Source organism: Streptomyces corallincola (genome assembly GCF_019104725.1).
GTDB classification, from domain to species: domain Bacteria; phylum Actinomycetota; class Actinomycetes; order Streptomycetales; family Streptomycetaceae; genus Streptomyces; species Streptomyces corallincola.
Genome location: NZ_JAHRXF010000017.1, coordinates 1 through 56,634 on the forward strand (window position 1 = coordinate 1; position 56,634 = coordinate 56,634).

50 protein-coding genes and 3 pseudogenes (1 of these 53 only partly in view) are annotated in these 56,634 nt (G+C 70.6%); 25 read left to right on the forward strand and 28 right to left on the reverse strand.

Going from position 1 to position 56,634, the window contains the following annotated elements; genetic code table 11:
• Positions 1 to 454 precede the first annotated feature (454 nt).
• The 3 genes from KUM39_RS13500 to KUM39_RS13510 all read left to right on the forward strand — a co-directional run bounded on the left by KUM39_RS13500 (position 455) and on the right by KUM39_RS13510 (position 3,179).
• Positions 455 to 1,507, forward strand: coding sequence for an aldo/keto reductase (locus KUM39_RS13500; protein ID WP_217785837.1), 1,053 nt, complete (start codon positions 455 to 457; stop codon positions 1,505 to 1,507).
• A gap of 103 nt (positions 1,508 to 1,610) precedes the next feature.
• Positions 1,611 to 2,285, forward strand: a complete 675-nt coding sequence (locus tag KUM39_RS13505; protein WP_217785838.1) for an ATP-dependent endonuclease — start codon at positions 1,611 to 1,613, stop codon at positions 2,283 to 2,285.
• A gap of 237 nt (positions 2,286 to 2,522) precedes the next feature.
• Positions 2,523 to 3,179 carry a lytic transglycosylase domain-containing protein gene (locus KUM39_RS13510; protein WP_217785839.1) on the forward strand — a complete coding sequence of 219 codons (657 nt, stop codon included), beginning with the start codon at positions 2,523 to 2,525 and terminating at the stop codon, positions 3,177 to 3,179.
• Positions 3,180 to 3,184: 5 nt separating this feature from the next.
• Here KUM39_RS13510 and KUM39_RS13515 read toward each other — a convergent pair whose 3' ends face one another.
• Positions 3,185 to 3,709, reverse strand: a complete 525-nt coding sequence (locus KUM39_RS13515) for a hypothetical protein (RefSeq protein WP_217785840.1) — start codon at positions 3,707 to 3,709, stop codon at positions 3,185 to 3,187.
• Positions 3,710 to 3,826: 117 nt separating this feature from the next.
• On the opposite strand from KUM39_RS13515, the gene KUM39_RS13520 reads away from it, so the two are divergent.
• Complete coding sequence (locus KUM39_RS13520) at positions 3,827 to 5,554, forward strand: hypothetical protein (protein WP_217785841.1); 1,728 nt, start codon at positions 3,827 to 3,829, stop codon at positions 5,552 to 5,554.
• Here the strand turns inward: KUM39_RS13520 and KUM39_RS13525 are convergent.
• The 3 genes from KUM39_RS13525 to KUM39_RS13535 all read right to left on the reverse strand — a co-directional run bounded on the left by KUM39_RS13525 (position 5,517) and on the right by KUM39_RS13535 (position 9,112).
• Positions 5,517 to 7,658, reverse strand: coding sequence for an ATP-binding protein (locus tag KUM39_RS13525; RefSeq protein WP_217785842.1), 2,142 nt, complete (start codon positions 7,656 to 7,658; stop codon positions 5,517 to 5,519). The genes KUM39_RS13520 and KUM39_RS13525 overlap by 38 nt on opposite strands.
• Before the next feature lie 93 nt (positions 7,659 to 7,751).
• Positions 7,752 to 8,561 (reverse strand): SDR family NAD(P)-dependent oxidoreductase, encoded by an 810-nt coding sequence (locus KUM39_RS13530; RefSeq protein WP_217785843.1) that lies wholly within the window; start codon positions 8,559 to 8,561, stop codon positions 7,752 to 7,754.
• Positions 8,562 to 8,746: 185 nt separating this feature from the next.
• A complete protein-coding gene (locus tag KUM39_RS13535) occupies positions 8,747 to 9,112 on the reverse strand; it encodes a winged helix-turn-helix transcriptional regulator (protein WP_308288116.1) in 366 nt (121 codons plus the stop codon).
• A gap of 273 nt (positions 9,113 to 9,385) precedes the next feature.
• Here KUM39_RS13535 and KUM39_RS13540 point away from each other — a divergent pair, with 273 nt between their 5' ends.
• On the forward strand, positions 9,386 to 9,658 hold the full coding sequence (locus KUM39_RS13540) for a hypothetical protein (RefSeq protein ID WP_217785844.1): 273 nt from the start codon (positions 9,386 to 9,388) through the stop codon (positions 9,656 to 9,658).
• 380 nt (positions 9,659 to 10,038) lie between these two features.
• Positions 10,039 to 10,653 carry a mycothiol-dependent nitroreductase Rv2466c family protein gene (locus KUM39_RS13545; protein ID WP_217785845.1) on the forward strand — a complete coding sequence of 205 codons (615 nt, stop codon included), beginning with the start codon at positions 10,039 to 10,041 and terminating at the stop codon, positions 10,651 to 10,653.
• Here KUM39_RS13545 and KUM39_RS13550 read toward each other — a convergent pair.
• Together KUM39_RS13550 and KUM39_RS13555 are read right to left on the reverse strand one after the other, a co-directional pair.
• Positions 10,577 to 11,686: a hypothetical protein gene (locus tag KUM39_RS13550; protein WP_217785846.1), complete on the reverse strand. Its 1,110-nt coding sequence runs from the start codon at positions 11,684 to 11,686 to the stop codon at positions 10,577 to 10,579. The two genes, KUM39_RS13545 and KUM39_RS13550, sit on opposite strands and share 77 nt — an antisense overlap.
• A gap of 174 nt (positions 11,687 to 11,860) precedes the next feature.
• Positions 11,861 to 12,412, reverse strand: coding sequence for an EF-hand domain-containing protein (locus KUM39_RS13555; RefSeq protein ID WP_217785847.1), 552 nt, complete (start codon positions 12,410 to 12,412; stop codon positions 11,861 to 11,863).
• Positions 12,413 to 12,805: 393 nt separating this feature from the next.
• On the opposite strand from KUM39_RS13555, the gene KUM39_RS13560 reads away from it, so the two are divergent.
• Positions 12,806 to 13,516, forward strand: a complete 711-nt coding sequence (locus KUM39_RS13560) for an alpha/beta hydrolase (RefSeq protein WP_217785848.1) — start codon at positions 12,806 to 12,808, stop codon at positions 13,514 to 13,516.
• Positions 13,517 to 13,954: 438 nt separating this feature from the next.
• Here KUM39_RS13560 and KUM39_RS13565 read toward each other — a convergent pair whose 3' ends face one another.
• Positions 13,955 to 15,037, reverse strand: a complete 1,083-nt coding sequence (locus tag KUM39_RS13565; RefSeq protein WP_217785849.1) for an LPXTG cell wall anchor domain-containing protein — start codon at positions 15,035 to 15,037, stop codon at positions 13,955 to 13,957.
• 1,092 nt (positions 15,038 to 16,129) lie between these two features.
• Between KUM39_RS13565 and KUM39_RS13575 the strand changes: the two genes are divergently transcribed.
• Positions 16,130 to 16,306: a hypothetical protein gene (locus tag KUM39_RS13575; RefSeq protein WP_246620089.1), complete on the forward strand. Its 177-nt coding sequence runs from the start codon at positions 16,130 to 16,132 to the stop codon at positions 16,304 to 16,306.
• A gap of 61 nt (positions 16,307 to 16,367) precedes the next feature.
• On the opposite strand, the gene KUM39_RS13580 is transcribed toward KUM39_RS13575, so the two are convergent.
• Complete coding sequence (locus tag KUM39_RS13580; protein ID WP_217785851.1) at positions 16,368 to 17,492, reverse strand: DUF6183 family protein; 1,125 nt, start codon at positions 17,490 to 17,492, stop codon at positions 16,368 to 16,370.
• Between KUM39_RS13580 and KUM39_RS13585 the strand changes: the two genes are divergently transcribed.
• Positions 17,400 to 18,347: a recombinase family protein gene (locus KUM39_RS13585; RefSeq protein ID WP_246620090.1), complete on the forward strand. Its 948-nt coding sequence runs from the start codon at positions 17,400 to 17,402 to the stop codon at positions 18,345 to 18,347. The two genes, KUM39_RS13580 and KUM39_RS13585, sit on opposite strands and share 93 nt — an antisense overlap.
• 206 nt (positions 18,348 to 18,553) lie before the next feature.
• Here KUM39_RS13585 and KUM39_RS13590 read toward each other — a convergent pair whose 3' ends face one another.
• Complete coding sequence (locus KUM39_RS13590) at positions 18,554 to 19,084, reverse strand: DUF3761 domain-containing protein (protein WP_217785852.1); 531 nt, start codon at positions 19,082 to 19,084, stop codon at positions 18,554 to 18,556.
• Positions 19,085 to 19,406: 322 nt separating this feature from the next.
• Here KUM39_RS13590 and KUM39_RS13595 point away from each other — a divergent pair, with 322 nt between their 5' ends.
• Complete coding sequence (locus tag KUM39_RS13595) at positions 19,407 to 21,767, forward strand: GH92 family glycosyl hydrolase (RefSeq protein ID WP_217785853.1); 2,361 nt, start codon at positions 19,407 to 19,409, stop codon at positions 21,765 to 21,767.
• A 145-nt stretch (positions 21,768 to 21,912) separates the two neighbouring features.
• Here the strand turns inward: KUM39_RS13595 and KUM39_RS13600 are convergent, their stop codons facing one another.
• On the reverse strand, positions 21,913 to 22,434 hold the full coding sequence (locus KUM39_RS13600) for a TspO/MBR family protein (RefSeq protein ID WP_308288117.1): 522 nt from the start codon (positions 22,432 to 22,434) through the stop codon (positions 21,913 to 21,915).
• A 167-nt stretch (positions 22,435 to 22,601) separates the two neighbouring features.
• Positions 22,602 to 23,108, reverse strand: coding sequence for a DoxX family protein (locus KUM39_RS13605; protein ID WP_217785854.1), 507 nt, complete (start codon positions 23,106 to 23,108; stop codon positions 22,602 to 22,604).
• 511 nt (positions 23,109 to 23,619) lie between these two features.
• Between KUM39_RS13605 and KUM39_RS13610 the strand changes: the two genes are divergently transcribed.
• A complete protein-coding gene (locus KUM39_RS13610; protein ID WP_217785855.1) occupies positions 23,620 to 24,234 on the forward strand; it encodes an STAS domain-containing protein in 615 nt (204 codons plus the stop codon).
• 129 nt (positions 24,235 to 24,363) lie between these two features.
• Positions 24,364 to 25,737 (forward strand): hypothetical protein, encoded by a 1,374-nt coding sequence (locus KUM39_RS13615; protein ID WP_217785856.1) that lies wholly within the window; start codon positions 24,364 to 24,366, stop codon positions 25,735 to 25,737.
• A gap of 83 nt (positions 25,738 to 25,820) precedes the next feature.
• On the opposite strand, the gene KUM39_RS13620 is transcribed toward KUM39_RS13615, so the two are convergent.
• The 4 genes and pseudogenes from KUM39_RS13620 to KUM39_RS13635 form a co-directional block, all read right to left on the reverse strand.
• Positions 25,821 to 26,855, reverse strand: coding sequence for an iron-siderophore ABC transporter substrate-binding protein (locus KUM39_RS13620; RefSeq protein ID WP_217785857.1), 1,035 nt, complete (start codon positions 26,853 to 26,855; stop codon positions 25,821 to 25,823).
• A gap of 33 nt (positions 26,856 to 26,888) precedes the next feature.
• Positions 26,889 to 27,830 carry an ABC transporter ATP-binding protein gene (locus KUM39_RS13625; RefSeq protein WP_217785858.1) on the reverse strand — a complete coding sequence of 314 codons (942 nt, stop codon included), beginning with the start codon at positions 27,828 to 27,830 and terminating at the stop codon, positions 26,889 to 26,891.
• Between the two features lie 269 nt (positions 27,831 to 28,099).
• Positions 28,100 to 29,200 (reverse strand): FecCD family ABC transporter permease, encoded by a 1,101-nt coding sequence (locus KUM39_RS13630; RefSeq protein WP_372455753.1) that lies wholly within the window; start codon positions 29,198 to 29,200, stop codon positions 28,100 to 28,102.
• Positions 29,197 to 30,284, reverse strand: a pseudogene (locus KUM39_RS13635) (FecCD family ABC transporter permease). Before KUM39_RS13635 ends, KUM39_RS13630 begins: the two are co-directional and overlap by 4 nt.
• A 222-nt stretch (positions 30,285 to 30,506) precedes the next feature.
• Here KUM39_RS13635 and KUM39_RS13640 point away from each other — a divergent pair.
• From KUM39_RS13640 to KUM39_RS13660, 5 genes are all read left to right on the forward strand, one after another.
• Positions 30,507 to 31,091, forward strand: a complete 585-nt coding sequence (locus KUM39_RS13640; protein ID WP_217785859.1) for an MSMEG_1061 family FMN-dependent PPOX-type flavoprotein — start codon at positions 30,507 to 30,509, stop codon at positions 31,089 to 31,091.
• 249 nt (positions 31,092 to 31,340) lie between these two features.
• Entirely contained in the window at positions 31,341 to 32,246 is a 906-nt protein-coding gene (locus KUM39_RS13645) for a carbohydrate ABC transporter permease (protein WP_217785860.1), read from the forward strand.
• A 96-nt stretch (positions 32,247 to 32,342) separates the two neighbouring features.
• On the forward strand, positions 32,343 to 33,293 hold the full coding sequence (locus tag KUM39_RS13650; protein ID WP_217785861.1) for a carbohydrate ABC transporter permease: 951 nt from the start codon (positions 32,343 to 32,345) through the stop codon (positions 33,291 to 33,293).
• Positions 33,294 to 33,354: 61 nt separating this feature from the next.
• The gene (locus KUM39_RS13655; protein WP_217785862.1) at positions 33,355 to 34,737 is read left to right on the forward strand and encodes an ABC transporter substrate-binding protein; all 1,383 of its coding nucleotides are present in this window, start codon (positions 33,355 to 33,357) and stop codon (positions 34,735 to 34,737) included.
• A 149-nt stretch (positions 34,738 to 34,886) separates the two neighbouring features.
• Complete coding sequence (locus KUM39_RS13660) at positions 34,887 to 37,340, forward strand: glycoside hydrolase family 2 protein (protein ID WP_217785863.1); 2,454 nt, start codon at positions 34,887 to 34,889, stop codon at positions 37,338 to 37,340.
• 35 nt (positions 37,341 to 37,375) lie between these two features.
• On the opposite strand, the gene KUM39_RS13665 is transcribed toward KUM39_RS13660, so the two are convergent.
• On the reverse strand, positions 37,376 to 38,344 hold the full coding sequence (locus tag KUM39_RS13665) for a formylglycine-generating enzyme family protein (protein WP_217785864.1): 969 nt from the start codon (positions 38,342 to 38,344) through the stop codon (positions 37,376 to 37,378).
• Between the two features lie 171 nt (positions 38,345 to 38,515).
• Between KUM39_RS13665 and KUM39_RS13670 the strand changes: the two genes are divergently transcribed.
• Entirely contained in the window at positions 38,516 to 40,345 is a 1,830-nt protein-coding gene (locus KUM39_RS13670; RefSeq protein WP_217785865.1) for a sulfatase, read from the forward strand.
• An 18-nt stretch (positions 40,346 to 40,363) separates the two neighbouring features.
• Here KUM39_RS13670 and KUM39_RS13675 read toward each other — a convergent pair whose 3' ends face one another.
• From KUM39_RS13675 to KUM39_RS13690, 4 genes are all read right to left on the reverse strand, one after another.
• Positions 40,364 to 41,233: a LysR family transcriptional regulator gene (locus KUM39_RS13675; protein ID WP_217785866.1), complete on the reverse strand. Its 870-nt coding sequence runs from the start codon at positions 41,231 to 41,233 to the stop codon at positions 40,364 to 40,366.
• 76 nt (positions 41,234 to 41,309) lie between these two features.
• Positions 41,310 to 42,761 (reverse strand): MFS transporter, encoded by a 1,452-nt coding sequence (locus KUM39_RS13680; protein WP_246620092.1) that lies wholly within the window; start codon positions 42,759 to 42,761, stop codon positions 41,310 to 41,312.
• Positions 42,762 to 43,084: 323 nt separating this feature from the next.
• Entirely contained in the window at positions 43,085 to 43,648 is a 564-nt protein-coding gene (locus KUM39_RS13685; RefSeq protein ID WP_217785867.1) for a dihydrofolate reductase family protein, read from the reverse strand.
• Positions 43,649 to 43,828: 180 nt separating this feature from the next.
• Positions 43,829 to 44,326 (reverse strand): MarR family winged helix-turn-helix transcriptional regulator, encoded by a 498-nt coding sequence (locus KUM39_RS13690; RefSeq protein ID WP_217785868.1) that lies wholly within the window; start codon positions 44,324 to 44,326, stop codon positions 43,829 to 43,831.
• Between the two features lie 169 nt (positions 44,327 to 44,495).
• Here KUM39_RS13690 and KUM39_RS13695 point away from each other — a divergent pair, with 169 nt between their 5' ends.
• From KUM39_RS13695 to KUM39_RS13705, 3 genes are all read left to right on the forward strand, one after another.
• Entirely contained in the window at positions 44,496 to 45,455 is a 960-nt protein-coding gene (locus KUM39_RS13695; RefSeq protein ID WP_217785869.1) for a quinone oxidoreductase family protein, read from the forward strand.
• A 317-nt stretch (positions 45,456 to 45,772) separates the two neighbouring features.
• On the forward strand, positions 45,773 to 46,447 hold the full coding sequence (locus tag KUM39_RS13700; RefSeq protein ID WP_217785870.1) for a hypothetical protein: 675 nt from the start codon (positions 45,773 to 45,775) through the stop codon (positions 46,445 to 46,447).
• 282 nt (positions 46,448 to 46,729) lie between these two features.
• The gene (locus tag KUM39_RS13705) at positions 46,730 to 48,067 is read left to right on the forward strand and encodes an MFS transporter (RefSeq protein ID WP_308288125.1); all 1,338 of its coding nucleotides are present in this window, start codon (positions 46,730 to 46,732) and stop codon (positions 48,065 to 48,067) included.
• Positions 48,068 to 48,114: 47 nt separating this feature from the next.
• On the opposite strand, the pseudogene KUM39_RS13710 reads toward KUM39_RS13705, so the two are convergent.
• A pseudogene (locus KUM39_RS13710) lies at positions 48,115 to 48,697 on the reverse strand (transposase).
• 283 nt (positions 48,698 to 48,980) lie between these two features.
• Here KUM39_RS13710 and KUM39_RS13715 point away from each other — a divergent pair.
• Both KUM39_RS13715 and KUM39_RS13720 read left to right on the forward strand, forming a co-directional pair.
• A complete protein-coding gene (locus KUM39_RS13715; RefSeq protein WP_217785872.1) occupies positions 48,981 to 49,238 on the forward strand; it encodes a hypothetical protein in 258 nt (85 codons plus the stop codon).
• Positions 49,239 to 49,437: 199 nt separating this feature from the next.
• Positions 49,438 to 49,938: a 2'-5' RNA ligase family protein gene (locus KUM39_RS13720; RefSeq protein WP_246620093.1), complete on the forward strand. Its 501-nt coding sequence runs from the start codon at positions 49,438 to 49,440 to the stop codon at positions 49,936 to 49,938.
• 44 nt (positions 49,939 to 49,982) lie between these two features.
• Here KUM39_RS13720 and KUM39_RS13725 read toward each other — a convergent pair whose 3' ends face one another.
• The 6 genes and pseudogenes from KUM39_RS13725 to KUM39_RS13745 all read right to left on the reverse strand — a co-directional run bounded on the left by KUM39_RS13725 (position 49,983) and on the right by KUM39_RS13745 (position 53,411).
• Entirely contained in the window at positions 49,983 to 50,765 is a 783-nt protein-coding gene (locus tag KUM39_RS13725; protein WP_246620094.1) for a hypothetical protein, read from the reverse strand.
• A 70-nt stretch (positions 50,766 to 50,835) separates the two neighbouring features.
• The gene (locus KUM39_RS13730; RefSeq protein ID WP_217785873.1) at positions 50,836 to 51,273 is read right to left on the reverse strand and encodes an SMI1/KNR4 family protein; all 438 of its coding nucleotides are present in this window, start codon (positions 51,271 to 51,273) and stop codon (positions 50,836 to 50,838) included.
• 64 nt (positions 51,274 to 51,337) lie between these two features.
• Positions 51,338 to 51,661, reverse strand: a complete 324-nt coding sequence (locus KUM39_RS13735) for a hypothetical protein (protein ID WP_217785933.1) — start codon at positions 51,659 to 51,661, stop codon at positions 51,338 to 51,340.
• An 87-nt stretch (positions 51,662 to 51,748) separates the two neighbouring features.
• Positions 51,749 to 51,987, reverse strand: a pseudogene (locus KUM39_RS28870) (hypothetical protein); the annotation flags it as partial.
• Between the two features lie 262 nt (positions 51,988 to 52,249).
• A complete protein-coding gene (locus KUM39_RS13740) occupies positions 52,250 to 52,699 on the reverse strand; it encodes a spore-associated protein (protein ID WP_217785874.1) in 450 nt (149 codons plus the stop codon).
• A gap of 223 nt (positions 52,700 to 52,922) precedes the next feature.
• The gene (locus tag KUM39_RS13745) at positions 52,923 to 53,411 is read right to left on the reverse strand and encodes a winged helix-turn-helix transcriptional regulator (RefSeq protein ID WP_217785875.1); all 489 of its coding nucleotides are present in this window, start codon (positions 53,409 to 53,411) and stop codon (positions 52,923 to 52,925) included.
• Between the two features lie 174 nt (positions 53,412 to 53,585).
• Between KUM39_RS13745 and KUM39_RS13750 the strand changes: the two genes are divergently transcribed.
• Positions 53,586 to 54,935 (forward strand): MFS transporter, encoded by a 1,350-nt coding sequence (locus KUM39_RS13750; protein ID WP_246620095.1) that lies wholly within the window; start codon positions 53,586 to 53,588, stop codon positions 54,933 to 54,935.
• A gap of 178 nt (positions 54,936 to 55,113) precedes the next feature.
• On the opposite strand, the gene KUM39_RS13755 is transcribed toward KUM39_RS13750, so the two are convergent.
• Positions 55,114 to 55,713, reverse strand: coding sequence for a DinB family protein (locus KUM39_RS13755; protein WP_217785877.1), 600 nt, complete (start codon positions 55,711 to 55,713; stop codon positions 55,114 to 55,116).
• Between the two features lie 366 nt (positions 55,714 to 56,079).
• On the opposite strand from KUM39_RS13755, the gene KUM39_RS13760 reads away from it, so the two are divergent.
• A protein-coding gene (locus tag KUM39_RS13760) for an SDR family oxidoreductase (RefSeq protein WP_217785926.1) crosses the window boundary here: on the forward strand, positions 56,080 to 56,634 show its 5' portion. Its footprint extends 342 nt past the window's final position; only the first 555 of its 897 coding nucleotides appear in the window; it begins with the start codon at positions 56,080 to 56,082; the stop codon falls past the right edge of the window.

Genomic DNA, 56,634 nt, shown 5'->3' on the forward strand with positions numbered 1-56,634 from the left:
GGGGGGGGGGGGGGGGGGGGGGGGGGGGGGGGGGGGGGGGTGGCGGAGGTTAGAGGGTGGTTCTTCGGTGGTGACAGCTAGGCCAGGGGGTGGCTCCCGGTGGTTTAACGGGGTGCTGGTGCTCCCCCGGCGCTCGGGTGAGGTGGTTGGGGTGGGCGGCTTTGCGGGGCGGGCTTCCTGGTGGTCGTCGGTGACGGGTGCTTGCTGTGGTCGTTCGCCCTACTTCCGTGGTGGTGCGGGTGTGGGGCGGGGCTATGTGGGGCGGAACCATGTGGAGCGGACCTATGCAGGGCGGGCCCATGTGGGGTGGGCCCATGTGGGGTGGGCCCATGTGGGGTGGGGCTATGTGGGGTGGGGCGGGTGCCGTTTGCTAAGCGGAGATCTCTCCGTTAGCTTTTCGGTAGCCATTCGGAGAGTTCTCCGCTTTCTCTCGATCCGGATTTTAGGAGCGCCCGTGCGCTACATCAAACTGGGTAGGACCGGCCTCGACATCTCCCCCGTCGCCGTCGGCGCCATGAGCTACGGCGAACCCGACCGAGGTCATCCCGTCTGGTCGCTGGACGAGGAGTCCAGTCGGCCGCTGATCCGGCACGCGCTGGAGGCGGGCGTCAACTTCTTCGACACCGCCAACATGTACTCGTACGGCTCCAGCGAGGAGATTCTCGGGCGGGCGCTCAAGGACTACGCGCGCCGGGACGAGGTCGTCGTCACCACCAAGGTGCGGCACACCATGCGCCCCGGCAGCCCCAACGGCGGCGGACTGTCCCGCAAGGCGATCATGACCGAGATCGACAACAGCCTGCGGCGGCTCGGTACCGACTACGTAGATGTGTACATGATCCACCGGCTCGACAACGAGACGCCGCTGGAGGAGACCCTTGAGGCGCTGCACGACGTGGTGAAGTCGGGCAAGGCCCGCTATCTCGGCGCCTCCTCCATGCACGCCTGGCAGTTCGCCAAGGTGCTGCACCTCCAGGAGCGGAACGGCTGGGCCCGGTTCGTCACCATGCAGGACCACTACAACCTGCTGGCCCGCGAGGAGGAGCGCGAGATGCTGCCGCTCTGCGCGGACGAGGGTGTCGCCACGATGGTCTGGAGCCCGCTCGCGCGCGGTCGGCTCGCCCGGCCCGCCGACCAGTCGGGCGGCACCGAGCGTGCCGCGACCGACGGGGTATACGCCGACATGCTGTACACCCGCGCCACCGCCGACAGCGACCGCGCCATCCTGGACGAGGTCGGCGCCGTCGCCGACGCTCACGGCGTCACCCGCGCCCAGGTCGCCCTCGCATGGCTGCGCCGCAACCCCGTGGTCGCCGCGCCGATCGTCGGCGCCCGTACGGTGCAGCAGATCGACGACGCCGTCGCCGCCCTCGATCTCGACCTCACGGACGAGGAGGCACGTCGGCTTGAAGCGCCGTACACGCCCCGGCACGACCTCCAAGGTGTCTCCGACGCCAGGGAGTTGGAGCGGATCAAGGCGAGTGTTCCGGGGTACGCCAACCTCTGATCCCCGCCGGGAGGGGGCGGGGCCGGGGCTGTTCCGGGGCGGTGAAACACGAGTGCGTACGGCGGTTGGGGCGTGCCACGATGGCTTTGGGAAGCGAGGTCTCGTGGACGAGCTGAGGCGATTCCGACGGGCGGTGACCGTCTGGGCGGCCGGTGGGCAGGAGGCCGCCGCGGGCGCGGTCGTTGCGCGTGAACTGGCCCGTGGAGTAACGGTGGTGGTCCTCGTGGAGGGGGCCAGCGACGAGGTCGCCCTCGAAGCGCTGGCCGCGCGGCGGGGCCGGGATCTGGGTGCCGAGGGGGTGGCGGTGGTGCCGCTCGGGGGTGCCACCAGCATCGGGCACTTCCTGGACGTCTGCGGTCCGCCGGGGCTCGGGCTGCCGCTGGCCGGGCTCTGCGACATCGGGGAGGAGCGGCACTTCCGCCGCCATCTTGCGCGGGTCGGACTCGGATCGCCGGTGGACCGGGACGAGTTGGCGGAGTTGGGGTTCCAGGTTTGCGTCGCGGATCTGGAGGACGAGCTGATCCGTGCCCTCGGTCCCGAGACCGTACAGCGGGTGATCGAGGAGCAGGGCGAGACGCGGCCCTTCCGTACCTTCCAGGGGCAACCCGCCCAGCGGGACAGGCCCGTTGAGCACCAGCTCCGGCGCTTCATGGGGACGCACAGTGGGCGCAAGGCGCTCTACGCGGGGGCGCTGGTCGCGCGGCTGGAGGCGGGGCGAGTGCCGGGGCCGTTGGAGCGGCTGCTCGCGGGGGGGGGCGGGGGGGGCAGCGGGGTGTGAGTCCGCCTACCGGAAGCCCGTCTGCTCGAAGCCCGTCTACTGGAAGCCCGACTGCCGGGGCTGAACAGTCGGTTGGGGGCTGAACAGTCGGTCGGGGTTGGAGCCTGGGTGTTCATGCGTCCATGTTCTGCCACGGGACCGCTACCGCACCGTACGGTGACGACCCGTGTCCGTCGTTGAGCCGTGCTGCATTCCGAAGCCCCGGACACACCGGGCTCGGGACGCGGGAGTACGGGCATGGCGGGAAAGCGTGCGGGACTCGTGGTCGTCGCCGCCGTCGCGGGCGGTCTGCTGCTGAGCGCGTGCGGTGGGCAGGCAGGAGGACGGCCGGGGGCGGGAGCAGCGGCCGGTGCGCACGCGCCCGCCGGGGAGGGGCAGCGTGCCGCCGGTGAGCGGGGCGGACCGGGTGGACTCACGGCGCTCGATTCCGGTGCCTCGAATCTCAACACGGCTTTCGTTCCTGGAGAGTTCGTCTCCGCTGTCGAGTCCGCCGGGCGGACGTGCGACTTGGCCTCCGCTCCTCTGCTGGCGGCGCAGTTGGAGCAGGAGTCCGACTGGGACCCGGATGCGCAATCTCCCATCGGTGCACAGGGGTTGGCGCAGTTCAGGCCGGAGATCTGGGCGGAGTGCGGCGGGGATGCCGACGGGGACGGGGTGAACAGTCCGTTCGACCCCCAGGACGCCATCCCGGCGCAGGCCCGCATGATGTGCGACCTCTTCACCCGGCTCCGGACCACCAGACTCTCTGGCAATCCGATCGACTTCGCGCTGTGGTCGTACAACGCGGGGCTCCAGGCGACCATCGACGCGGGCGGTACGGCGCCGACCGAGGAGGCGGCGCATTACGCGCGGCGGATTCAGAAGGAGTTGCTCCCGAAGTACACGCTGATCTGATGCGCCTACGACGGCCCGTACCGGACACCGACGGTGCCGGACGCGGCGGCCTCGCGGAAGAGGTCGCCGCAGGTGGGGGAAGGGGGGTGGAGGCTGTTCGTGACGGTGGTCAGCGCGCGGCGGGTCTCGGCAGCGAGGCGGTGGAGGCTGAGGGCGGTCAGGTCGCGGTCACCTCGGTGGACGCACAAGCGGTAGGCGGAGAGGACCAGTTGGTCCTCGGTGGCGGGCAGCGGGGCGGGGAGACCGGTGAGGAGTTCGTGCGCCTGATTGGTGCTTGCCGCCTCCAGGACGGCCTTCAGCGGGAGTTGGTCGAGTTCGTCGGCCCGTAGGTCCTCGTCGAGCGCGGTCGCGTAGGTGGTGAGGGCGGCGATCAGGGTGATCATGCGTTCGCCTGCCGTGATGTGCAGCCCCCAGGCTGTCAGTTCCTCGTGGCGGCGGGGGCGGCGCCACGTCTCCCGGTCCACCAGGGGGAGGATCAGGCTGCCCAGGGCGGCTGCTCCGGACCAGAGCTGTACGCGGTCGGGGTGCATGGTGGTCCTCCTGGTGGCGGTGGTCCTTGTGGTGTGCGTGCGAGGGGCCGGTGGGGTGGCGGGGGGCTGGATAGAGTTGGGGCCTTGGTCGGGTGGTGCGCGTTCTGGAGGTGACTCATGGGGCCGGGCGAGCCTCGTCCGCTGCGCGTGCCGATCGGTGAGGGCTCCGAGCGGTGGACCAGTCGGCAGGTCTCCCGTCGCGTGCTGCTGGTCGTCCACAACGTCACCTCCGCGGGGCGGCTGCTCGACGTACTCCCTTTGTTCCACAACGACTTCCGGGTGCAGCTGCTGGTCACCTCGACCGGTTCGTCCGCGTTCCAGGGCGGGGTGCGGGAGCTGTTCGCCGAACTGGGGCTGCCTGTGGTGCCCTGGGAGCAGGCGGTCGAGGTGGGGGCGGATCTGGCGATATCGGCCAGTTTCGGTGGTCAACTGCCGCTGTTACAAGGGAAACTGAGCGTTCTGTCGCACGGTGTGGGCTACACCAAGAAGCTGGCCGTGCCGGGAGTCGAGGGCCGTGAACCGACCTTCGGGCTGTCTCGGGAGTGGCTGCTCCACGACGGTGAGCCCTATGTGGACGGGCTGTTGCTCTCGCATCCGGAGCAGTTGGAGCGGCTGGGCCGGGTCTGTCCGGAGGCCCTGCACACCGGGGTCGTCGCCGGGGACGCGAGTTACGACCGGATGCTGGCGGCGCGCCCGTACCGGGAGCGTCAGCGGCGGGCGTTGGGGGTCCGGCGGGGGCAGCGGCTCGTCGTCCTGAACTCCACCTGGAACCCCGAGGGTCTCTTCGGCAGTGGTGGGCCGGATGTCCTGCCCGCGCTACTGCCGCGCCTGGCAGCCGAGTTGCCCGCCGACGACTACCGGCTGGCGGCGGTGCTCCACCCGAACATCTGGTACGGGCACGGGCCGGGGCAGATTCGGGCCTGGCTGGACGAGGCGTGCCGCAGCGGGCTGGCGCTGATCGATCCCGTGCACGGCTGGCGTCAGGCCCTGGTGGCGGCGGACGCGCTGGTGGGCGACTTCGGCTCGGTGCCGTACTACGCGGCGGCGCTGGGGGTGCCGGTGCTGCTCGCGGACGGCGGAGAGGACCGGCTCGATCCCGAGGCGCCGCTCGCGGACTTCGTACGGCGGACGCCGCGCCTCGACCCGCACGGTTCGCTGCGTGCCCAGGTGGAGGAACTCGTACTGAAGGAAGACGAGTTGACCGATGCCGCCGAGTTCGTCACGTCGGTACCGGGTGAGTCGGCGCTGCTGCTGCGGCGCCATTTCTACGAGTTGATGGACCTTCCCGAGCCGGTGGCGCCCGCCCTCTTGGAGCCGCTGCCGCTGCCCGCGTACGAACCGCCGCGCCACACGGTGATGTTGCGGGTGCGGACGCGGGCCGAGGGTGTGGACGTGCGGATCGAGCGGTCGGTGGTGACGCCGTACGGCGCGGAGGGGGACGCGCATGTGGCCGTGCACGAGGACACCCGTGATCCGGGCGGTCTCGACGTGGCGGACGTGATCGTGCGGGACGGGCGGCCGGACGATCCCCGTCTGGGCGGCTGGGAGACATGGACGGCGGAGGTGCTGGCCCGGCATACGCAGTGCGGGATGGCCGTGTTCGTGAGCGGCCCGGACGCCTGTGCCGTACGGACGCGGGACGGCGCGGCGTTCCTGCTGTCCGCGCTGGACGGCGCGGACGCCGACCCGGCGGCCTACGCCTCGTCCCTGTACGCGTGGCTGTCGTCGGGGCAGCGGGTCCCGCCGGACGGGGTCGTCCTGCGGACGCATGCCGCCGGGCAGGTGCACGGGGTGGCCGTGGAACCGCTCACCTCGCGGCTTCGCAGCGGCGGCGGAGGTCGCTGAGGTACTGGAGGTGCGGCACGGCGGACGGGGTGAGCAGTCCCTCGGCCTCGGTGATCCGTTCCAGGGCCATCGCGTCCTCGCCGGTGTCGTGGAGGGTTTCCGCGAGGTCGGTGAGGGAGCGGGCGCGGTTGTAGTCCTCGCCCTGGTTCTTGAAGAAATCGATGGCGGAGAGCAGGAGTTGACGCGATTCGTCGAGTCGGCCCAGGCCCCGCAGTGCGCGTCCCTTGTGGCGTTCGAGCAGGGCGAGCGCGCGGGGCAGGTCCGCCGCGCCCTCTTGGCCGGAAGTGATCGTCGCGTACACGCGGCCCGCCGCGATGAAGCTCTCGTGGGCCTCCTCGAACTTCCAGCGGTACAGGCTCAGCAGGCCCTGGAATTCAAGCGCCGACGCCTCGCCGCGCGGGTGTCCGGCCGCGCGCTCGCTCTCCACGGCGGCGAGTGCGGCGCGGTCGGCGTCCTGCCGTTGCCCCAATTGGTCCAGGCAGTGGGCGAGTTGGAAGTACAGGCCGCCTGCCGTGCGGGTGTCCGGCTGGTGGGTCCCGGCCACCCGTACGGCGACGCGCAGTGCGGGGAGTATGTCGTCCCAGCGCCCGACCTTGAGCTGGAGCGGCCACAACGCACGGGCCAACCGGAGTGCGGTGGTCGGTTGTTGGTACTCCTCGGCGAGAGAAACGGCACGGATCACGTTGCCCGCCGTGGCCTCCAGGACCTTCAGGCCCTCGGTCTCGTCCCGGTACGGGGTGCCCTCGGCGGGTGCCGCTTCGGTGCGCCAGCTCTGCGGGAGGGCGGCGTGCGCGGCGTGCAGGGCCCGTAGGAGTACGGCGTCAAGGGTGCGGTGGACGGCGGCGGAGCACTCCGCGATCCCGTGCTCGGGTCCGGCGGTGTCCGTCAGATAGCGGCGGACCTCGGGCCGGAAGCGGTAGGTGCCGATCTCGACGGACTCCAGCAGGCCTGCCTCGGCCGCCTGGGTGAGCATGGCCACGGCTTCCTCCGGGCCGGTGCCGCTGCCAGCGGCGGCTGCGGCGAGGTCGGCGTCCAGGGTCGGCCAGCCGCCGAGCGCGGCGAGCCGACACAGGCGTGCGGTGGGCGCCGGGAGCAGACCGGCCGCCCGGCGGGCCGCCTCGCGTACCGGATGCGGGATCTCCTGACCGTCTCCCGCGGGCCCGGCGGCGGTCAGGGCCGGGGTGCCGAACTGGGCCGCCGCCGTGGCGAGGGCGTACGCGTTTCCGGCGCAGCGGCGCAGGAGCTGGGGCATCTGGGTGTCGGAGCGCGCCAGGTTCTCCGGTCCCGCCGTCTGCCGGACCAGCTGGCGGACCAGCTGGGTCGCGTGGCGGTCGCTGAGCGGTCCGACCTCGACGCGTTCGGCCTCCAGGGCGAAGGGCTGTCCGGAGACGACCACGAGGAGGAGGACGTCCGGGGTGGCGGGGGTGAGGCTGCGGACCTGGGCGAGGGTCGTCGCGTGGTCGATCACGATCAAGGCCCGGCGGCCGTCGGTGAGTTGGCGGTAGAGCCGTTCCCGGTCGGCCCCGGAGGACGGCATCTCGTCGCGGGAGACGCCCATCTGGGTGAGCAGGCGGGAGAGGACGGCCGCGGGGCCGGGGCCGCCGTCCGTCGCCGCGTCGCGCAGATCGACGTGGAAGCGTCCGTCGGGGAAGCGGTCGCCGTGCGCGGCACCGAAGTTGAGGGCGACGGAGGTGGTGCCGATGCCGGGCGGGCCGTACAGCAGCGCGACGCGCGGTCGCCCGGCGGCGGGGCGGGCCGCCTCCTTGGTGAGCTGCTTCAGGGCCTTCTGCTGGTTGGTGAAGTGGCGCGGCGCGGGCGGGAGCCAGGCGCCCCGGCGGAGCGTTCCCGGCGCGTGCCGGGAGGCGCCCAGCAGCAGGGCCCACTCGTCCGACAGCCGGGCGTCGTGCCCCAGTCGGGTGTGCAGGAAATCGGCCAGGGACGCCTGTTCGTCCGGCGCGGACGGCAGCGCCGCCGGGCGTCCTGTCGTACGCCGCACCAACGTGCCGGTGGACACCAGGAGTTGCTTGCCCATCTCCCCTGCGACACCGTTCCCCACTGATGCGAGAAACGCGGTGAGCGCGCTGAGCGCCACGACCTCCAGCACGTCGGCCCTCCTGGTCCCCGATCCGCCCTGGCGGGACTGTATCTCCGCGCCGGTGTCCGGTGGAAACATTTCGGTCGTACCGCGGGCTTCCCCTCAGCCTCCGAAGATCGACGCCGCTGTGCCGCCCCAGCCGCCGTCCGCCGAGATGACCTGACCGGTGACGTAGGAGGCGGCCGGGGAGACCAGGAAGTGGACGAGGTGGGCGACTTCCTCGGCTTCGGCGACGCGGCGGAGGGGGACCGAGGTGACGTAGGCGCGGGCGGCGGCCTCGTTCTCGGTGATGGCGGCGGCCATGTCGGAGCGGGTGACGGCGGGGCGTACGGCGTTGACGCGGACGCCGCTCGGGCCCCACTCGGCGGCGAGGGAGCGGGTGGCGGCTTCCAGGGCGGCCTTGGAGGCGGCGTAGACCATGTTCTGGGGGATGCCGCGTTCGGCAAGGGCGGAGGAGACGTTGACGATCGCGCCGCCACCGCGTCCGGCCATGACGCGGGCGAGGCCGCCGGCGAGGAGGAGCGGGGCGCGGACGTTGAGGGCGTGGACGGCGTCGATGTCCTCGGCGGTCACCGTGTCGCTGGGGCCGCCGGACCCGATTCCGGCGTTGTTGACGAGGATGTCCACGCCGCCGAGGCGTTCGACCACGTCGTTCACGAGTCGTTCGGGGGCGCCGGGGGCGGCGAGGTCGGCGGGCAGGACGGTCACGGGACCGGGGAGTCCAGCCGCGTGGCGTTCCAAGGTGGCCTTGTCGCGGCCTACGAGGACGACGTGGGCGCCGCTCGCGGAGAGCGCGCTGCTCACGGCGGCGCCGATGCCCCGGCCGCCGCCAGTGACGAGGGCAGTGGCGCCTTGCAGGGGGAGGCCGGTCGGGCCGGTGGAGGTGGTCGCGGGCGTAGGCGTGGGTGCCATGCGGGGCTCCCGGAGTGTGGTCGGAATGGCTTGAGTGGCCGGAGCGGCCAAGGTGTAGTGAGTTCGATTATCTGACTCACTGGGTCAAGCTTCGCACAGTCGGTTCGAAAATCAAACCCACCCTGAGAGGAGGGACGGCAGGGGGCTCGCCGCAGGAGTGGTCGCCAGCGCCGGGGCGGCGGCCGTCAGCCCTCGAGGGTCGGCGGGTGGTCGTGGGTGGGGGTCACGTGGCGTTCGCCCCACTCACGCAGGGCGCGGAGGACGGGGAGGAGGTCGCGGCCCATCGGTGTGAGGTGGTACTCGTCGCGCGGGGGGCGCTCGGAGTAGGGGCGGCGCTCGATGACGCTGGCGTCCTCCAGCTTGCGGAGGCGCAGTGCGAGGGTTTCGCGGGGGGCGCCAGTGTTGATCTGGATGTCCTTGAACCGGTGCACACCGAAGCCCAGTTCGCGCAAGACGAGCAGGCTCCAGCGCTCCCCCACGACGTCGAGCGCGTCGGCGATGGAGCAGACGCGGGGGGAACCCAGATTGGTCGATTCGCTTTTCTGACTCACGGGGTCACGGTAGCGCTGTCGGGGCGACTGGGGGTAGTAGCGCCCGGCGGAGGCGTGCGGTGTCCGTTTCGGACCACATGTGGTCCGCACCCGGACGGTCGCGGCAATGTGTGTGCGGAGGCGACATGGGCGCAGGTGTGGAGGGTGCCGAGGTGTGGAGGGTGCCGGGGTGTGGGCGGTTTCGGGGGCTGTCCGCGGGTCGCGCGACCGCTCGGGGTGCGCTGAATCCACGGATCTCCGTCGCCCAAGCACAACACGGACCCCGACATCCAGGTGCACGCCGGCGACGAGCACCCGTTCGTTCGGCGGCAGAGCACGGCGGTGCACTACGAGGCGCCGTTCCTGTATCTGCTGTGCGGCGCCGAACGGGCCGTGCTGATCGACACCGGGGCCACGGTGTGGGCGGAGTTCTTCCCGACGCCCCGGATGATGGACGGGACCCTCGCCGAACGGGTCGCTCGGCAGCAGAGGTGTGTGCGTATCCCCTATGGGTGCTGCACACACATGCGCACGGTGACCATGTGCTCGGCTGCCATGTCGAGATGACCGGCGAACCCGGCGTGGGCTGTCCGGTGCGTACGACCCACCAGTCGGACGGGCCCCCGGTCGAACTCACCCCCGCCCATCTGGGGCGTGTCCGGGTGGTGTTGGAGGAATGGGGCGACGGGCGGGGCAGCAGGCGGGAGCGGCGGCCGTACGCGGAGTTTCGTGCTCCGTCCGTGAGCGGTCGAGCGGTCGTCCGTCGAGTATTCGCGTGGGAAGCCGTCTCCTGTCGGGCAGTTGTGGCCGTACCGGTATGGGCGTTATGCATCCCCGGATTTTGTGCAGTGCGGGGATGTGAACGATGAGGGTGGTGGTTTCGCGGGGGCGCGGCCTTGCAGGGTGGGGTGTGCGAACCCGCACGGTCGCCACCGCCGAGGAGTCCTGTGTCCGACACCCGTGTCCCGAAGGTCGATTTCTACTTCGATCCGGCCTGCCCCTTCGCCTGGATCACCTCCCGGTGGATCACCGAGGTCGCCCATTTGCGCGACATCGAGCTGCGGTTCCGGCTGATGAGCCTCTATGTGCTGAATGAGGGACGGGAGTTGCCGGAGTGGTATCGCACGCTGGTGGACAACTCGCTCGCCCTGAACCGGGTGTGCACGGCTGCCGCGCACGAGCTGGGTGAGGAGGTACTGGCCGATCTCTACACGGAGTTGGGCACGCGTATCCACCAGGGGAGGAACAAGGACTACCGGGCGGTCGCCGCCGAGTCCTTCGCGGCGCTCGGCCTGCCCGGACGTCTGTTGGCCGCGGCCGACAGCGACGTCTACGACGAGCAGTTGCGCAAGAGTCACCACGAGGGCATGGACCCGGTGGGCGAGGATGTGGGGACGCCGACGATCCACATCGACGGGATCGCCTTCTTCGGTCCCGTGCTCAACGCGATCCCCCGTGGTGAGGAAGCCGCTCGGCTCTTCGACGCTACGCGGACTCTGGCCGCGCATCCCGGCTTCTTCGAGCTGAAGAGGACGCGTACGGGAGGGCTGGACTTCGACTGAGGCGGCGGGCGGCGGTGGCGGTGGCGACATCGGAGGCGGCTGGGCGAGGAGTGGGCGGTGGGCGAGGAGTGGGCGGTGGGCGAGCCTCCTCCTCTCTGCCCATCAAGTAGCCCAGCTGAAGACGGTGTTCGGCGCCGTAGCGGTGTTTGAGGTGGGCGACGTGGGACTGGAGTGAGCGGAGGCTGATGCCGAGGCGGCGGGCGATCTCCCGGTCCGTCCTGCCTTCGACGAGCAGTTTGCGGATGGCGGTGCGCAGCGCGGGGACCACGTCGATGGCGGCCTCGGCGGCGCGGACCGGCAGGAACGGGTGGGGCTCGGCGCGGTCCCAGGCGCGTTCGAAGACGTCGGTCAGGAAGCGCACCACGGCGGGTTCGCAGACACGGACCGCGGTGGTGCGTCCGGGGACACGCTCCGTAGCACCGGGGACGAAGGCGGTGGCCCGGTCGATGATGATCATGCGGTCGAAGAACTCCGCGAGGGTACGTACCTGGGCGCCGTGGCCGGTGACCGCGCGGACGTACGCCTTGGTGGGCTCGTCGAAGCGGGTGCTGTGCTGGTAGAGCGTGCGCATCGACACCCCGGCGAGCAGGCGTCCGCGCACGCTGTCCAGGTCCGCGGCGAGTCGGCTCGCGGGGCGGGCGCCGTCCGGCTGGGCGGTGAGGATCTCGGAGCGGGCGCGCGCGACCGCGTGGTCGATCGCCGCCTGTATCTCGGGCGTGCCGTGCAGATACGTGACGCCTGGACGGTCCGGGACAGCGGCGGCGGGGCCTGGTCCCGCAGCGGGACCGTACGGCGACGTGTCGTACGGCGAGCTCTCGTACGGCGAAGTCTCGCGCGACGCGCAGTCGTACGGCGGGGACGCGTACCGCGTAGAGCTGTACTGCGTGGACCGGTGCGGCGCGGAACCGTACGGCGCTGGGGTGGCCGTTCCCGTGCGCTCCACCTCCGCCTCCGCCGACACCGTGTCCGCCAGCTCGCGCAGATTCCGCGCGATGTCCTCCAGCGTGGTCGCGTGCGTGTCCCGCCCGGCCATCCGATCCCCCGTTCCCGGCGCCCATCCCGCCGATCCGACCGACGGACCCATGATCGGACACGGGACACACGGATGTGTCGGGTTTTCCTCAACAGTGGATTAGAAGTATGGATATTTTTCCAAGTGGACCATTGACCCATTTGTACGCCCAGCCAGAATCGCCGCTTGCCCGGTCTACGTGTGTGACGTTTCCGGTACCGGGCCGCACATCACGTTGCCCGGTTCCGCCGGGTCGTCGCTGATCCAGAACTGGGTCCACAGGAGGGCGAATTCGGAGCGGTCGAGGTAGCCGTCGCCGTCCTGGTCGAGCCGGTCGAAGACGTCGGCAGTGTCGATGGGCAGGCCGTGCCAGGTGTCGATGAGGCGGCGGTGTTCGGTGCGGGAGATGCGGCCGTCGCCGTTCTCGTCAACGGCGTCGAAGATGGTGTCGGCGGTGGCCGTCACCGCTTCGGGCATCGAGGGGAGCAGGTCCACCATGCCGAGCAGTTCGTCCAGGTCGATCCGGCCGTCCCCGCCGGTGTCGGCGACCGACGCCAGGTGTCGCCACCAGCCCAGCATCACCTGGCGCACCCGCGCGGCGAGTTCCGGGTCGGCTGCCACGCGGGGAAGTACGCCCCAGCGGGCGGCGAGCGCCTCGAAGTCCTGTTCCTCCAGGAACCCGTTGTCGTCGGCGTCGAACGCCTCGAACATCGCCTCGACCTTGCGCCGCTGGAACTCCGTGGCCATCTCGCGTCTCCCGATCGGATCATGGTGCCGAGCCCGTCGTACGGACCCGTGCCGGACCGTGCTGCCGGGATGCTGTCCACGACACGCCGACCGCCAACGGCGCCCGAGGGCGCGGGTCCGGGCTCCCGCACCACCGCGCGGCGACGAACGCGTCCGCACGCCGGTTTGAACGTCTGACGACCGCAGAACAGGCACGCGGCAACAACGGCAGTGGCGACGGCAACAATGGCGACCTCTCGGCGACTCTCGCCCCTCCGTGGGATCGCCTCCACCAGTGCCCGAATATGCCGTTAAATGGTTTAAAATCACCCTCCCGATCGGCGCCCTCGCCCGGCGGCCCCTTGGGGGTTCCGGTCTTCACGGCCGGTGTTCCTCGGCCTGTGGAGACACGCAATGGCAACGAAAACCCCCACGCTCGTCCTCGTGCACGGTGCCTGGCACCGCGAGAGCATGTGGCACCTGCTCCGCGAGGAACTGTCCGACCTGGATGTCCGTACCGTGCAGAACCCGTCGAGCGCGCCGGTGGCGCCGTCGCGGCTCGGGGACATGTACGCCGACGCGGCGGCGATCCGCGCGGCCGTGGAGAGCGTCGGCGGTCCGGTGGTCGCGGTCGCGCACTCGTACGGCGGGGTGCCCCTGACCCAGGCGCTCGCCGGGGTGAGCGCCGTGAAGCGGCTGGTCTACCTGAACGCGTTCATGCTGGACGTCGGCGAGTCGGTGCTCAAGGTGGTCGGCGGGACCCCGCCGCCCTTCTGGGGCATGGACCACGTGGGCGAGGGCTACTACGAGATGCTGAACGCCGAGCACCACTTCTACAACGACCTCACCCCCGAGGCCGCGCGGGCGGCTGCCGGGGCACTCGGCCCGCACTCGGTCGCGTCGATGGAGCAGCCGGTCACGCGGGCAGCCTGGCACGCCATCCCGAGCACCTACGTCATCGGCGTCAACGACGCGGCCGTCCCCGCCGAGGCCGGTGAGTTCCTCTCCGGGCGCGCCGAGCGCGTCGTCCGCATGGACACCGGCCACTCCCCCTTCCTGGTCCGCCCCGCCGAGACGGCGGCCCTGCTCCGCGAGGAACTGGAGCTGGCGGTCCGCGAGGGCTGAGCCACGCCTTCCGGGGCCGGTCGGCCGGACGGCTGCCCGCCCCATGCTGCCCGGCCTCGACTGCTCCACCCCGGCTGCTCGACCGCTCTGCCGCTCCGAGCGCCCGGTACCAGGAGCGCGGTACCGCCGAGATCCTCACCAGGGAGACCAACGCCTCCCGCTGCACCAGCCGCGACGAGCCGAGGTATTCGCTGCGCTCGCTCGCCGTGTACGCCGACTTCGTGCGGCACGTCCACCTCGTGACCGCCAGGTCGGTTCCGATCACTTCTTCCACGGCGACGACATCGCGCGCGTCCCGCGCGCGTGTGCCGCCGCCCCGTACGGGTCCCGCGCCGACACCGCCGCGTACCGGCCATGCGCCGCCATCGCCCCGTACGAACACGGAGCGGGCCGCACCCCTGGGTCGGGGGTGCGGCCCGCTTGGGGTCAACCGGTCGGTCAGACGGCCGTGTTGGTGCCGCTGGTCTTGCGGCGGCGGACGATGAAGACCGCGCCGACGCCGAGGGCGACGGCGGCGCCGCCCGCGAGGGCGAGGGTGGGGAGGGCGGAGCTGGAGCCGGTGGAGGCGAGGGTGCCCTGGGGGTCGATCTGGGTGTTGCCGGTGGGCTTCTTGGTGGGCAGCGGCTTGCGGCCGCCCTGGGGCTTGGCGTCACCGGGGTGACCGGGCTGCGAACCGGCGGCGAGGATGTTGAACTCGTAGTAGCTCTCGTCGTCGGCGTAGACGCAGTTGCCCTTGTCGTCGGCGTACATGCCGATGCTGATGGCGAAGCCCTGGCCGGCCGGGGCCTTGCTGTCCACGGCGAGGCGCAGGTCGATGGAGAAGGACTCGTGGGCCTGGACGTCGGTGTAGCCGAGGTAACCGGCGCCCTCGTCGTTCTCGTCGAGGGAGATGTTGACCCAGCGGCCCGACTCGGGGTCCTTGTACTGAAGGGTGAGGTGGCTGGTGTCGGCGTCGAGGTCGTCGTGGTTGACCTGGGCCGCGAAGACACCGAGGTCCACACGCTTGTAGCTGTTCTCGCCGGTGTTCTTCACGTTCAGCTCGAACCCGTGGAAGCCGCTGCCCGCGACGATCTTCGAGGGCAGCCCGGAGATGCCGGTGCGCAGGTGCTCGTCCACCGAGGGCTCGCGGCTGTCGTCGCACTCCGGGAGCCCGGACGGGGACACGGAGGCCGAGGGGGACGCCGAGGTCGAGGCCGACGCGCTGGGCTCGTCCGACGCCGACGCCGACGCCGACGTGGAGGCGGTGCTGGTGGCGCTCTCCGACGCGGTGTCGTCGGCCGGGGTGGTCTCGGAGGCGGACGTCTCCGTCGTGGCCTCGGTGGTCTGCTCGCCGGTCGGGGTCGTGTCCTCCGTGCCGGGCGCCGTGGTGTCGGTCCCCTCGGTCTCCCCGTCGGTGGGAGTGGTGTCGGTGACGGCGGTGCTCTGGCCGTCCGCCGCGAAGGCGGCCGGGACGGACAGGAACATGGCCGGGGCGACGGCGGCCGTCGCGGCGGCCAGCGCGAGGGAACGGCGAATCTTCATGAAGGAAACCTCAAATGGCGGGACGTCAGCGATGAGTACGCAAAGGAGACCGACAGGTCCCGCAAAGAGTTGCCCATGAGCTTACATTTCCTTCACGTGATCTACGTCATATCCGAACGTCGGTGGAATCGGGACGATTCGGGCCTTGTCCGGGGCAACTCGCTTGCCCGGCAAGCGTGTTGAGCGTCTCCCGTTGACGGGTGCGTGCACTCGGGAGGCGCGTCGAGCGCTCAGGGTGCCGCTACGCGGGACGCCGTTTCTCGCAACAGCGCTTCGTGGCGGTCGTGTTCGGTCGTCGGCTCGTCGGCGGAGGCCGTGCGGACGCCAGCGGCCGGGACCAAGTCGTGCCGGGCGTATGTCGCCCAGCGGGTGAAGGTACCGGCGGAGGACTGGGCATCCTACGACTGGCAGGGTCGGGCGGTCACCCGTCACCGGGCGGAGATCCGCACGGCGTTCGGCTTTCGGGAGTCCGCCGAGGAGGACCAGGAGAGCTGGCGGAGTGGCTGACGACGGAGCTGTGCCCGGTGGAACTGTCCCGGATCGCCTGGCCGAGGCGGTGGTGGCCCGGTGCCGCAACGATCACATCGAACCGCCAGCCCCGGCGAGGGTCCGGCGCCTTGTGGGCAAGGCGATGAAGGACTTCGACACCCGGTTCTGTCGGACAACCGTGGATCGGCTGTCGCACATGACCCGCTCGGGGCTGGAGGACCTGGTCGCCAACGGCGAGCCGGGCGAGGGAGCGGTTGCGGGCGGTGGCCGGTCGTTCTTCAGCGAGCTGAAGACAGACCCCGGGGCGCGGGGCCTGGAGAGCCTGTTGGCGAAGGTCAACAAGCTGGAGCGGGTGCGGACGCTGGACCTGCCAGCGGACCTGTTCGGTGACGTGTCGGAGAAGATGGTGGACGCCTGGCGGGCGAGGGCGTCCAAGGAGTACCCGGCGAACCTGGCGCGGATGAAGCCGCCGATGCGCCTGACACTGCTGGCGACGCTGTGCCACGTGCGGCATGCCCGCGCTGCACCGGGCCGCTGTTGTGTACCGGCCACGACTTCGCGACACCCCGACGCAGCAATCGGAGGGCATGGTCGGTCGTCGCCGTGGTCCTCAACTCCGGGCTGCGCTACGAGGGCTTCGAGCCATGCGGTTGCGGGCGGGACCCGAAGTTCCGCCCCCGTACCCGTGCCCAGCTTCACGCCCGCCGCAGGGTCGCCGCTCGCACCGGCGCCCCGCTCGCCAAGCTGCTCGGCCAGGCTGACCCGCTGGAGACGCGCTGATCCCGGCAGGGTACGCGCAGTTCACATTGCCCGACTCCTCGACGCACGAACAGATGCCGACTCAGTCGGTGTCGGTCGCAGCGAGCACGGCCAGGCGCCGTCGACCTGGGGAGAGCGCGGCCAGACCAATGTCCCAGGCCACCTGCTCGAACCATTTGGTGTCGGCGCCGAAGCCGTGCCAGACGCAGTCCAGTACGTGTGCCTCGACCTCAGCAGCGCTGGTTCCTTCTGGGCTTCCGGCCAGCGCGGCCAGGGACTGCCAGGCCGCCAGACGGCCGTAGGCACCGTAGGAGCCCGAGTTGTACGCCCCTCCCGTTGACGCCGCAGCGAAGAGCACCCGCCATGCCTGGGCCGGCGGACGGACAGCAACTGACAGAGGGGTCTTCTTCCCCGCCCCGTGCAGACACTCCAGCCCCAGTGCCAGGAGCACGGCCGGGACGGACTCGACGTCCAGGGGTTCGGCGAGGTCGAACGCGCGCGCCTCGATGCGTCCGTTGGACTCCTTGGCCCAGTTCGCCACGGCCGTGCCCATCGCGGTGGCGGTGGCCGGGGTGGTCGTCTCCTCCGTCGCCGGCACACGCGCGTCGGTGTCCACCACCAGTTCGCGACTCTCCAATGGTCCGTACGGCATCGCGTGGCTACTGCCGCGGACGCTGTAGCTCGGCAGATCCGCGCCCTCCTCCAAACCGGACCGCATCAGGGGCAGCCAGCCCAGCGGGTGATGACTCCAATGCGGCGACGTCGCCCACCCAGCGATCCCCGGCACCTCCCCGACGACCACACCCCTGAGAACCAGCTCATGGACCAGACAGGCCCGAAGCTCCTCCGAAGCCCGGCCGGTGAACGCCGCAGCCAGGTCCGCCGCCTCATGGCTGGAAGCCAGCAACGAGGCCGTGTAGCGATCCAGCTTCCTGCCGGTGACCTCAGCAGAGGAGACCAGCCGCAGCGCCTGGGTGACATTGTCGGGGCCAGCGGTGGTGGCCAACAGCCGAAGCAGATGGTCGAAGACACTTCGGTACTGCCGCATCTGCCCCCCGGTGCCGTACGTCCTGGCGAGAGCGATGCCAAGGTCAGCAGCAAAGGCAGCATCCCCTTGCGCTACCCGGCCATCGGCCACCGCCCACACGCTGGTGACATCCGCAAGCTCCGGCAACCCCCTCACGATCTTCTGTATCTGATCAGCCACGCCCCGACCCTACGCCCCGACCACCCATCCAGAAGGTCGCCCGGCTCGCCAAGCTGCTGCGGGTGCCGACCCCGGCCGACCGCGGCCCTGGCCAGCCCTGGCGGCCCGGCACCCCGCCGCCGGCCGCGCCCGAGACGGACCTCCCCCGGCGCCGACATCCGCATCGGGTACGCGAGGTGCAGCCACCTCACCCAGGAGCTTCAGTCACAGACGGACGCGCTCAGCGCGCACGGCATTCCCCGCGACAAGATTTTCTCGGAGAAGATCGGCAGCCGGGTCCGGGTCCGCCCGCAGTTCGAGGCCGCGCTCACCCTGGCCCGCGAGATCAAGGCCCACGCCCCGCACTGCCGCGTGCTGTTCACCGTGTACGAGATGAAGCGCCTCGGCCGGGACGCCGCCGAGCTCACCGCGCTGGCCGACCACCTCACCGCCCACGGCCTGGTGCTGGAGATGCTGGCCGGCCCGTTGCCCGGCATCTACGACCCGTCCGGTCCCGGGCGGATGCTGTTCGGGTTCTTTGCCGCGATGGCCGAGACCGAGCGCGAAAGCATCCGCGAAGCCACCCTCGAAGGACTCGACGCCGCCTCGCGCAAGGGCAAGCACGGCGGCCGACCCCCCGTCATCACCGACGACATGCTGCACACCGTGCTGCGGCGCCGGGCAGCAGGCGAGTCCGTCGAGCAAATCCGCCCCGACCTGATCATCCCCACCGGCAAACGCAAGGGCCAGAACCCCGGTCTGGCCAGCATCTACCGAGCGCTGGCCGAGCACGGGAAGGCCCAGGCGTACCCCGAAGCCGTCGCCCAGGCCCACGCCGACTTCGTCATCCTCACCCAGCCCCATCAACAGAAGTGACGGTAAGTCACTCTCTGGTACTTGTCGGGTGGCGGCAGCTATACGAGAACATGGTCGAATCAACGGGGTTGCGTGGAGCAGCGGTTGGGGCTCGGGCCTTCGGCTCTCCGCTCCGCCGGACGACCGAAGACCTCGCGCCCCGGCGTACGTGCCAGGGGGCGAGGTCTTCGGTCACGTGCCGGGGCGTCGGCCACCGGTATACCGGCCTACCGGTAGAAGATCTTCACGCCGCCGTGGTGCGAGCAGGCGCCCTGGTGGTGGGCGGCGTACGAGTACGTGCCGTCGTTGCACAGGGCCGTCGCGCCGCCGCCCGCCGAGGTGGAACCACCCGAGGAGCTGGAGCCGCCCGACGACGAGCCGCCGGAGGTCGAGCCGCCGCTCGTCCCCGAGCCGCCGGCCGGAGCGTGCGCGGTGACGGTCACCCTGACCTTGACCTTGACCGTCTTGGTGACGGTCGGCGCGGGCTCGGGCTCCGCGGTCTCCGTCGCCGTGGCCGTGGCCGTCGCGGTGACCGTGGCCGTGGCCGTGGGCCGCACCTTCTCGCTGGCCACGGTCTTCGTCGCGTCCGACTTCTGGCCGTCGGCACCGGCGCTGCCGACACCGATGACGAACGCGAGGCCCAGGGCGGGCAGGACGAAGCGCTTGCGGGCCCACCTGGGCGCGGGCCGGACGGACGGCGGTCCGGGCGGCGGCGGGAAGGGCGGCTGGAACGGCGGCTGCGGCTGGCGGTTGCTCACGGGACTCCCCCTGTGTACGTACGTGCGGGGTGAACCTACCTGGACCAGCCCGATGATGTGAGGAACTGGTGAAGATGGTGACGGAGTTGTGACATCGCCGCCCCAACTGCCCCTGCCCACCTGACTGGACGCGCGGGGCGCGGCCCCTCGGGGCACGTCACCGAACCGGTCCGCCCTCGCCCCGTAAATCCCTTTATCCTTCGCCAGTTAATGCGAATTCACCTCAAAGTCGGCCGCCCGCAAAGGCATTGACTATTCACCCCGCAAAGAGAAAAGATCGAGCGCTTCGATGTAGACAACGTTGTCACACGGAAGGAACGCGATGCGAGTGTCGAAACGGGTGTTCGCCGGGGTGCTGGTGGCGGCCTCGGTGGTGGCCGGGTCGTTGACGGGCGGGGTGGCGAACGCGCAGGGATCGGGGGCGCGGTTCGCCGGTGATCCGACGTCGCTGGTGGACACCTCGATCGGGAACAACGGGGACGGGACGACGTTTCCCGGTGCCGCTGTGCCGTTCGGGATGGTGCAGCTCAGTCCCGATACGCAGTTGAACAAGTACGCCTCGTACGACTACGCGCAGAACAAGATCCTCGGCTTCAGCCACACGCATCTGTCGGGTGTGGGCTGTCAGACGATGGGCAACTTCCGGTTTATGCCGACGACGGGGGCGGTCACCTCCTCCGACCCGGCGAGTTACGGCGCGACGTTCAGCCACGCCAACGAGACGCGGGCGCCCGGCTATTACGGGGTGAAGCTGGACGACGGCATTCGGGCCGAGCTGACGGCGACGCAGCGCACCGGGCAGCACCGTTACACGTACCCGGCCGGGTCGGTTACGGAGAACGTGCTGATCGAGGCCGGGGAGAGCAACGGCAGTACGTACGCGGGCGATGTGCACGTGGTCGGGAACGACACCGTGGAGGGCTGGCTGCAGGGCGGCAACTTCTGCGGGGAGACCGGCAAGGAGCGCTACCGGGTCTTCTTCAGCGCGAAGTTCAGCCGTACGTTCTCGACCTTCGGCACTTGGAGCGACGACACGCTCACGCCGGGGCAGCGGGACGCCTCGCGGGGTACGAAACGGGCCGGTGCCTGGGTGTCGTTCGACCCGGCGAGGGGGCGGCAGGTCGGCGCTTCGGTCGGGCTCTCGTACACCTCGATCGACGGCGCGCGGCTCAACCGCCGTGCGGAGCAGCCGGGTTCCTTCGACCGGGCGCGGGACACGGCACACCGGACGTGGCGGGACGAGCTGAACCGGATGCGGGTCGCGGGTGGCAGCACCGCCGACCAGCGGACGTACTACAGCGCGCTGTACCACTCGCTGCTGCATCCGTCGCTCGGTTCCGACGTGGACAACAGCTACCGGGGCTTCGACGATCGGGTGCATCGCGCGGACTCGCCGTACTACCAGATGTTCTCGCTGTGGGACACCTACCGTTCGCAGAACCAGCTGGTGGCGCTGCTGAATCCGGACAGGGCCGCCGACATGGCGAGGTCGCTGCTGCATGTGTACCAGGACGGCGGCTGGCTGCCGCGCTGGGCGCTCGGCAACGGCGAGACCAACGTGATGAGTGGTGACCCGGTCACGCCGTGGATCGTGGACCTTTACAACCGGCATCTGCTGGACGACCGTACGGCGCGCGGGCTGTTCGACGCGCTGTGGAGGAACGCGAACGAGGTACCGGCCGACCAGTCCGTCTTCCGTGGGCGGGACGGGAATCCGTCGTACCTGAAGAACGGCTGGGTGGCCTACCAGAATCTGCCGGGCTACAAGTACGGCGACAGTCGGCAGGCGGGGTCGGCCACGCTGGAGTACGCGCTCGCGGACTGCGCGCTGGCGACGATGGCGGACGGGCTCGGGCACCGGGACAAGGGTGCTCAACTCGCGGCGCGCTGCGACAACTTCGCCAAGCTGTGGGAGCCGGGCGTCAGTTCGCACGGGTTCACCGGTTTCCCCGTCGCCCGGAACGCGGACGGCAGTGTCGCCGGGACCTCCGACCCGACGCAGGCGGCGCCGTTCCACGAGGGCACGGCGTGGCAGTACCAGTGGCTGGCGCAGCAGGACCCACAGGGGCTGTTCGCGCTGATGGGCGGCGCGGACAAGGCGGAGCAGCGGCTCGACACGTTCTTCGACATGCCGACGCTGCTGGCCGATCCGGCGAAGGCTGCCTCGGAGTCGTGGGTGAACGGCGCCTACGACTACCACGACAACTACGCCTTCAACCCGAACAACGAGCCTGATTTCCACGCCCCTTGGATGTACGCGTGGACCGGTGCGCCGTGGAAGTCCTCGGCCGTGCTGCGCGCCCTGCGCACGCTGTTCACCGACGACGTGTACGGCATGCCGGGCAACGACGATCTCGGGGCGACCTCGTCGCTGCTGGTGTTCGCCATGACCGGTGTCTTCGAGGCGCAGCCGGGTTCGGCGGCGTACGTGGTCACCTCCCCCATGTTCGAGAAGGTGGAGATCCGGCCGGAGCACGGGCGGACGGTGCGGATCGAGGCGCCGGGCGCGGACGCGTCCACGTTGCAGTACGTGTCCTCGGTGCGGACCGACAAGGGGGCGCTGAACCGGAGCTGGCTGTCGCACGACGAGCTGCTGCGGGCGGGCACGATCAAGGTCACGTTGGCTGATCGGCCCACGAGTTGGGGAGTGAACGCGGGGCCGCCCGCGTTGGGCCACCGCTGATTTCCTGACTGCCGTTTCCGCCGCGCCCCCCTCGTGCCGCGCCCCCTGCCGCCGCGCGTCGCGGGGGGGGCGCGGCACGAGGTGCAACCGGGGGGGGGACAGGTGCGGGCCACGATTCACCGGGCGGTGGGCGGGCGTGCGTCGGTCAGTGGCCGGGGCTGCCGCCGGGTGTCCGGTTGCGGCGGACCAGGGACAGGTTCAGCGCCGTGGCGAAGAGGCACCAGGCGGCGTACGGGGTCAGGGACGCCGCTGCCGTACGGTCCACCGCTGCCGTACGGCGGATCAGGTGGGCGTTGGCCAAGTCGAGCAGGACGGTCCCGGCGAGGCCCGCGCGGGGGTTTCTGCGGGCGAAGAAGAGGTGGTTCCAACCCGCGTTCAGGGCGAGATCGGCGGCCAGCGCGCCGATGAGGCGGGCCCGGTCACGGCCGCGGGCCCGGCCGAGGGCACGCCCCGCCGACCAGGCGATCGTGCCGTAGAGCGGGGTCCACACCGCGCCGAACGCCCAGGGCGGGGGCTGCCACGGTGGTTTGCGCAGCGCCCGGTACCAGTCGCTGTCCGCTTCGACGGCACGGGCGCCCGCCACGGCGGTGGCGGTCACTGCCGCGGCGGCGCACACGGTCCATACGGCGGTGCCGGGGCGGGAGGAGTCCTCGTTCACGTGGGTCACGCGGCTACGGGTACCCGGCCGGGGCGGGGCGAGTCGCCCCCCGTGTGTGCGGCCCACATGTGTGCGGCTCCCATGTGCGCAGCCCCTATGTGTACGGCTCACGTATGTGCGCCTCACCTGTGTGCGCCGCGCACATGTCGGTGCCAGGCGAGCAGGGCGGGGCGGGTTCAGGTCGTACTGGAGCGCCGGTCCCGGCCGGTGTCCGCTTCCGCGTCGGCGTCCGCGTCGGCACGCCGGCGTTCCGCGATCAGGTGGTCCACGGAGAAGGCGCCGGGGCCGATGAAGGCCAGCAGCAGGAAGATCCAGCAGAAGAGCACTGCCGTCTCTCCGCCGTTCTGCAGGGGCCACAGGCCGCCCGACTGGTGCGCGGAGAAGTAGGCGTAGGCCATCTCTCCGGAGAGGAGGAGGGCCGCGAGGCGGGTGCCGAGGCCGATCATGACGAGGACGCCGAGGACGACTTCGAGAAGGCCCGCGTACCAGAGCGGCCAGGCGCCCACCGGGACGGTGCCACCGCTGCCGTTCGTGCCGCCGAAGATGCCGAAGAGCTTGGCGAGGCCGTGGCAGAGGAAGAGCAGCGCCACGATGACACGGAACGCGGCGATCACGTAGGGCTGGGCGGCGTGGGCGCGCGCCGCGAGGGCGGTGCTGGTGGAGTGGACGGGACGGGCAGGCATGAGCACGGATTCCTTCCTGGCACGGGCGGGGACCGCGGGGCCGGTGTCCGCGTGGCGTCGTTTCCTCCAGCGTCTCTCCGTCGGCGCTCCGGAGCACGGGGGCCTTTGGTGAGGGGCGCCGGGGCGTGCTGGAAGGGGGCGCGGGACGGCTGAGGATGTTGGCCGGGGGGGGGCTGGGCTCCGGTTGGGGAGGCTGGGGAGCAGCCGTGGGTTGGGGAGGCCGGGGGCGGTCGGCCGTGGGTGCGGGCCGGGGCGACGCGCCGGGCGCACTCGGGGTGTGAAACGTGTTGACGTGTGCCCATTACAACCGATTCGACTGCGGGAAACACGTCCCGCGCCGTCGGGAACCCCGTTGACATGCGCGAAGCCCGAGGCGACGCGGAGCAACGATCTTCAGCCACATCACCGATTTCTGGCCATGCGCATATGCCAATGGCATCGGCTGAATTTCCGGGGGTGAATCGCTTCCGGGAGCGCGCTGTGGACTCAAGGTGTCGCTAGCGTGACGGAAATGGACAAGGAACCGGCATCTGCCGCCACACATCTACGACTTGAGGTCCTGGCCCGCGAACTGGAGCTGCGGAGCCTGGTGAAGAAGCTGGGCCTGGGTGGCCAGTTCGAGGCGCGCTGCAGTGTGCAGGAGGCGGCGGATCTGCTGCTGGACGCCGGGCGCGCACTGGCGGTGGAGGCGTCCGCGCAGGCGGCGGCGGTCGCGGTGCCGTCCCGCGTCCCCACGGCCCGGACCCGCAGTACGAGCGGCTCCGTCGTGCAGCCCATCGGCCCGGCCGCCGAACGCCCCGCCCCGCAGACCCTGGTCCTCTGCCTCACCGGTGACCTGGACCCGGCGAGCGCCGGGGCCTTCGCGCACGACGTGGACCGTCACCTCAGACGCTCGGCCGCCGCCGGTCAGCGCCTCGTCCTGGACCTGAGCGACCTGACCCTCCTCAGCGAGGCCGCACTGGACGTCCTCGACACCCGCACCCGCCACCTCGCCCTCTCCCCCGTCCTCGTCGTCAGTCCCTCCCCCGAGATCCACCGCCTCTTCGCCCACACCCCCCGCCCCGGCCTCCGCCTCCACCCCACCCTGAACGAGGCCCTGGCATCCCTGCCGGACGAGACCCGCTGAGCCCAGCGCGTCGCCTGGGCCGTCGTGTCCCAACTGGCTTGCGCCCTTGCGTACTTGCGTGATCCTCCCGCCGTGCTCGTACCTTCGCCGCGTTCACGCAAGCACCGACGCGAGCCGTGGGGGGACTCATTGAAGCCTGCCAAGAAGGTCCTGCTGGACCTGGTGAAGTCGTCGAACATCTCCGTGCGTTCGGGCGACGAGTTGATCGGAAGGGTCAACGCGGCCGTCGCCGCCGACAACAAGGCGAGGGAGGAGAAGAAGGACGAACTCCTCCGCCGCAAACCGGAACTCACCGCGATCCCCCGCACGGAGCTGGCCGCGCATCTGGAGGTCAACCTCTGGGACGTACTGCACACGCTGGGCCGGGCGACGGCGCTCTCGGGACGGGGTGCGGGGCGCGGGCTGGCCGAGCACTGGGGAGCGCTGAAGTACAACCAGGCTCTCGCCGGTGGACCCGGTGGTTTCCTCGGGCTGACCGACGAAGGCCGTCAGATCGCGGAGCAGTACAAGAACCTGCAGTCCGGCGAGCTGGGTACCGGTTTCGCTCTCACGCTCGCCGAGCACCTGCTGCGCCGACGGTTCCCGGAGCACTCGGTGACGATCGTCCCCGCCGACACGGCGCTGCGCGCGGGGTGGGCTCTCACCAGCAGGGACAAGGGCAGCAAGGTGGGATACCGCTATCGTCCGCAGTATTTCGCGGAGGTGTGGCGCCCCGGAGAGCCGTCCCTCGTCGTTCCCGTCGCGTGCAAGGGAAATCACGGTAACGCCGCTGCCTCAGCGGTGCAGTTGGCGTCCGCGTCGGTCCACGCCGAAGCGGTGCACGTGGGCGCGTGGAACGAGACTCCCGCTCTGCTGTTCAGCACGGAGCTGCCGACCGAGGGGACCGTGGCGGTGCACGCGTTGCAGGCGCGGGGCCGGGGCGGTTGGCTGACCGGCGGAGGACAGGGCCCGGGAGCGAATCACGATGCGGAGCCGGTCCAGATGAACCTCATGCCGGGCATCCAGCCGCCGCCCGGTGACGGTACGACACCCGAGCCGGTGCCCGGCTGCCAGGTGCGGCCGGAGGAGCAGGCATGGTTCCAGCAGACGCTCGGGCACACGGCGGCGGCCGGGCTGATGGCGTTCACCGGGTCCGGCAGGGCGACCGGCCGCCACCTGACCGAACGCCAGGGAAGCAGGCGCTTCGACGGCTTCGAGCACGCCGCCAGCGGAAGCGTCCAGGACATCGGTCACGAGCTGCTCGGTGAGTCGTACGCGGGTACCGATCATGTCTTCCGGCTGAACGGACCCCGTGTCGAGGCGTTCTCGGGAGTGGAGACGGAACTGTTCCGGGTGCTCCGGGCGGGCGGAGTGGAGAGGTACCAGGCCATCGTGCACGCGACCCGGCACACTCGCCCCCGGTTGGCCTGGGACGAGACGTGGGGCGGGCCGGTCTCCGTGCATGCCGACGGCTCCGTGCTGGCGATCAGGCTCCTGGCGGGCAGCCGCCGACAGCGCGGCTGAACTTCTCCTCCGGCAGCACGGCCGTGTGCCGGACGTTCGCTCGTCCGGCACACGGCATGACAACAACTCCCCTTCGCCAGGGCCTACTTCATGGCCGCTGCGAAGAGTGGGACCACCTTGTCGATCGCGTAGGAGACGGACAGGACGGAGTTCATGGCGAAGGCCTGGCTGAGGGCGGGGGCGGCGAAGACCACGGAGTGGCCCTGCTTGACGGCGGGGAGGGACTGGTAGAGGGGGTCGCCGGTGATCCGGGGGGCCTTGATGCCGATGGGGGCCATGACGACGAGGTCGGCGTTCAGCATCTGGAGGTTCTCCTCCGAGACGGGGACGGAGAAGCCGGCGCCCGCCTTGGCGTCCACCTTGGGGTTGTTGACGAAGCCGAGCTGCTGGGCGAAGTTCACCCGGTCGGTGCCCTTGACGTAGGCGCCCCAGCCGCTGGAGGTGCGGGAGCCGACGGTGATCGTCCTGTTCTTGAACTCGGGGTGCGCCTTGGCGGCCTCGTCGAACTTGCGCTGGTTGGCGGCGATCAGCTCCTTGCCCTTGGCGGCGAGGCCGAGCGCCTGGGAGATCATCGTGGTCTGCCGCTGCCACGAGATCTTGTACTGGTCACCGCCCTTGGGCACGTCGATGGTGGGCGCGATCTTGCTGAGGGTGTCGTAACGCGTCTGGTCGCCGCTGGACTTGACGTCCAGGATGAGGTCGGGCTTGAGCGCGGCGATCTTCTCGTACTGCGGCTCCAGGGTGCCGATGATCTCGGGCTTCCTGGTGTAGAGGCCCTTGCCCCAGGGGCCGACGCCGTCGCCGCCGAAGGCGAGCCAGTCGCTGGCGCCGACCGGCTGCACACCGAGGGCGAGCGCGGTCTCGGCGTCGCCCCAGCCCAGCGCGACGATCCGCTGGGGCCGCGAAGGCACGGTGACCGTACCGAACTTGGTGGCCACCTTCGCCGGGAAGGCACCGGCGGACGCGGCGGACGGCGAACTTCCCTTGGGGGCGGACGACTTGGACGCGGAGTCGTCGGACGTGCCGCACGCGGCGAGCAGCGGACCCAGCAGGGTGACGGCCAGCGCCGAGGTCCAAAGGGGCACTCTGCGGCGGGACTTGGGGGAGGTCGAGGACATGGGGAACTCTTTTCGTGCGTGCGTGAACGCGGTTCAGTGGTGGGCAGTGCCGGTGGCGTCGTGGGCTGCGCCCGTGACGTCGGCGGCTGTGCCCGGAACGTGGTGGCGGCCGAGGGGCACCACCATCGGGGTCTGCGAGGCGGGGTCCGGGATCACCGTCGAGCGCAGTCCGAAGATCTCGTGGACCAGGGACTCCGTGACGATCTCGGACGGCGCGCCCTCGGCGAGGATGCGGCCGTCCTTCATGGCGATCAGATGGTCCGCGTACCGGCAGGCCAGGTTGAGGTCGTGCAGGACCACGGCGAGGGTGACGCCGCGCTCCCGGTTGAGGTCGGTCAGCAGGTCCAGTACGTCGAGTTGGTGGCTGATGTCGAGGTAGGTCGTCGGCTCGTCCAGCAGCAGGATCTCCGTCTCCTGCGCCAGCGCCACCGCGATCCACACCCGCTGCCGCTGCCCGCCGGACAGTTCGTCCACGGAGCGGTCCGTGAGGTCGAGCACGTCGGTGGCGAGCATGGCCGCGGTGACGGCCTCGCTGTCGGCGGTGGTCCAGCGCCGGAAGAAGCCCTGCCGGGGGTGGCGGCCCCGGCCGACGAGGTCGGCCACCGTGATCGACTCCGGCGCCACCGGCGTCTGCGGCAGCACCCCGAGCGTGGCGGCCACCTGGCGGGTCGGCGTGGCGTGGATGTCGCGGCCGTCCAGCAGGACGGTGCCCGCCGTCGGGTTCAGCAGCCGGGCCAGGGCGCGCAGTAGCGTGGACTTGCCGCACGCGTTCGGGCCGACGATCACCGTGAACCGGCCGGGCGGCAGGTCCACGTCGAGGTCCTGGACGATCCGCCGCTCGCCGTAGCCGAGGCCGAGGCCGCGCGCCCCGAGGGTGTGCTCGGTCGTCGGCGTGGCCTCCGTACCCGTACTCCCGGTCGGCACCTTCGTCACCGTCTTCTCCTTGCCGGATTCGGCACTCGTGGGGGTGGGCATGGGCGTGGGCGTGGGCCGGGTCCTGGTGGTCGGGGCATCGGCACCCGCCAGGGCACCGGCACCCGCCGAGGTACCGACACCCGCCGGGGCACCCACACCCGCCGGGGCGCCCACACCCACCGACGTACCGGCACCCGCCAGGGCATCCCCACCCGCCGAGGCATCGCCATCGGCCGGAGCGAGGTCGTCAACGGGGCTGGCATGACCCGTCGTGGCGCGGGCGGAGTGCGGAGTCGTACCGCGCGGCGGTGTGGAGGGGTCGGGCACCGTCAGCCTCCCCGTCCCGCGCGGTTGGTGCGGGAGAGCAGCCACAGCAGGTAGGGCGCCCCGACGACGCTGGTGACCACGCCCACCGGGAGCTGGGTGCCCGGAAGGATGTGCTGGGCGGTGAAGTCGGCCAGGCAGGTCAGGGCGGCGCCGGTGAGGGCGGAGGGGAGCAGGGCGGCGCCGTGCCCGGGCAGCAGGCGGCGGGCGACGGGCGGGCAGACGAAGGCGACGAAGCCGATGGGCCCGGCGGCGGCCGTCGCCACGCCGACCAGCGCGGTCGCGCAGGCGAGGAGCGCGAGCCGACCGCGTTCGACCCGGACGCCGAGCCCCCCGGCCGCCTCGTCCCCGAGCTGGAGCGCGGGCAGACCGCGCGAGGCGAGCAGCGTGAGCGGCACCAGCAGTGCCACGCAGCCCAGCAGCGGCCAGAGCTGGTTCCAGGAGCGGCCGCCGTTGAGGCTGCCGGTCAGCCACAGGAACGCGTTCTGCGCCTCGGTGACATCGGCGCGGGTCATCAGATACGACCGCACGCTGACCAGCCCCGTGCCGACCCCGACGCCGATGAGCACGAACCGTCCGCCGCTCACCCCGCCGCGCCACGCGAGCAGATAGGTGAGGGTGCCCGCGACGAGCGCGCCGACCAGCGCGCCCCCGGACAGCGCGAGTCCGCTCAGCCCGAACAGCATCGACGCGAGCACCGCCGTCGTACTGGCGCCGGAGCTGACGCCGATGATGTCCGGACTGGCCAGCGGGTTGCGCAGCAGCGCCTGGAACACGGCGCCGGAGAGCCCGAAGCAGCAGCCGACGGCCAGGGCCAACAGGCCGCGTGGCTCCCGCAATTCATGCACGATGAACCGGCTTCCGGGGTCACCGCCGCCGGTGAGCACCGCCCACACGTCGGTCGGTGGGACGTAGATGTCGCCCACCGCGAGCGACAGCGTCAGCGCCGCCGCGGCGACCAGCGCCAGCGCGGCGCAGACGAGCGCGAAGCGGGTACGGCGGCGCCGGTGCAGCCGGTTGACGCGGGCCACGGCGTCCACGGGGGCGGACGCGGCGCGGTCGAGGAGGGAAGTGGGCGTCCCGGTACGGGTGTTGGTGCCGCTCACAGCTCTCCCCGCCCCCTGCGCCGTACGAGCACGATGAACGGCACGCAGCCGATGGCGGCCGTCACCACGCCCACCTGGACCTCACCGGGGCGGGCGACGACACGGCCGACGATGTCCGCGACGAGCAGCAGGACCGGCGCGGCGAGCGCGCTGTAGGGCAGCAGCCAGCGGTGGTCGGGGCCGGTGAAGACGCGGACCGCGTGCGGTACGGCGAGGCCGACGAAGCCGATGGGTCCGGCGATGGCGGTTGCCGCTCCGCACAGCAGGACCACGCTGACCGCGCCGAGCAGCCGTACGGTGCCGACCCGGTGGCCGAGACCGCGCGCGAGGTCGTCGCCGAGGGCGAGGCCGTTGAGGCGGGGGCCGAGGCTCAGGGCGAGCAGGCTTCCGGCGACGACGAACGGCAGCGCCTGCGCGAGCACGTCGTAGCCGCGTCCGTCCAGCGCGCCGACCTGCCAGAACCGGAACTGGTCGTAGGTCTGGCTGTCGGTCAGCAGCATGACGTTGGTGAGGGAGACGAGCAGCGCGCTGGCCGCCGCTCCGGCGAGTGCGAGCTTGACCGGGGTGGCGCCCTCGCGGCCGAGGCCGGCGATGCCGTAGACGACGACGGCGGCGAGGCAGGCGCCGAGGAAGCCGAACCAGATGTACTGCTGGGGCTCGGTCAGGGAGAGCACGCTGATGGCGAGGACGACGGCGACACCGGCGCCCGCGTTGAGCCGAGCAGGCCGGGGTCGGCCAGCGGGTTGCGGGTGACGCCCTGCATGACGGCGCCCGCGAGGCCGAGCGCGGTACCGGCCAGCAGTCCGGCGAGGGTGCGCGGGACGCGTACCTGGTGGACGACGAGCTGGCCGCGTACGGAGAGGTCGGGGTCGAGGACGCCGTGCAGTACGTCGTGCGCGGAGACCTGGCCGGAGCCGATGGCCAGGCTGAGCACGGTGACGCCCAGCAGCAGGAGCAGCATGACGACCAGTCCGGCGCTGAGCGCCCCGCCGTGGCGGCGGTGCGCGGGGGCGGCGTCGGCGTGGTCGTGCTCGCCGTGCGGGGTGTGTCCGGCCGGACGGGGGACGCCGGTGAGTGCCTTCATCCCGGACATCCGGTGCGCCGGGGGCGCGGCTCGGAACGGGGGACGGAGTGGGGCTCATCGCGGGGTCCTCGGGGTGCGCGGCGGCAGCCGTACTCATGCGGAGCGGGTGCGTCCGACTTAGGTAAGGTAAACCTAACATCACACTGGATGCGGCTCGCAAGCACGGAGGGACGGACCAACACCCCCCGCTGAACGGCCCGCTACGACCTCTGGAGCCCCGGCTTGCCGTACGCGACCACCGCACCCGCGCAACCGTCCGCCACCGCAGCCGAGTTCGGCTCCGCCCTGCCGGACGGGTGCGTGGAGCTGCGCTCGCCGTCCGCGCTGCGGGAGTTGCTGGGCGAGCCGATGCCGCTGGTCATCGACAAGGTGCACGACCGGCTGACCCACGACGACCGGGCGATCCTGGCCCGTTCGCCCTTCTGCGCGCTGGCCACCTCGGACGCGTACGGCAACTGCGACGTCTCCCCGCGCGGTGACGGCCCCGGCTTCACCCATGTCCTGGACGACCGCACCCTCGCCCTCCCGGACCGCCCCGGCAACCGGCGGGCCGACAGCTTCCACAACGTCCTCGCCAACCCGCACGCGGGACTGCTCTACCTGATTCCGGGCGACACGAAGGTGCTCCGCGTCAACGGCCGGGCCCGTCTCCTCACCGACGCGCCCTTCTTCGACGCGATGGAACAGCACGGCCGCCGCCCGGCCCTGGCCCTGCTCCTCCACATCGACGAGATCTACCTCCACTGCCCGGCGTCCCTGAAGCGGTCGGGGCTGTGGAGCCCGGAGAGCTGGGAGCGGGCACGGTAGAGGCGGAGCCGTCCGTCGCCGCACCCGGCCCGCGGTCGTGCCCGGCGGTTGTGCCCCGTGTTTCGCCGTCCACCCCGGCCGGGTTAATTCATAAATTATGTTTCCGAGTCTTGTTTCCGGCCATCACCCTCCCTAGGGTCGTCGTGCTCCTGACAGCGGGCGGTGCGCCCCTGGGCCCGGTGTGTGTGCCGGGAGGGTCCGCCGCGCCGTGTTCCAGGTCAGGGCGTCTCCTGAGCGAATGGAGTCAACATGGCTACGGCACCGGGGGCGTTGGGATCGTCGGCGCCCCGGCGCGGGGACGGACGACTGGCGTGGCTGCTGATCGCACCGGCGGTCGCCGGGTTCCTGGTCTTCTTCGCCTGGCCCACCGTCCGAGGCGTGTACTACAGCTTCACGTCGTTCCGCATCCTCACCCCGCCCCGCTGGACCGGACTCGCCAACTGGCGGGAGCTGTCCGGTGATTCGGTGTTCTGGCACTCGCTGCTGGTCACCGTGTACTTCGTGGCGCTCTCCGTGGTGGTCGGAGTGCTGCTCTCCCTGCTCATCGCGGTGGTCCTGCACCGGCTGACCCGCTCCACCGTGGTCCGGGGCCTGATCATCCTGCCGTTCCTGATCTCCGGTGTGGTCGCGGCCCTCGTCTGGCAGTGGATGCTCGATCCCCAACTGGGCATCATCAGCCAACTCTTGGAGAGTCTCACCGGCGTGCGGCTGCTGTTCTTCGGGGACAGCGACTGGGCGATCCCCTCACTCGCCGCGGTGAGCGTGTGGAAGTCGATGGGATACAACGCGGTCCTGATCTTCGCGGGCCTCCAGACCATCCCGGCCTCCGTGTACGAGGCGGGGCGGCTCGACGGGGCGAGCGGGTTCCAGATGTTCCGGCGGCTGACCGTGCCGCTGCTCCGGCCGATCCTGGTGATGGTCGTCATCCTCACCGTCATCGGCTCGTTCCAGGTCTTCGACATCGTCTCGGTCACCACCCAGGGCGGCCCGGCGAACGCCTCCAACGTGCTCCAGATGTACATCTACGAAAAGGGCTTCGGGGAACTGGACTTCGGCTACGCCTCCACCATGTCGCTGGCCCTGTTCGTGCTGCTCATCGCCATCACCTTCACCCAGATGCGGCTCGCCCGCGCCAACGAGACCGACCTGAGCTGAGCCCCCGCAGCGCCGTAACCGCTCCGAGCCGATCGCCGCTCCGAGCCGATCCGCTCCGCTCCGCTCCGCTCCGCTCCGAGCCGAGGAGAGCCGCACATGACCGACCTCGCCACCGCAGGCCCACGCCCCGCGACGGGACGGGGCGGCCCGGCCACCGCCGCACGGACCCGCTCACGGGTCTCGCCGGGCCGGATCGCCGCGTGGGTGTTCATCGTCGTCGTCCTGATCGTGACGGTGTTCCCGTTCTACTGGATTCTGCGCACCGCGTTCTCCGACAACGTGGCGCTGCCCACCGATCCGTCGTCGCTGCTGCCCGTGGACTTCACCTGGGGAGCCTTCGAGCGCGCCCTCGGGCTCGCCTCCCGCGCCGAGGCGCAGGCACAGGGCGGTTCGGGCGCCGCCATCGACACCCCGCTCTTTCTGCGCAACTCCCTGATCTACGCGACCGTGCAGACCGCGCTCGTGGTGTTCTGCTCGGCGACGGCCGCGTACGCGTTCTCCCGGCTGCACTGGCGGGGCCGCAACACGGTGTTCAACATCCTGCTCGGCGCGCTGATGGTTCCGGCGATCCTCACCCTGCTGCCGAACTTCATCTTCGTCCGGGACATCCACCAGCTGAACTCGTTCACCGGTCTGATCCTGCCCGGCGCGTTCTTCTCCGCGTTCAACATCTTCTTCCTCCGGCAGTTCATGCTCGGGCTGAGCACCGAGGTGGAGGAGGCCGCGCTGATGGACGGCGCGGGCAAGCTGCGGATCTTCTTCACGATCACGCTGCCGATGACGTCCGCGCCGATCGCCACGCTGTCCCTGCTGACGTTCATCAACACCTGGAACGACTACTTCTGGCCGCTGCTCGTCACCAACGACGACCACGCCCGCCCGCTCACCCTGGCGCTCGGGGTGTTCAAGCAGTCCTCGCCGCAGGCCGCGCCGGACTGGGCGGGCCTGATGGCCGCGACGATGATCGCCGCCCTGCCGATGCTCGTGCTGTTCATGGTGTTCGGCCGCCGCATCGTCAACTCCATCGGCTTTACGGGGATCAAATGATTTGTTTCCAGCGGGAGTTGAGAACCGTCCGCGTCCGTACCGCACACTCCGGGGGACCACGATGAAGAGTTCGCGCACAGGACGCGTACGCCGGGCCGCCGCCCTCCTCGCCTCGCTCGAGCTGACCGCCGTACTCGGTGGCTGCGCCTCCGGCGACGGGGCGGGGTCGGGGCGGACCACCATCAACTGGTGGACCTGGGACGACAAGCAGGCCGTCGCCTACCAGAGTTGCGCGGACGCCTTCGAGAAGGCGCACCCCGGCATCCATGTGAGGATCACCCAGTACAACTCGGCCGACTACTTCACCAAGCTGCTCTCCGGCTTCGTCTCGGACACCGCGCCGGACGCCTTCATGAACAGTGTGCAGTACCTCCAGCAGTACGCCTCGCTGAAGCAACTCATGCCGCTCGACGGCCTGATGAAGAAGACGGGGTACGGCACGAAGCGGTTCTCCGTCGGCGTGGACGACTGGAAGTACACCGACGGCAAGCAGTACGGGCTGCCGATGGACTGGGCGTCCGCCGCGCTCTACTACAACACCGGCATGCTGAAGAAGGCCGGTTACAGCGCCGCCGACGTGGACCACCTGAAGTGGAACCCGGACGACGGCGGTTCGTTCGAGCGGATGGTCGCCCACCTCACCGTGGACCGGGACGGGGTCCGGGGCGACGAGAAGGGCTTCGACAAGCGGCATGTGAAGACGTACGGCATCAGCAGCATGGTGGCCGTCGGCAACGACTTCAACGGGCTCACCACCTGGCGGCCGTTGGCGTCGTCACTGGGCTGGCGCATCGGCAACAAGCCCAACTGGCCCACTGAGTTCCGCTACGACGATCCGCGCCTCGTGCGCACCTTCGACTATGTCCGGAAGCTGACCGACAAGGGGTTCGCGCCCGCGCCCGGCCAGTTCGCCTCCGCCGGAAACGCCCCGGACGGCGGGCAGTTGCTCGGCTCGGGCAAGGTGGCCATCTACTCGGGCGGTTCCTGGGAGGCGGCCACCCTGGCCAAGCTGCCGGGGCTCAAGGTCGGTACCGGGCCGCTGGTCGCCGGTCCCGACGGCACCCGCGCCACGGTCAGCAACGCCAACGGCAACACCATCTGGTCCGGCACCAGGCACCTGGACGAGACCTGGGCGTGGGTGTCGTACATGGGCTCCGCCGCGTGCCAGACGCCCGCCTCGCGCACCGGCACCTTCCTGCCGTCCATCCCGGCCGCGACGGACGCCTCGGTGAAGGCGATGGCCGCTCAGGGAGTTGACCTGCGCGTCTTCCTCCAGCAGAGCCGCACCCACCAGCTCCTGCCCAACTCCCCCTACGCCAACGGCACCGCGCTCCAGTCGGCCCTGCTGCCGCTGATGCAGCAGTTCTTCGCCCACCAGCGCAGCGCCAGCGTGTTCCCGCAGATGACCGAGGAGAGCCGCAAGCTGCTCAGGCCGACCGACTGAGCCCGACGCCACGGTCACCCACACGGCCGCACACCGACCCGGTGGCACCGCACCGGGTACCCGGCGCGCCCAGCACCGACCACAACCCAGGGACCATCCGTACCCCAGCACCGACCACACCCCAGGACCGACCACACCCAGGGATGAGCATGAACACCCCCACTCCCCCGCCCCGCACCCGCGAGGTCCTCCCGCTCACCGACGGCTGGACGCTGCGGCACGGCCCGGACGCGCTGCCCGCCCAGGTACCCGGCTGTGTGCACACCGACCTGCTGGCGGCGGGCCGCATCCCGGACCCGTTCCTCGGCCGCAACGAGCTGGACGTGCGGTGGGTCGGCGAGACCGACTGGCGGTACGACACGGTCGTGGACGCCCCCGACTCCGGGTACGAGCGGGCCGAGCTGGTCTTCGAGGGCCTGGACACGGTCGCGGAGGTCCTGCTGGACGGCAACGTCCTCGGCCGGACCGCCAACATGCACCGCACCTACCGGTTCGACGTGTCCGACCGGCTCGCCGCCGGTGGCAGCGCCCAGTTGTCGGTGCGCTTCACCGACGCGTACACCGCCGCGCGGCAGGCGCGCGAGCGGATGGGCGTGACCGCGGAGGCGTATCCGAATCCGGCGTCCATGATCCGCAAGATGGCCTGCTCGTTCGGGTGGGATTGGGGGCCGACACTGGCGACGGCCGGGATCTGGCGGCCGGTGAGCCTGGAGCGCTGGTCCACGGCCCGGCTCGGCCGGGTGCGCCCGCTGGTGACCGTGCACGGCACGACCGGCCGGGTCGAGGCACACCTCGATGTCGAGCGCACCGCGACGGGCGCCGGGCGGACCCTCACCGCCCAGCTGCGCGTCGGGGACCGGACGGTGACCGTGCCGTTCGACGGCGACGGCGCCACCATTACCGCCGAGGTCCCGGACGCCCGCCTGTGGTGGCCACGCGGCCACGGCCAACAGCCTTTGTACGACTGCGAGATCACCCTTTCCGACAGCGACGGCACGGTGCTGGACACCTGGTCGCGGCGCATCGGTTTCCGCACGGTCGTGCTCGACACCTCGCCCGACGAGCACGGCACCGGCTTCACGTTCGTCGTCAACGGCAGGCGGATCTTCGCGCGCGGTGTGAACTGGATTCCGGACGACGTGTTCCCGTCCCGCGTCACCCCGGAGCGCTACCGCAGGCGCCTGGAGCAGACCGCCGAGGCGGGCTGCGACATGGTCCGGGTGTGGGGCGGCGGCCTCTTCGAGAGCGACGACTTCTACGACGTCTGCGACGAACTCGGCCTCATGGTCTGGCAGGACTTCCTGTTCGCCTGCGCCCCCTACCCCGAGGGGCAGCCGCTGCGCTCCGAGGTGGAGGCGGAGGCCCGCGAGAACGTCGTACGCCTGATGCCGCACGCCAGCCTGGTGCTGTGGAACGGCAACAACGAGAACCTGTGGACGTATCTGCTGTGGAACTGGGAGGAGCAGCTGAGGGGTGAGTCGTGGGGCGAGGGCTACTACCTCGCGCTGCTGCCCCGCGTGGTCGCGGAGACCGATCCGACCCGGCCGTACTGGGCGGGCAGCCCCTGGTCGGGCTCGTGGGACCACCACCCGGACGACCCGGCGCACGGCTGCTTCCACTCCTGGGAGGTGTGGAACACCTCGGACTACACCGACTACCTGGACTCGGTACCGCGCTTCGTCGCGGAGTTCGGCTGGCAGGCACCGTGCGCCTGGGCGACGCTGCGCCGCGCGCTGCCGGGGGAGGAACTCCGGTCCGACGCACCGGGGTTCCGGCACCACCAGAAGGCCGACGACGGCACCGGCAAGCTGGAACGCGGGCTGGCCCGGCACTTCGCGGTGCCGGAGGACTTCGACACCTGGCACTACCTGACGCAGGTCAACCAGGTACGGGCGGTCGCCACCGGGGTCACGCACTGGCGCTCCCACTGGCCGGTGTGCGCGGGTGCGCTGGTCTGGCAGATCAACGACTGCTGGCCGGTGAGTTCCTGGGCCGCCGTGGACGGCGACGAACGCCGCAAACCGCTCTGGTACGCGTTGCGCGAGCTGTACGCCGACCGGCTGCTGACCGTCCAACTCCGTTCCGGTGAGCCCGCGTTGTGCGCCGTCAATCAGAGTGCCGAGCCGTGGCGGGCCCAGGTGCGGCTGCGTCGGCTGGACACCGGGGGCCGGGTGCTGGCCGAGCGGACTCTGACCCTGGACGCCGACCCGGACTCCGTCGCCACGGTGGCCGTACCGGAGGAGCTGCGGCCCGCCGAGGGTGCGCGGGACGAGTATCTGGTCGCGGACGTGGACGGGCTGCGGGCGGTGCACTTCCCGGTGCGGGACCTCGAATTCGCCTATCCGGAACCGGAGTTCGAGGTCTCGGTGCGGCAGGCCGAAGCGGGCGACGCCGAGCAGGCGGTCACCGTGACCGTCACCGCGCGCACCCTCCTGCGCGACCTGCTGCTCCAGGCCGACCGGCTCGCCCCGACCGCCGAGGCGGACCGGGGGCTGCTGACCCTGCTGCCCGGCGAGAGCGCGGCCATCCGGGTCACCGGCTGGGACGGCGCCGACGCGGAGGCGGCACGGGCGGCACTGTTCGTGGTGCGTACGGCGGCCTGAGCCACCGGGGTGCGGACGGTGCCGTACGGGTGCGGTCAGGCGGACACGGTGCGGAAACCGCAGTTGGCGGCGGTCGCGCGCGGTGCGTTGGCGCTGCGCGCGGCCACCCGGTAGCGGTGGCAGTACGACGCGTGGCACAGGTAGGAACCGCCGCGTGTGACCGCGAGGGTGCCGAACTCCGGCCCGCGCGGCTCCCGTTCGGGCGAGCGGGCGTAGTAGCCGGGGTCGAACCAGTCGGCGCACCACTCCCACACGTTGCCCGACGTGTCGTACAGGCCGTAGCCGTTGGGCGGATAGGCGCCGACCGGGGAGGTGGCGCTCCAGCCGTCCTCCTCGGTGTTCGCCACGGGGAAGGCGCCCTGCCAGATGTTGCAGTGGTGCCGTCCGCCGGGCGTGAGGTCGTCGCCCCAGGGGAAGCGCCGGGAGGCGGCGCCGCCCCGCGCCGCGTACTCCCACTGCGCCTCGCTGGGCAGTCGGCGTCCGGCCCAGGCGCAGTACGTCTCCGCGTCCGCGCGGCTGACCTGCACCACGGGGTGGTCCCCGAGCCCGTCGAGATCACCGCCCGGTCCGTACGGGTGCCGCCAGTCCGCGCCCCGCACCTCGGCCCACCAGGGGGTGCCGGGGTACACCGAGAGCACGTCGGCTGGTCCGGTCAGGCGCAGATGCGGCGCGAACACGGCCGAGCGGCCCGCGCGTTCGGCGTCGGTGACGTACCCGGTGGCGGTGACGAAGGCGGCGAAGGCGTCGTTGGTGACCGGGGTGGTGTCGATGGTGAAGGACGCCAACCGGACCGGGTGCACCGGGAGTTCGCCGTCGCAGGGGTAGCCCTCGCCGAAGGCGTCGCCCATGAGGAAGCGACCGGCGGGGACGCGGACCTGGTGCGACTGGTGCTCACCGGGCGTGAGTTGACCGGCGCAGGCGTCCGTGGCCGGGGCCCTCCTGGGTGTCATGGCCGGGCCCGCACTCGACGGTGGCGGGGAGCAGCACGGCCGTCCCCCGGTCATGTCCCACCTCCCCGCACCGGCACCGCCCGGCCGCCGTGACCGGAACCCGCCCCGACCCTATGCGACGCCCCGGCCCCCGGCCCGGCCCGCGCCCCCGCCCGTACCTCTCCCCCACCCCTCGGTTCCCCCACCCCTCCTCGTCCCCTCCCCTCCCGTCCCGGAAGGCACCTGATGCGCGCGATCATGCTCATGTTCGACACCCTCAACCGCCGCTTCCTGCCCCCCTACGGCGCGCGGGGCGTGCACGCGCCCCACTTCGAGCGGCTGGCGGAGCTGACGGCGGTGTTCGACAACGCGTACGCCGGGAGCATGCCGTGCATGCCGGCCCGGCGGGAGATTCACACCGGGCGGCACAACTTCCTGCACCGCTCCTGGGGCCCGCTGGAGCCGTTCGACCATTCCGTGCCCGAACTCCTCTCCCGCGCGGGCGTGCACACCCACCTCGTCACCGACCACCAGCACTACTGGGAGGACGGCGGGGCGACGTACCACAACCGGTACGACACCTACGAGTTCTTCCGGGGGCAGGAGGGCGACAAGTGGAAGGGACAGGTGGCGGACCCCGTGATGCCCCCGGTGATCGGGCGCCGACCGGACCGTATGCGGCGCCAGGACTGGGTCAACCGGCAGCACATGGCGACCGAGGACCAGCATCCGCAGACCCGGACCGTGGACGCGGGCCTGGAGTTCGTCGCCACGAACGCGGGCGCCGACGCGTGGTTCCTCCAGATCGAGTGCTTCGACCCGCACGAGCCGTTCTTCACCTACGACGAGTACCGGCGGCACTATGTGCGGGGCGTCGGCGACCCCGGCACCAGCCCCGGCACCGCCGAGGACCGTACGGACCCGGCCCCCGGCGCCGACTGGCCCGCGTACGGGCGGGTCACCGAGGACCGGGCGGAGGCGGACCGCGTCCGCGCCGAGTACCTGTCGCTGCTGACGATGTGCGACGCCTCGCTGGGACGGGTGCTGGACGCGATGGACGCGCACGGGCTGTGGGACGACACGCTGCTGATGGTGTGCACGGACCACGGGCTGCTGCTCGGGGAGCACGGCTGGTGGGGCAAGAACGTGCAGCCCTGGTACGACGAGAACATCCACACGCCGCTGTTCGTCTGGGACCCGCGCAGCCGGGTGCGCGGCGAGCGGCGCTCCAGCCTGGTGCAGACCGTGGACTTCGGTCCGACCCTGCTGGACTTCTTCGGCGTGCCCGATCCGGGCCCGATGGCGGGCGTACCGCTGGCCGGTACGGTCGCGCGGGACGCGGCCGTGCGCGAGGCGGGGCTGTTCGGCTCGTTCGGCGGGCACGTCAACGTCACCGACGGCCGGTACGTCTACATGCGCGCGCCGCTGCGCGAGTCCAACGATCCGCTGTACGAGTACACGCTGATGCCGACGCACATGGCGAGCCGGTTCGACCCGGAGGAGCTGGCGGGCGCGGAGCTGGTGGAGCCGCTGCCGTTCACGCGGAACGCGCCGGTGCTGCGTGTCCCCGGCCGCCCGTGGGGCAATCCGCACGCGTTCGGCACGCTGCTGTTCGACCTGGTGGACGATCCAGGTCAGTCGCATCCGCTGCTCTCGGACGAGCTGGAGCTTCGGATGGCGGGGCTGCTGGTGGAGCTGATGCGGGCGGCGGACGCGCCGGAGAGCCAGTTCGAGCGGCTGGGCCTGCCGGTCGCGGGCCCGGTCGGCACGGAACATCTGCTGGCCCGCGCGCAGTACGCGCTGGTGCTGGCGTCCGGTGAGGTGCTCCCGCCGGAGAGTGCCTTCGCGCCGCCCGCGCCGGGGAGGTTCGGGGTGACCACACCGCTCGGGGAGCTGCTGGCGCACGGGCCCGCGCGGGCCGCCGTACTGCGGCACCTTCCCCTGGTGGCCAACTCCGCGTTCGCCCGGAGCGTCGCGGAGCAGTCGCCGTACGGGCTGGCGGCGCGGACACCGGGGATTTCGGCGACTGAACTGCGCGCTTTGGAAGGGGAGTTGGCGGAGCTTGGCCCGCGCTGAACGTGAGAGGGGCGACGGTCAGCGGATGTGCCGGAGCAGGGCGGCGACGGCGGGCGAGGGGTCGCCGGGCGGGCGGACGACCATGATCTTCCAGTGGGGCGCGTACCGGTCGAAGCGGTACTGCGCGAGGTCGGGGAAGCGGTCCGCGATGGACTTGGGCATGACGCAGACCCCGAGGTCGTTGCGGACCAGTTCGGAGGCGGCGACGATGTCGTTCACCTCGAAGGCGGTGACGCGTTCGACCCCGGCGGCGCGGAAGGCGCGGTCGGTCTCGTAGCGGATGGCCCAGCCGGGGGCGAAGTCGATCAGCGGCAGCGCGGCGGCCCCGGAGAGGTTCGCCGCACCGGCGGGGGTGCGGCCGGGGACGCTCCGGGCGGGTGCGGCGGTGAGGACCATCTCCTCGTGGGCGAGCAACCGCGTGACCAGGCCGCGCTGTTGCTGCCGGTCGAGCGCGACGACGGCCAGGTCCACGGTGCCGTCGCGCAGCGCCTGCCGGATGTCGGCCACCGCCGCCTGCCTCAACTGGACGACGACACCGGGGTGTTCGGCCCGCAGTGCGGCCAGGGCGTGGTGCAGTCCGGCCCAGACGCCCTGCATGGTGCCGACCGTGATCCGGCCGCGCAGATGCCCCCGTACGGCATCGACCGCCTCGCGCGCGTGCTCGGCGGCGCGCAGCGTGGCGCGGGCGGCGGGCACGAACGCCTCACCGGCCGGGGTGAGGGTGACCCGGTGCGTGGTGCGGTCGAACAGCGGGGTGTCCAGCTCGCGTTCGAGGGAGCGTACGGCTCCGGAGACGGCCGACTGGACGACGTGCAGCCGACGGGCGGCGGCCGTGAAACCGCCTTCGTCGGCCACCGCGACGACGACCTCCATCTGCCGCAGATCCATGCTTCGCTCCTGGTCGGGGGCTCGGTCGGCGTGCCATCGTAAGGGTGCCTGGCGGGCCGGGCGGCCGGGACCTGGTTCAGGCGGTCGCCGTGTCGGGGGTGGTCGCGGGGTCGGGGGCGGTTGCGGGGTCTGGGGTGGTCGCGGGGTCTGGGGCGGTTGCGGGATCGGGGGCGGGGGCGGTCGCCGTTTCGGGGGCGTGCGCCTCCCGCTCCGCGCCCTCGTCACCGGTGGCCGAGGTCCCGCGCCCGCGTCCGTGGCCGCGCCGGAGTTCCGTCGTCCAGTACAGGAGGGCGACGAGTGGCAGGGCGGCGCCGAGGACGGTGAGGCCGGTCCATCCGGCGGCGTGGTAGACGGCCGAGCCGAGCTGGGAGCCGATGGCGCCGCCGATGAAGAAGATGGCGATGAAGGCGCTGTTGAGGCGGGCGCGGGCGGTGGGGTCGAGCTGGTAGATGGTGTGCTGGCCGAGGATGAGGGTGGTCTGTACGGCCATGTCCACGAGGATCGCGGCCAGGCCGATGAGGATCACGCTGTGCGCGCCGAACCCGGCGACGGCGAAGGCGAGGGCGACGACGCCGAACGCGGCTCCGGTGAGCGGACGCGCCAGGCCCCGGTCGGCCCAGCGTCCGGCGAACGGCGCGATGGCGGCACCGGCCGCGCCGACCAGCGCGAAGGCGCCGACGCCGAGCTGGGAGTAGTGGAAGCCGGGTCCGGTCAGGACGAAGGACACGGTGGTCCAGAAGGCGCTGAACGCGGCGAACATCGCGGACTGGTACAGGCCGCGCCGCAGCAGCGCGGGGTGCCGTCGGACGAGCGCGGCGGTGGAGCGCAGGACGTGGTGGTACGGCAGGGCCGTGGTCGGCGCGTGGCGGGGCAGGGCGAAGCGGAGGATCACGGCGAGTACGGCCATCAGCACGGCGGAGCCGAGGAAGACGACGCGCCACCCGGCCAGGTCGGAGACGAGGCTGCTCACGGTGCGGGACAGCAGGATGCCGGTGAGCAGGCCGCTCATCACCCGGCCGACGACCCGGCCGCGCGCGTGGTCGGGGGCGAGGGAGGCGGCGAAGGGGACGACGATCTGCGCGACGACCGAGGTGGAACCGGCGATCAGCGAGGCGACGAGCAGCATCGGGAAGCCGGTGGACAGCCCGGCGGCGGTCAGCGCGAGGGTGGTGACGACGAGCAGGGCGGTGATCAGGTTCCGCTTCTCCAGCCGGTCACCGAGCGGCACCAGGAAGAGCATGCCGATGACGTAGCCGATCTGCGTCACGGTGATCAGCCCGCCGACGGCGGAGACGCTGATGCCGAAGGTCCTGCTCAGGGTGGCGAGCAGGGGCTGTGCGTAGTAGAGGTTGGCGACCGTCGCGCCGGAGGCGGCGGCGAGCAGCACGACCAGCCAGCCGGGCACTCCGGTGGCGGCGCCCTCGGCGCGCGCGGCGCCCTCGGCGCGCGCGGCGCCCGCGGCGCTCTCGGCGCGCGCGGTCGCGGGCCGGGCGGGGGGCCGGGCGGAGGGGCCGGGCTTCACGGACATGTGCATCCTCGACAGGGGGGAAGGAACGTGGACCTCCTGTCACAACAGCGCGGGTCGGCGTGCGCTTCCCCCTCCGGGGCGATGGTCCGAGATGTCAGTCATCTCGTTCAGCGATGGCCGGGTCGGCTCGGGCGGCCGGAGAGCGGTGGTTCTCGCCGCCCGCGGACGGCCGGTCGCCGTGGCGCTCGGCGGGCGGTTCGCCGTGCCCCCGGCGGGCCGCCGCGCATTCGCGTGCTCGGCGGGGTGGCGCTGCGGGCGGCGGGCGGCGGGCGGCGGGCGGCGGGCGGCGGGCGGCGGGCGGCGGGCGGCGGGCGGCGGCAGCCTCAGCGCACCACGCGGTAGTGGAGGTACACGACCCTCGATGCGCAGGTGCGGTTTTCGAGGAGTTCGAGGTCGGTGCGGTGGGGGTGGTGGGCGAAGAAGGGGATGCCGCCGCCGACGAGGACGGGGTAGACCCGGATGAGGTATTCGTCGATGAGGCCGAGGGTGGCGGCTTCGGCGGCGAGGGTGGCGCCGCCGATGGCGATTGCGCCCTCGCCGGGTTCCGCGCGCAGGCGGGCGATCTCGTTGGCGAGGGTGCCGGTGGCCAGGCGGGCGTTGCCCTGGACCGCCGTGAGGGTGGTGGAGAAGACCAGCTTAGGGAGCGGGTTCCAGAGGGCGGTCCACTCGCGTTCGGAGTCGTCGAGCGCGGAGTCCTGGTCGGCGGTCTCCCAGTAGAGCATCGTCTCGTAGAGGCGGCGCCCCATCAGGTGGATGCCGACGCCCCGGATCTCCTCGATGGCGATGCGGAAGACGTCGTCCTCGGGCACCGACCAGTCGAACGTGCCGTCGGGGCCGACGATGTAGCCGTCGAGCGAGATGCTCATCGAGTACGTCACGCTGCGCATCGGAGGTCTCCTCCAGTCCGGGGCCGGGGTCCGACCGTAAGACCGCCGGGCCGCGCGGGACTCATCGCAACGCGGGTCATTCCCCGGATGCGGCGGGTCCGCTGTGTCGGGGGATGCGTGTCGGCGGACGTGTCCCGGCGGACGCGTGTCGGCGGGCCGTAGACCTGTGGCGGTGGCCCCTCAGCCCGCGTGCGGCCTCAGCAGGGTGGCCGACAGTGTGCGCAGTTGCGTGTGCTGTCCGGCGGAGAGCGGAGAGGTCAACTCCGCCACGCGGGCGTCCATTTCGGCGGCGCAGCGGTCGATCAGGGTTCTCCCCTCCGGGGTGAGGGCCACCAGGACCGCGCGCCCGTCGTGCGGGGAGGGCTCGCGGCGGACCAGGCCGCGTTTCTCGGCGCGGGCGACCAGTCCGGTCATGGACGACTTGTCCAGGTCCAGATGCCGGGCCAGCTCCAGCATGCCGGGGCGGCGGTCGCGCAGGATGCCGAGCAGGCGGACCTGGACGAGGGACAGGTCGTGGGCGGTGGCGACGCGGGCGAGCATGCCCTGGACCAGGAACGAGAGCTGGACGAGGGCGTCCACGGTGGTGCGGGGCGCGTCGAGGGCGGGGTCGGTGGGAGTGCGGCCGTCCAGGGCGGGAGCGGGGTCGGAGGCGTCGGGCGGTGTGCTGCGCGGGGTCATGGGGACAGTCTCCGCTTGACGTAGTACGCGGCGCAAACTACCTTCGGAGAAGTAGTACGCGACACAAACTAAATCGGCCGAGCCCCGCGAGCCCGCCCGACGCGCGCTCCCCTACGGGCAGACCCCTGGCCCACCCCGACACTCATCCCCGACCCACCCCGGAGTCCCCATGTACGCCGCCGTCGTCCACTCCTTCGGCTCCCCGCCCCGCTACGACACCTTCGAGACCCCCGTGCCGCGCGGCCCGCACGAGGTGGTGGTCGAGGTGCTGGCCGCCGCGCTGCACCCGAGGGTGCGGTCCGGGGCGGACGGGAGCCACTACTCCTCCGGGGGCGCGCTGCCGATGGTGCCCGGCGTGGACGGGGTCGGCCGTACGGAGGACGGCGAGCTGCTGTACTTCGTCGCCCTGGACGACACCGTCGGCACGATGGCCGAACGCGCGGTGGTGGACCGGCGCCGTGCGGTACCCCTGCCGGGCGATGCCGACCCGGTCGCGGTGGCCGCCGCGATGAACCCCGGCATGTCGTCGTGGGTGGCGCTGCGCCGCCGTACCGACTTCGCGCCGGGCGCCCATGTCCTCGTACTCGGCGCCACCGGGAACGCGGGGCAGTTGGCCATGCGGATCGCCCGGCACCTGGGGGCCGGGCGGGTCGTCGCGGCCGGACGCGATCCGGAGCGCCTGGCGGCGCTGCCCGCGCTCGGGGCCGACGAGGTGGTGTCGCTGCGCGGTACGCCCGAGGAGGTCGCCGGGCGGCTGGCAGCGAGCGCGGCGGACGTGGACGTGGTGATCGACTACCTCTGGGGCGAGGTCACCGAGCGCGCGCTGCCCGCCCTGCTCACCGCCCGCGCCGACCGGTCCCGCCCCCTGCGCTGGATCGAGGTCGGCTCCATGTCGGGCACCGAACTCACCCTCCCCTCCGCCCTGTTGCGCAAGGCGAACCTCACCCTCCTGGGCAGCGGCCAGGGTTCGGTCTCCACCGCCGACATCGTCGCCGAACTCCCCGCCCTCGCAAAGGAGATCACCTCCGGCACCCTCCCCGTACACCCCGTACCGGTCCCGCTGGCCGAGGTGGAGCGGGCGTGGAACACCGCGACGGGGCCGGGCGAGCGGATCGTCCTGGTGCGGTGAGCCGTCTGCGGCCCCGAGTGGAGCGGATCGAGGTGGCGGGCTGCTGTCATGAGGTGACCAGGTGGCTGCCGTTGTCCGACCAGCGCCGGTTCGGTGGGGGTCACGAAGGTGTCTGCTCACACCCCCGTACGGGGGCTTGTACATAGGGCCTCTCACGCCCGCTCTGCACTCCCGTGGCATGACGGTGGCCAGCCACACCGAGATCGTCTCCGCTCTTCGAGCTGTGCAAGGACGTCGCGGCGCTCGCCAACGCTCAGGGCGGCCTGTTGGTCTGCGGAGCCCTCACAACGCCCTTGACCACGGAGGCAAAGGATGTGGTGACCGCGCTGACGGCGTTCCCGGAGGAACACGCCAAGGTTCAAAGCTGTCGGGACGTCATCACCGAGCACGACCACCCTCCCGTTGCCACCACCTTCAGCTGGTACGACGAACCTGCCGAGGAGGGCCACGGCTACCTCGTCATCGATGTCGAGCCACTGCTACGCGCCCCCAAGGCACACGAGGGAGGCCTGCTGCTCTCCGACTCCCGCCGCGCCATCTGGGTGCGCCCCGATGCCAGCGTCATAGCCGCCGCTGTTGCCACTGACAGCATGCTGTGCCACGCGATGAGCCAGCGCGCCGAGTCGGCGCGCCTCAACGTCATCACCCTCTCCGAGATGAACCTGGAGTATTTCCGCTGGGTGGACCGCTTCCTCCTGCCGTCGGCGGAAGGCCGGTGGGAGCACCGGGTGACGGCTGACCGGTTCGCCGGGAAGGAGCTGTGTCTGCTGGGGCCGGGACACAACCCTCAGTTCCCGATGATCGGCCTCCAGAATCAGGCCAGTGCGGGCTTGTGGGACCGCGCATGGCCGGCCACCGGCAGCCCGGAGACCGACGCATTCAAATCACCGTCTCGGATCTACGGCTTGTTTGGCCTTGCTGCCTCGCAGAATCCCTACACGACGGACGCGCGTGCCGACACTGAAAAGGTGCGAGCAGCAGTCCAGGGGTGAGGTTCAGGACACAGAGTGGGAGCGCTGCGGGCGCCCTTCGCCTCGTATTCTGTGCCCACTCCGTTCCCAGCCCCCGAAGTCCCCATCTACTGGCAATTTATGCTGGCACGCGTGAGAGTATCGGCGCACTACGCGGACTCCGCGAGGCACCGACCAAGAACATCAGCTTCTTCCCAAGGAGGGTTCAACGTTCGTGGACAGGCCAGTTGAGGCTGCGCAGACCCATGCAGATATCCCGAGTGCTGTTCTTTCGGTCGCTCCGAAGAGAGTGGGGCGTTGCGCGTGAACCAAGATAATTCGTCCTGCAGCGCATGGGTTTTCGCCCTTGTGTGGGGTAGTCAACTTGTCTCACTATTAGGCTCCGGAGCGGCTGCCATTGCGCTTTCACTGTCCGTCTACTCATCGACGGGACGAGCATCCGATCTGGCTCTCATCGCCAGTATCGGAACACTCAGTAGCATTTACCTTTCCCCGTTCGCCGGAACGATTGCGGATCATTTCTCCCGGCGCACCGTTATTATCGTATCCAACGCCATACTCGGACTACTTGCAGCGGCTCTCGGCCTGACGGCTAGGGACGGTGTCGGTAGCCACTTGCCTCTAGTCGTGATTCTGGTGTTTCTCTCGGGAGTTTTCAGTGCCGCTCTCACGGTGACCCTCTCCGCCTCAGTGCGACAAATCAGGAGCGAGGCGGACCTTACTCGCATCAACGGAATAACATCGCTCCTGGAAAACATCCCGACCCTCATCGGGCCACTCTTGGGTGCGGCCATATATGCCGTAGCCTCTCCTGCTCTTGTATTTATGGTTGACGCAGGTAGCTTTCTCGTGGGGGCCGCAGTGGTCTCCGTCGTGCGATGGCCAGAGGCCGTCAGTAACTCGGTACGTTCGCTGCGCCCGTTTGCTGGCGCCAAGAAGGGTCTGCTTCTCATCTTGCGTAACCCTTCGCTCCGTTTCCTGCAGTTCTCTTTTGCCGCCTCGAACTTCTTTGTCGGACTGGGTACAGCTGTTACCACCGCCTACGTTGCATCCGCGAGCAGCGCTGGTCATGCCTCATGGAATTTGGCAGCGGTTAGCGTCGCTGGGTCAGCCGGACTGTTGCTCGGTTCATCGCTGACTATCGTTACCGGTGGAAAGATCGATCGCAGACATCTCATTGTAGCCAGTCTCGCTACTGGTGCTTTATTGGGAAGGGTGGCTCTAGTCGCAACAATCATCCCCGTCATCTGGATCATCTGCTATGTCACACGAAGCGCGTTCCTCCAGTTGACCAACGCCCCGCTCACGGCTATCTGGCAGGAACGAATTCCAAATGAAATCCAGGGAACCGTTTTCGGAGCGCGCAGACTGCTCGGACAGGGCCCGTTCCCCCTTGCAGTTCTCCTCGGAGGGTTTCTGTCCGACCACCTTTTTCAGGCATCGGGAACACTGGCGAAGGCTGCCGCCCATCTGGACAGTCGGCTTGCAGGACCCAGCGGTGGACCGGCTCTCCTGGTTGCGTTCGCAGCTCTGGGTGAAGTGGCTGTGGCCGTGGTGCTCTTCGCCACTCCTCACTTGAAGCGTCTGGCCCAACCGTCTGACTCGAAGGAATCCAAACTTCTGCTGAGCGTTTTCCCGTAAATGATCTCTGAGTGGGTTCGGGCGTGGTGGGCTGCCGTGTGGCCGGTCTATTCGGCGAGAGTGAGGTTGTGCATCCGTGCGATGCCGAGCATGGCGTGGTGGACGCCCTCGCCTTTGAGGCGACAGTCGCGGAGAATCTCCCAGGTCTTCATGCGGGCGAAGACGTGTTCGACGCGGGCGCGGACGTGTTTGTGGGACTTGTTGTGAGCCTGCTTCCAGCCGGGCAGCTCTTCGCCTTTACGGCGGCGGTGGGGCATCACGAGTCCGGTGCCCCGATAGCCACCGTCGGCAATGGTCAGCGTCTTGCCGACGGCGGCCTTCGCACCGGGCTCCTCCCAGGCCATGCAATCGTTGCGGTTGCCGGGCAGTGGCCGACCGACCACAACGACGAGGCGGGTGTCGGCATCGATGACGACCTGGTGCTGGCGCATGGTCAGTTTCGTGCGCCAGTACGCAGCGACCAGCAGCGCCCGCTCCGGCAACGGCAGTCTCCACGGTCGGCTCCTGCGAACCGCGTCCGTACCCTCGCTGTCACCGCGGAATCGTCACCAACTTCCCGAACTGTCGCGGGATCAGTCCGGTGAACGGGGCTATCCAGAACGACTGTGACGCCGTGATCGCACCAGCCACCAGAAGATCATCCCACCTTGGCCCGTCTACTCGGGCGCCTCAGAGCCATCCTTCGCTGATCCATCTCGGGGTAAAGCCCTACCGTCCCCACCACGACCATCGATGTCCTTCCCGAGGACCTCCAGCCCGGTGACCGCCTGGAGATCTCAACCGAGTTGGGCACTCAGAAATGGTTTTGGCTCAACTTCTGTGGCAGTGACTTAGGCGTTCGAAGCCGCACGGCTCCTTCACCATTCGGCCGTTTGCCTCGTGACCTGATAGGACGCGCACGCGTTCATGCGGTATGCGAAAGATCATCACTTGCGGTCTGCTGGCCGCTGCGGCCTTGTCTGCCGCCACTCCCGCATTCGCCGACAACGACAGCAACTTCGGTAGCGGCATCGACGCGGCCAACAGCTGGAACTTCACCGCCGCCGACGTGTGCATCCAGGAACTGGCCGTTGTCCCTGCCCTGAGCGACTGGACGGGCAACCACAAGAACAACTGCTCCAACGGCAACATCATCGACCACTCCGGCAGTTCAGTGACGCCCGGTCACTGAACTACGTCCTGGGTCCCAAGCCCGAAGGCCCCGAGCACTCGGCGCGGGGCCTCACCACAAAAGCTGTGCCAGAGCCCGAAAAATAGCGGCGCGGCAGCGTCGTGGGCGTTCCGCTCGTAGACCTGCTTCGCAGATCGTCGTGATCGTTCTGCGGAAAGGAACCGTGCTGTCTGAGGCAGAGGTGACACCATGCGGTGTCATGGCAGATGACAGCACCAGTGCGTTTCAGGCGGGCCAGACGGGGCTCATCGTCCGGATCCCAGAGGCGGAGCCGGCCGTCCACAGGTGGCGTGAACGGCTCGACCTCTCAGCCCAGGCCGGGGTTCCAGCCCATGTCACCGTGCTTTTCCCGTTCCTCGACGAGAGCCGAATAGATGCGCTCGTCTACTCGGCTCTCGCGGGTGTGCTGGGAAGCCACCAGACCTTTGACCTGCGGTTCGAGAGATGCGGACGGCTCCCCGGGGTGCTATATCTCGCCCCCGAGCCTGACACGCAGTTGCGGCAACTCACGGAGGCGATCGCTGATCGTTGGCCTGAGGCTCCGCCGTATGGCGGCCGGTTCGCCGAGGTCATTCCGCACCTGACCATCGCTCAGGGTCAGGAAAGCGCCGTCCTGGAGGAGATCGAGGCTGGCCTCGCCAGCAAGCTCCCGTTCACGTCTCGCATCTCGTCGGTTGAACTCATCGTGCACGACGCATGAAGTGGCAAGAACGGGCGTCGTTCGCACTCGGAAAATGAAGCAGGTCATGAGGCTTGGCTGGTCCGCTGCCCCTTGGGGCAGCGGACCAGCAGCGGACTCCGGTCAGCTGGCTTCAGCGTGCTCGGCGCGCCCTCGACGCCGCCCTTCTCGTGGGCGCCCCCGATGCCCGTGCGGCAGTAGAAGCCCTCGATGTTGAAGTGCGAGCGGAAAGCGATCCACCGGTCGGGCTCCACCCTCGCCCGGCTCAGCCCCAGCACTTGGGCGACAGCCGACTTCAGCTTGTCGTAGCGGGTCTTGGTCCGGGGAACCCCGCACGGCGTCCGAAGCGCGTGCACGTGCCCTTCGAAGAACGCTTCCTGACCGCACGAAGCGAGCACCCGGTGAACGGCCTTGCCCGAGTAAGACAGGCGAAGCGAGAACAAATAGCAGGTCACCAGCTCGCCGACCAAGCGCACCGTCACGTCGCTGAAGTTGACCTCAGCCTCGTGACCGGGCAGATGGGACTGAGGCACTTCCACCAGGGCCTTGCCCGAGGCTGCGAGGATCTCCGGCTTCCGGTCGGAGACGTAGCACCGGACCATCTGGTAAGAGACGTCGGCGCTATGCTCCTCGGTCAACCAGTGGAAAATCCGGGTGATCGTGTGCCGTTGCTTGCGCGGCGCGTCGAGGTCCGTCCGCAGTATCTCGTCGATGACCGGCTTGTACGGATCAAGCGCGGTCGGCCGCGGCGGAAGCTTCTTGCGGGGCTTCGGCCAGACCGAGTCCACGGCCTTCTTCACGGTCCGCCATGACACGTTGTACTTGCGCTCAAGCTCGCGCATCTTCATACCGGCATGGTGATCACGCCGGATCGCCGCGTACAGACGGCGCTACTGGTGAATAAAGCCAGTGCCGCGGTCAGTCGCGGTACCAGTCCTCGCCATCGCTACCGAGCGCGCTGCGGAGATAGTTCTCGAGGGAAGCCGATACCCATGTGCGGCTGTCAGTTTCGTGGTCCCACACGAGGACGTCCCCTTCGCGTGCTGGTTCGCGGATGAATGCGAACTGATCGCCGCCACCGTTGTCTCCGAAGAACATGAGCGCGTCGAAGGATTGGTAGAGCTTCCGGAATTGCGCGTTGTGCCGGAAAACCTCGTTCTCGGAGAGGATCTTCTCGGAACTCCAGACGACATCTGTTCCGTAGTCGTCAGTGATCCCGTCGGTTTCAAGGAGGAGTTCACGCAGGGACTGCGGTACGGCCTGACCCAACTGCCGCTCGATGGCGGCCAGGGACGTCTCGTCGGCCGGGTTCGTGAGGCCGGCGCCCGGGAACTCCGCTGCGATTTCTCGCCACATTATTTCCTCGTTCCACCGATCTGACCTTTATCTGATGCGCGGGCTGAGCCAATTGCCGAGCGTATCATCCACGTGGGTGATGGACCCTGCTGTTTATGTATCCCTTGGGAATTCCACACAGATTTTCGAGAGAGTGGATCTCGTCAGGGGAGAAAAGGCCCGGGTAGCGTTTGAGGACCTGCTGCTCGATGGTGTGGTGGACGACGACCTTCCCCTTGAGTTCCGGGTGTTTGTTGAAGACGGTCCGCTTGTACTTGTGGTCGGACATGCCGCCGACAGAGCCTTCCTCCCGGGTCGGGATCTCCTTGCCGAGGGGCGTCGACTTATTGCCCTTGGCGTTCTTGGCGGCGTCATCGCACCGCGTCAGGCCGAACGGATCCGGGGACACATGGCGCGCGGTCTCCGGGGCGCAGTGGCGGAAGTGGTTGTAGTGCAGCCCAGTCTCCGGTTCGTCGTTCCGGTCCGGGCGAGGTGACGGGCTGCCCTCGGCGGTGGTGACCAGGTAGAGGCGCGGGCCCCAGAGGAAGCGGGAGTGGCTGGGGCAGTAGCCGTATCCGGCACCTGCCGGGCCAGCGCCTCGATCACACGGCTGATCCGTGGTCCAGTTCGGCGCCCTCAGTTTCGGGGGGGGCGCCCGATCCGGCGACATGGGGCCACATGGTCGTCGATGAGCACGCACAGCGCCGTCAGAAGGGCGTCCAGGTCCGCCTTCACACACTGACCAACGGGCGCCCTTCGTGATGGTTGCGACCAGCACGGGCATCGGACTCACTCGTCCAGGGCGGGCGAACGGCAGTTGGGGAGTGGGCGGAGCACGGTCGCTTCGGTCGCTCGGGGCGCTCCGCGTGCTTGGGCCGGGCGGGCGGGGACGGGTGTTATGCGGCGCACCGGGCGGCTGCGGGGGTGAAATGCCGTACCGGCCCGGCTCCTTGGTCGGGGGAGCCGGGCCGGTGGGGTGGTGCGGGGAGGGAGCGGGTCAGCGGACGGTGGTGACCCGGCGCTCCTTCAGGGAGGCGCAGTTGGTGTTGTTGACGTTGACGTAGACGTTGTCGATGTGGCCGCCCCAGTTCACGCAGTGGCCCTTGCCGATGAGGGTGACGGGTCCGGCGTACGAGGTGTAGGTGCCGTAGTCGTCGGCGTAGGCGTTGGTGTCGGCGACGTTGAGGTACGCGCTGACGTCCACCGCAGTGCCGGTGTTCTTGCGGATGGTGGTGACGCAGTTCTTGCCGTTGGCGGAGTTGTAGGTGAGGTAGACCGTGCCCAGCGAGCCGATGGGCGCGGAGTTCACCGTCTTGTAGGCGCTGCCGCACACCTTCTGCGGGGTGGTGTTCGGCGCGGCGGAGGCGGGCCCCGCGAGCGCGGTCGTCCCCGCGACCGCCAGCGCCACGATCGCGGCACCGGTCAGGACAGAACGGTTGAATCGCATTTTTCCCCCTTGTCGTCCTAGGAGCGCCTTGCTCCCGACACGTCAGACTCGCTCCCCACCGAAAGGGTTGTGCACTTCTACTCGACTTGTTTCCAAGGGAGTTGGGGCCGGGGCGGGTTGCCTGGTCGGGGCCCGTTCCGGCGGTTCCGCCGGTTCCGCCGCCTTTCCGTAGCGGCCCCGCCTCGGCGGTTCCCCGTCGGCGCCGCTCCGCCGACCTCGCGTATCAGCTCTGCTCGACCGGTTCCTCGTAGCCGCTCAGGGTCCAGCCCGGTGTCCGTTCCTCGCGGTGGAGGTCGGCCGGGTGGGTCTCCTCGCCGCAGACGGCGCAGACGGTGCGGGGGGCGTAGTCGTGGTCGTGGTGGCGGAAGCGGACGGGCGGGGCGGTGACGGCCCAGCGGTCGCCCCAGGTGATGAGGGCGCGGGTGACAACGGCGAGTTCGCGCCCGGCGTCGGTGAGGTAGTAGCCGTCGCGGTGGGGTTCGTTCGGCAGCGGGCGGCGCTCCAGGACGCCCTTCTCGACGAGGTCCTTGAGGCGGGCGGCGAGGCGGTCGGTGGGGGCGCCGGTGTTCTTGGCGATCTGCCGGAAGCGGTGGTTTCCGAGCATGACCTCGCGGACGGCGGTGAGCGCCCAGCGGTCGCCGACGATCTGGAGCGCGGCGGCGAGCGAGCAGGGGCGGCCGGGCAGGTCCTGGGGGTCGATGCGAGCGGTCACCGGGCCAGTGTCCCGCACCGAGGGTTTGATTTCCAAACTGATGCTTGTTTGACTGCCCTCATGGCCTCATCGCTTGGATTTTCAAACCGTAGGCGGACGGGTTCTGTCCGTGACCCCGGCCGTGGTCAGGTCCGGGCCCGCGCGGCCACCGTCGTGGTCCTGCTCGCGGTCTTCATGACCAACCTCGACCTGTGGATCGTGAACGTCGCGCTCCCCGCACTCGGCACCGCGTTCTCCGGGCCCGGCCGCCCGGCGGACCTCGCCTCGCTGTCCTGGGTGCTCAACGCGTACGCGATCACGCTGGCCGCGCTGCTGGTGGTGGCCGGGCGGACCGGTGACCGGGTGGGGCAGCGGCCGGTGTTCCTGACCGGGGTCGCCGTGTTCACGCTGGCCTCCCTGGCGTGCGCGCTCGCGCCGTCCCTGCCGGTGCTGGTCATCGCGCGGGTGGTGCAGGCCGCCGGAGCCGCCGCGCAGTTGCCGACCTCGCTGGCGCTGCTGCTGGCGACGGTCCCGGCCGAGGGCCGGACGCGCGCCACGCGCGGGTGGGCCGCCGTCGGCGGCCTCGCGGCGGCGGCCGGGCCGGTCGCGGGCGGGCTGCTGGTGCAGGTGGACTGGCGGTGGGTGTTCGTGATCAACGTGCCGATCGGGCTGGCCACCCTGCTGGCCGGGCGGGCGGTACTGCCGCGCGCCGCCGCCCGCGAGACGGGGCCGATGCCGGACCTGCTCGGCGCGGTCCTGGTCACGGTGGCCGTCGCCGCACTGTCCGGGGCGCTGGTCCAGGGGCCGGAGTGGGGCTGGCTCGGCGGGGGCACGGTGGGGCTGCTGGCGCTGGCGGTGCTCGCCGGAGCGGGCTTCGCCGTACGGTCGCTGCGGCATCCGCGTCCGCTGTTCGAACTGCGCCTGCTGCGGCTGCCCCGGTTCGGCGGGGCGAGCCTCGGCACGCTCGTGTTCGGCGTCGCCTTCGCGATCATGCTGCTTTCCAACGTGCTGTGGTGCCAGGACGTGTGGCATTGGAGCGCGCTGCGCACCGGGCTGGCGCTGGTGCCGGGTCCCGCGCTGGTCCCGGTGGTGACCCTGCTGACCGCCCGCGCCGCCCACCGTTTCGGGCACGGTCCGCTGGTCGCGGCGGGCGGGCTCCTGTTCGCGGGCGCGATGCTGTGGCGGGTCGCGTTCGTCTCCGTACGGCCCGACTACGTGGGTGACCTGCTGCCCAGCCAGCTGCTCGGCGGCATCGGGGTCGGCCTGGCCCTCGGCACCCTGGTCGCCGCCGGTGTCCACGCCCTGCCGCCCGACCGCGCGGCCACCGGCTCGGCACTGGTCAACTCGGTCCGCCAGATCTCGGCCACTGTAGGCGTCGCCGTCCTTGTCGCCCTCCTCGGCTCCCGCACGGGTGCGGCATCCCGCGCGGAGTTCCGCACGGCCTGGGCTGTCGCGGCCGGGTTGAGCCTGGTCAGCGCGGGGGTGGGGGTGCACTTGGCCCGGGGCGGGGGTCGGGGTCGGGCGCGTGGGACCGGCCGGGCGTGAAGCGTCCGCGCCCAGCAGCGAGGCTCATGCGGGCAGCGCCCAGCGGGCGGCTTCAGCGGGCAGCTTCAGCGCCCAGTGGGCGGCCTGAGCGCTCGGCGGGCGGCTCAGCGCTCAGCACGCAGCACGCAGCACGCAGCACGCAGCACGCCCCACTCCCCCGCGCCGCGCGCAGCTCCCCTCACTCCCCCTGTGCCGCCCTCGCCGCCCCCTCCAGTTGCTCGCGGTACTCCTGCCACCACTCCTCGCCCCCCGGAGGCATGTTCTCGTTGCCCCGCACATAGCCGGTGCTGCCGTCGAGCTGTTCGCGGAGGATGTCGGCGTGGCCGGCGTGGCGCTGGGTGTCGGAGAGGACGCGGACGAAGACGTGGCTGAGGGTGACGGCGCTACGGTGCTCGGGCCACCAGGGGACGTGGCCCAGGGCGTCCAGCGGGAGGGCGGCGAACGTGGCATCGGAGTGCTGCCACGCCTGACGGTAGAGGCCGACGACCTGCTCGCGTGACTCCTCGGCGGTTGCCCACATGTCCGCGTTGTACTCCGCGTTCATGCCGTACCAGGCGGGCGGCGGGCCGTCCGTGAAGAACGGGCGGCCGAACGTGTCCCCGAAGTAGCCCAGTTCCACCGCGGTGACGTGCTTGATCAGGCCCAGCAGGTTGGTGCCCGTCGAGGTCAGCGGGCGCCGGATGTCGTACTCGGAGAGCCCGTCGAGCTTCCAGAGCAGGGCGTCACGCGCGTCCTGGAGGTACTTGAGGAGGTCCGCCTTCTGGTTCGTCTCGGTCATGCGGGCAGTGTGGCAGGCACCACTGACAATTCGGCCGGGACCGACGACCCCGGTCCGTACGGACGATCCCGCCAGTACGGACGACTCTGCCGGTACGGATGATTCGGGCGAACCGGGATGACGCCCGAACGGCGGGGCGGCTGATTCCGGAGGTGCGGATCGGGGGTACTGGACAAGTCCGCCAGTCCCCCAACCCCTGATTTTTCCCCGAGGAACAGCGAGGAGAGCGCCGTGGCCGAGATCTCGGAGAACGACAGGGACCGCCCCACCCCCGAGGGAGACCGTCCCACCCCTGACAGGGACCACCCCACCCCCGACAGGGTTCGTCCCACCCCCCTACGGGACCACCCCACCCCCGACGCCCCCCTGCGTGGCCGCGTCGCCGTCGTGACCGGGGCCGCGCGCGGGGTCGGGGAGGCGCTCGCGCGGCGGCTGTCCGGGGCCGGGATGCGGGTGGCGCTGCTCGGGCGGGAGCGGGAGAGCCTCGCACGGGCCGCCGCCTCGCTGCCGGAGCCCAGCATGTGTGTCGAGGCCGATGTCACCGACCGGGACGCGCTCGCGGACGCGGCCCGGCGGATCGCGGCGGAACTGGGTCCGGCGAGCGTGGTCGTGGCCAACGCTGGCATCGCCGCCGGGGGCCCGTTCGGCGGTACGCCCGCCGAGCTGTGGCAGCGCGTCATCGACGTGAACCTGATCGGCGCCGCCAACACCGCCCGGGCTTTCCTTCCCCAACTCATCGACAAACGTGGGTACTTCCTCCAGATCGCGTCCACCGCCGCGTTCGGTTCGGCGCCCATGATGAGCGCGTACTGCGCATCCAAGGCCGGTGCCGAGTCCTTCGCGCAGGCGCTGCGCGGCGAGGTGGCCCCCGACGGCGTGACCGTGGGCATCGCCTACCTGCACTGGACCGGCACGGACATG

Coding starts and splice junctions, on each gene's coding strand:
- KUM39_RS13650 (WP_217785861.1), top strand. CDS start 32,343: ATGACCGACCTCGCCACCGCAGGCCCACGCCCCGCGACGGGACGGGGC.
- KUM39_RS13655 (WP_217785862.1), top strand. CDS start 33,355: ATGAAGAGTTCGCGCACAGGACGCGTACGCCGGGCCGCCGCCCTCCTC.
- KUM39_RS13670 (WP_217785865.1), top strand. CDS start 38,516: ATGCGCGCGATCATGCTCATGTTCGACACCCTCAACCGCCGCTTCCTG.
- KUM39_RS13530 (WP_217785843.1), bottom strand. CDS start 8,561: ATGGCACCCACGCCTACGCCCGCGACCACCTCCACCGGCCCGACCGGC.
- KUM39_RS13625 (WP_217785858.1), bottom strand. CDS start 27,830: ATGCCCACCCCCACGAGTGCCGAATCCGGCAAGGAGAAGACGGTGACG.
- KUM39_RS13685 (WP_217785867.1), bottom strand. CDS start 43,648: ATGCGCAGCGTGACGTACTCGATGAGCATCTCGCTCGACGGCTACATC.
- KUM39_RS13750 (WP_246620095.1), top strand. CDS start 53,586: ATGACCAACCTCGACCTGTGGATCGTGAACGTCGCGCTCCCCGCACTC.
- KUM39_RS13725 (WP_246620094.1), bottom strand. CDS start 50,765: ATGAAGATGCGCGAGCTTGAGCGCAAGTACAACGTGTCATGGCGGACC.
- KUM39_RS13595 (WP_217785853.1), top strand. CDS start 19,407: ATGCGAGTGTCGAAACGGGTGTTCGCCGGGGTGCTGGTGGCGGCCTCG.
- KUM39_RS13610 (WP_217785855.1), top strand. CDS start 23,620: ATGGACAAGGAACCGGCATCTGCCGCCACACATCTACGACTTGAGGTC.
- KUM39_RS13695 (WP_217785869.1), top strand. CDS start 44,496: ATGTACGCCGCCGTCGTCCACTCCTTCGGCTCCCCGCCCCGCTACGAC.
- KUM39_RS13560 (WP_217785848.1), top strand. CDS start 12,806: ATGGCAACGAAAACCCCCACGCTCGTCCTCGTGCACGGTGCCTGGCAC.
- KUM39_RS13680 (WP_246620092.1), bottom strand. CDS start 42,761: ATGTCCGTGAAGCCCGGCCCCTCCGCCCGGCCCCCCGCCCGGCCCGCG.
- KUM39_RS13665 (WP_217785864.1), bottom strand. CDS start 38,344: ATGACCGGGGGACGGCCGTGCTGCTCCCCGCCACCGTCGAGTGCGGGC.
- KUM39_RS13645 (WP_217785860.1), top strand. CDS start 31,341: ATGGCTACGGCACCGGGGGCGTTGGGATCGTCGGCGCCCCGGCGCGGG.
- KUM39_RS13515 (WP_217785840.1), bottom strand. CDS start 3,709: ATGCACCCCGACCGCGTACAGCTCTGGTCCGGAGCAGCCGCCCTGGGC.
- KUM39_RS13755 (WP_217785877.1), bottom strand. CDS start 55,713: ATGACCGAGACGAACCAGAAGGCGGACCTCCTCAAGTACCTCCAGGAC.
- KUM39_RS13730 (WP_217785873.1), bottom strand. CDS start 51,273: ATGTGGCGAGAAATCGCAGCGGAGTTCCCGGGCGCCGGCCTCACGAAC.
- KUM39_RS13605 (WP_217785854.1), bottom strand. CDS start 23,108: ATGCCTGCCCGTCCCGTCCACTCCACCAGCACCGCCCTCGCGGCGCGC.
- KUM39_RS13555 (WP_217785847.1), bottom strand. CDS start 12,412: ATGGCCACGGAGTTCCAGCGGCGCAAGGTCGAGGCGATGTTCGAGGCG.
- KUM39_RS13690 (WP_217785868.1), bottom strand. CDS start 44,326: ATGACCCCGCGCAGCACACCGCCCGACGCCTCCGACCCCGCTCCCGCC.
- KUM39_RS13520 (WP_217785841.1), top strand. CDS start 3,827: ATGGGGCCGGGCGAGCCTCGTCCGCTGCGCGTGCCGATCGGTGAGGGC.
- KUM39_RS13510 (WP_217785839.1), top strand. CDS start 2,523: ATGGCGGGAAAGCGTGCGGGACTCGTGGTCGTCGCCGCCGTCGCGGGC.
- KUM39_RS13565 (WP_217785849.1), bottom strand. CDS start 15,037: ATGAAGATTCGCCGTTCCCTCGCGCTGGCCGCCGCGACGGCCGCCGTC.
- KUM39_RS13620 (WP_217785857.1), bottom strand. CDS start 26,855: ATGTCCTCGACCTCCCCCAAGTCCCGCCGCAGAGTGCCCCTTTGGACC.
- KUM39_RS13715 (WP_217785872.1), top strand. CDS start 48,981: ATGCGAAAGATCATCACTTGCGGTCTGCTGGCCGCTGCGGCCTTGTCT.
- KUM39_RS13720 (WP_246620093.1), top strand. CDS start 49,438: ATGGCAGATGACAGCACCAGTGCGTTTCAGGCGGGCCAGACGGGGCTC.
- KUM39_RS13740 (WP_217785874.1), bottom strand. CDS start 52,699: ATGCGATTCAACCGTTCTGTCCTGACCGGTGCCGCGATCGTGGCGCTG.
- KUM39_RS13660 (WP_217785863.1), top strand. CDS start 34,887: ATGAACACCCCCACTCCCCCGCCCCGCACCCGCGAGGTCCTCCCGCTC.
- KUM39_RS13550 (WP_217785846.1), bottom strand. CDS start 11,686: ATGGCCGGGCGGGACACGCACGCGACCACGCTGGAGGACATCGCGCGG.
- KUM39_RS13675 (WP_217785866.1), bottom strand. CDS start 41,233: ATGGATCTGCGGCAGATGGAGGTCGTCGTCGCGGTGGCCGACGAAGGC.